This is a genomic window from Fredinandcohnia onubensis (assembly GCF_002734285.1).
Lineage (GTDB): Bacteria > Bacillota > Bacilli > Bacillales > Bacillaceae_L > Ferdinandcohnia > Ferdinandcohnia onubensis_A.
The window spans coordinates 1-56,766 of record NZ_NSEA01000007.1; the positions used below are offsets into that span (position 1 = coordinate 1).

The 56,766-nt window shown below is 37.9% G+C and carries 59 protein-coding genes, 1 pseudogene and 1 other annotated feature; of the genes and pseudogenes, 20 read left to right on the forward strand and 40 right to left on the reverse strand.

Annotated elements, in window-relative coordinates; genetic code table 11:
- Positions 1-295: 295 nt before the first annotated feature.
- The gene (locus CKJ95_RS07470; RefSeq protein ID WP_099352784.1) at positions 296-1,165 is read right to left on the reverse strand and encodes a nucleotidyltransferase-like protein; all 870 of its coding nucleotides are present in this window, start codon (positions 1,163-1,165) and stop codon (positions 296-298) included.
- A gap of 141 nt (positions 1,166-1,306) precedes the next feature.
- Here CKJ95_RS07470 and CKJ95_RS07475 point away from each other — a divergent pair, with 141 nt between their 5' ends.
- Positions 1,307-1,675 carry a YgzB family protein gene (locus tag CKJ95_RS07475; RefSeq protein ID WP_099352785.1) on the forward strand — a complete coding sequence of 123 codons (369 nt, stop codon included), beginning with the start codon at positions 1,307-1,309 and terminating at the stop codon, positions 1,673-1,675.
- A 22-nt stretch (positions 1,676-1,697) separates the two neighbouring features.
- On the opposite strand, the gene perR is transcribed toward CKJ95_RS07475, so the two are convergent.
- The 12 genes from perR to bcp form a co-directional block, all read right to left on the reverse strand.
- Complete coding sequence (gene perR, locus CKJ95_RS07480; protein ID WP_099352786.1) at positions 1,698-2,141, reverse strand: peroxide-responsive transcriptional repressor PerR; 444 nt, start codon at positions 2,139-2,141, stop codon at positions 1,698-1,700.
- Positions 2,142-2,275: 134 nt separating this feature from the next.
- Complete coding sequence (locus CKJ95_RS07485; protein WP_099352787.1) at positions 2,276-2,824, reverse strand: cob(I)yrinic acid a,c-diamide adenosyltransferase; 549 nt, start codon at positions 2,822-2,824, stop codon at positions 2,276-2,278.
- Position 2,825: 1 nt separating this feature from the next.
- Positions 2,826-3,782 carry a D-2-hydroxyacid dehydrogenase gene (locus tag CKJ95_RS07490; protein WP_099352788.1) on the reverse strand — a complete coding sequence of 319 codons (957 nt, stop codon included), beginning with the start codon at positions 3,780-3,782 and terminating at the stop codon, positions 2,826-2,828.
- A gap of 184 nt (positions 3,783-3,966) precedes the next feature.
- Complete coding sequence (locus tag CKJ95_RS07495; protein ID WP_099352789.1) at positions 3,967-4,707, reverse strand: ABC transporter permease; 741 nt, start codon at positions 4,705-4,707, stop codon at positions 3,967-3,969.
- A gap of 13 nt (positions 4,708-4,720) precedes the next feature.
- Positions 4,721-5,443 (reverse strand): ABC transporter ATP-binding protein, encoded by a 723-nt coding sequence (locus CKJ95_RS07500; RefSeq protein WP_099352790.1) that lies wholly within the window; start codon positions 5,441-5,443, stop codon positions 4,721-4,723.
- A gap of 120 nt (positions 5,444-5,563) precedes the next feature.
- Positions 5,564-6,784 (reverse strand): sensor histidine kinase, encoded by a 1,221-nt coding sequence (locus CKJ95_RS07505; protein WP_099352791.1) that lies wholly within the window; start codon positions 6,782-6,784, stop codon positions 5,564-5,566.
- A 28-nt stretch (positions 6,785-6,812) separates the two neighbouring features.
- On the reverse strand, positions 6,813-7,523 hold the full coding sequence (locus CKJ95_RS07510; RefSeq protein WP_099352792.1) for a response regulator transcription factor: 711 nt from the start codon (positions 7,521-7,523) through the stop codon (positions 6,813-6,815).
- 517 nt (positions 7,524-8,040) lie between these two features.
- Positions 8,041-9,063: a siderophore ABC transporter substrate-binding protein gene (locus tag CKJ95_RS07515; RefSeq protein ID WP_099352793.1), complete on the reverse strand. Its 1,023-nt coding sequence runs from the start codon at positions 9,061-9,063 to the stop codon at positions 8,041-8,043.
- 231 nt (positions 9,064-9,294) lie between these two features.
- The gene (locus tag CKJ95_RS07520; protein ID WP_099352794.1) at positions 9,295-10,062 is read right to left on the reverse strand and encodes an iron ABC transporter ATP-binding protein; all 768 of its coding nucleotides are present in this window, start codon (positions 10,060-10,062) and stop codon (positions 9,295-9,297) included.
- The gene (locus tag CKJ95_RS07525) at positions 10,062-11,012 is read right to left on the reverse strand and encodes an iron chelate uptake ABC transporter family permease subunit (protein WP_099352795.1); all 951 of its coding nucleotides are present in this window, start codon (positions 11,010-11,012) and stop codon (positions 10,062-10,064) included. Before CKJ95_RS07525 ends, CKJ95_RS07520 begins: the two co-directional genes overlap by 1 nt.
- The gene (locus CKJ95_RS07530; RefSeq protein WP_099352796.1) at positions 11,002-11,955 is read right to left on the reverse strand and encodes an ABC transporter permease; all 954 of its coding nucleotides are present in this window, start codon (positions 11,953-11,955) and stop codon (positions 11,002-11,004) included. Before CKJ95_RS07530 ends, CKJ95_RS07525 begins: the two co-directional genes overlap by 11 nt.
- Before the next feature lie 235 nt (positions 11,956-12,190).
- Entirely contained in the window at positions 12,191-12,661 is a 471-nt protein-coding gene (gene bcp / locus CKJ95_RS07535; RefSeq protein ID WP_099352797.1) for a thioredoxin-dependent thiol peroxidase, read from the reverse strand.
- Between the two features lie 330 nt (positions 12,662-12,991).
- On the opposite strand from bcp, the gene CKJ95_RS07540 reads away from it, so the two are divergent.
- Positions 12,992-14,278 (forward strand): glutamate-1-semialdehyde 2,1-aminomutase, encoded by a 1,287-nt coding sequence (locus CKJ95_RS07540; protein ID WP_099352798.1) that lies wholly within the window; start codon positions 12,992-12,994, stop codon positions 14,276-14,278.
- A 342-nt stretch (positions 14,279-14,620) separates the two neighbouring features.
- A complete protein-coding gene (locus CKJ95_RS07545; RefSeq protein ID WP_099352799.1) occupies positions 14,621-15,697 on the forward strand; it encodes an FUSC family protein in 1,077 nt (358 codons plus the stop codon).
- A 29-nt stretch (positions 15,698-15,726) separates the two neighbouring features.
- Here CKJ95_RS07545 and nikC read toward each other — a convergent pair whose 3' ends face one another.
- From nikC to CKJ95_RS07590, 9 genes are all read right to left on the reverse strand, one after another.
- Positions 15,727-16,617 (reverse strand): nickel transporter permease, encoded by an 891-nt coding sequence (nikC, locus tag CKJ95_RS07550; RefSeq protein WP_099352800.1) that lies wholly within the window; start codon positions 16,615-16,617, stop codon positions 15,727-15,729.
- A gap of 22 nt (positions 16,618-16,639) precedes the next feature.
- Positions 16,640-17,644, reverse strand: a complete 1,005-nt coding sequence (locus tag CKJ95_RS07555; RefSeq protein WP_099352801.1) for an ABC transporter permease — start codon at positions 17,642-17,644, stop codon at positions 16,640-16,642.
- A gap of 82 nt (positions 17,645-17,726) precedes the next feature.
- Positions 17,727-19,367, reverse strand: a complete 1,641-nt coding sequence (locus CKJ95_RS07560; protein ID WP_099352802.1) for an ABC transporter substrate-binding protein — start codon at positions 19,365-19,367, stop codon at positions 17,727-17,729.
- A gap of 43 nt (positions 19,368-19,410) precedes the next feature.
- Complete coding sequence (locus CKJ95_RS07565) at positions 19,411-20,379, reverse strand: ABC transporter ATP-binding protein (RefSeq protein ID WP_099352803.1); 969 nt, start codon at positions 20,377-20,379, stop codon at positions 19,411-19,413.
- Positions 20,351-21,367, reverse strand: coding sequence for an ABC transporter ATP-binding protein (locus CKJ95_RS07570; RefSeq protein ID WP_099352804.1), 1,017 nt, complete (start codon positions 21,365-21,367; stop codon positions 20,351-20,353). Before CKJ95_RS07570 ends, CKJ95_RS07565 begins: the two co-directional genes overlap by 29 nt.
- Positions 21,368-21,570: 203 nt before the next feature.
- Positions 21,571-23,322 carry an ABC transporter ATP-binding protein gene (locus CKJ95_RS07575; protein WP_099352805.1) on the reverse strand — a complete coding sequence of 584 codons (1,752 nt, stop codon included), beginning with the start codon at positions 23,320-23,322 and terminating at the stop codon, positions 21,571-21,573.
- A gap of 102 nt (positions 23,323-23,424) precedes the next feature.
- A complete protein-coding gene (ntdP, locus tag CKJ95_RS07580; RefSeq protein ID WP_099352806.1) occupies positions 23,425-23,955 on the reverse strand; it encodes a nucleoside tri-diphosphate phosphatase in 531 nt (176 codons plus the stop codon).
- A gap of 224 nt (positions 23,956-24,179) precedes the next feature.
- On the reverse strand, positions 24,180-24,434 hold the full coding sequence (locus tag CKJ95_RS07585) for a YgaB family protein (RefSeq protein ID WP_099352807.1): 255 nt from the start codon (positions 24,432-24,434) through the stop codon (positions 24,180-24,182).
- 378 nt (positions 24,435-24,812) lie between these two features.
- Entirely contained in the window at positions 24,813-24,989 is a 177-nt protein-coding gene (locus CKJ95_RS07590; RefSeq protein WP_099352808.1) for a gamma-type small acid-soluble spore protein, read from the reverse strand.
- 157 nt (positions 24,990-25,146) lie between these two features.
- Here CKJ95_RS07590 and CKJ95_RS07595 point away from each other — a divergent pair, with 157 nt between their 5' ends.
- A complete protein-coding gene (locus CKJ95_RS07595; RefSeq protein ID WP_099352809.1) occupies positions 25,147-25,368 on the forward strand; it encodes a cytosolic protein in 222 nt (73 codons plus the stop codon).
- 49 nt (positions 25,369-25,417) lie between these two features.
- Here the strand turns inward: CKJ95_RS07595 and mutY are convergent, their stop codons facing one another.
- On the reverse strand, positions 25,418-26,497 hold the full coding sequence (gene mutY / locus CKJ95_RS07600) for an A/G-specific adenine glycosylase (RefSeq protein WP_099352810.1): 1,080 nt from the start codon (positions 26,495-26,497) through the stop codon (positions 25,418-25,420).
- A gap of 200 nt (positions 26,498-26,697) precedes the next feature.
- On the opposite strand from mutY, the gene CKJ95_RS07605 reads away from it, so the two are divergent.
- The 3 genes from CKJ95_RS07605 to CKJ95_RS07615 all read left to right on the forward strand — a co-directional run bounded on the left by CKJ95_RS07605 (position 26,698) and on the right by CKJ95_RS07615 (position 28,299).
- Complete coding sequence (locus CKJ95_RS07605; protein ID WP_099352811.1) at positions 26,698-27,681, forward strand: metal-dependent hydrolase; 984 nt, start codon at positions 26,698-26,700, stop codon at positions 27,679-27,681.
- A gap of 190 nt (positions 27,682-27,871) precedes the next feature.
- On the forward strand, positions 27,872-28,030 hold the full coding sequence (locus tag CKJ95_RS07610; protein ID WP_010677476.1) for a small, acid-soluble spore protein K: 159 nt from the start codon (positions 27,872-27,874) through the stop codon (positions 28,028-28,030).
- Between the two features lie 116 nt (positions 28,031-28,146).
- The gene (locus CKJ95_RS07615) at positions 28,147-28,299 is read left to right on the forward strand and encodes a YpzG family protein (RefSeq protein WP_099352812.1); all 153 of its coding nucleotides are present in this window, start codon (positions 28,147-28,149) and stop codon (positions 28,297-28,299) included.
- Positions 28,300-28,336: 37 nt separating this feature from the next.
- On the opposite strand, the gene CKJ95_RS07620 is transcribed toward CKJ95_RS07615, so the two are convergent.
- Together CKJ95_RS07620 and recX are read right to left on the reverse strand one after the other, a co-directional pair.
- Positions 28,337-28,654 (reverse strand): YfhH family protein, encoded by a 318-nt coding sequence (locus CKJ95_RS07620; RefSeq protein ID WP_099352813.1) that lies wholly within the window; start codon positions 28,652-28,654, stop codon positions 28,337-28,339.
- Position 28,655: 1 nt separating this feature from the next.
- Positions 28,656-29,471, reverse strand: a complete 816-nt coding sequence (gene recX, locus CKJ95_RS07625) for a recombination regulator RecX (RefSeq protein WP_099352814.1) — start codon at positions 29,469-29,471, stop codon at positions 28,656-28,658.
- Between the two features lie 98 nt (positions 29,472-29,569).
- On the opposite strand from recX, the gene CKJ95_RS07630 reads away from it, so the two are divergent.
- The 6 genes and pseudogenes from CKJ95_RS07630 (at position 29,570) to CKJ95_RS24025 (ending at position 33,166) form a co-directional block, all read left to right on the forward strand.
- Positions 29,570-30,478: a TIGR01777 family oxidoreductase gene (locus CKJ95_RS07630; protein ID WP_099352815.1), complete on the forward strand. Its 909-nt coding sequence runs from the start codon at positions 29,570-29,572 to the stop codon at positions 30,476-30,478.
- Between the two features lie 328 nt (positions 30,479-30,806).
- Positions 30,807-31,364, forward strand: a complete 558-nt coding sequence (locus CKJ95_RS07635; RefSeq protein ID WP_099352816.1) for a GNAT family N-acetyltransferase — start codon at positions 30,807-30,809, stop codon at positions 31,362-31,364.
- An 87-nt stretch (positions 31,365-31,451) separates the two neighbouring features.
- Positions 31,452-31,583 (forward strand): YfhE family protein, encoded by a 132-nt coding sequence (locus CKJ95_RS07640; RefSeq protein WP_099352896.1) that lies wholly within the window; start codon positions 31,452-31,454, stop codon positions 31,581-31,583.
- 106 nt (positions 31,584-31,689) lie between these two features.
- The gene (locus CKJ95_RS07645; RefSeq protein WP_099352817.1) at positions 31,690-31,878 is read left to right on the forward strand and encodes a YfhD family protein; all 189 of its coding nucleotides are present in this window, start codon (positions 31,690-31,692) and stop codon (positions 31,876-31,878) included.
- A 238-nt stretch (positions 31,879-32,116) separates the two neighbouring features.
- Positions 32,117-32,629, forward strand: a pseudogene (locus tag CKJ95_RS24020) (peptidoglycan recognition protein family protein); the annotation flags it as partial.
- Positions 32,630-32,647: 18 nt separating this feature from the next.
- Positions 32,648-33,166, forward strand: coding sequence for a peptidoglycan-binding domain-containing protein (locus CKJ95_RS24025; protein ID WP_306475359.1), 519 nt, complete (start codon positions 32,648-32,650; stop codon positions 33,164-33,166).
- Between the two features lie 151 nt (positions 33,167-33,317).
- Here CKJ95_RS24025 and larC read toward each other — a convergent pair whose 3' ends face one another.
- The 5 genes from larC to CKJ95_RS07675 all read right to left on the reverse strand — a co-directional run bounded on the left by larC (position 33,318) and on the right by CKJ95_RS07675 (position 38,513).
- Entirely contained in the window at positions 33,318-33,791 is a 474-nt protein-coding gene (gene larC / locus CKJ95_RS07655; RefSeq protein ID WP_099352819.1) for a nickel insertion protein, read from the reverse strand.
- 96 nt (positions 33,792-33,887) lie between these two features.
- On the reverse strand, positions 33,888-35,288 hold the full coding sequence (gene uxaC / locus CKJ95_RS07660) for a glucuronate isomerase (RefSeq protein WP_099352820.1): 1,401 nt from the start codon (positions 35,286-35,288) through the stop codon (positions 33,888-33,890).
- A 142-nt stretch (positions 35,289-35,430) separates the two neighbouring features.
- Positions 35,431-36,711, reverse strand: a complete 1,281-nt coding sequence (locus tag CKJ95_RS07665; protein WP_099352821.1) for a TRAP transporter large permease — start codon at positions 36,709-36,711, stop codon at positions 35,431-35,433.
- Positions 36,712-36,718: 7 nt separating this feature from the next.
- Positions 36,719-37,216, reverse strand: a complete 498-nt coding sequence (locus CKJ95_RS07670) for a TRAP transporter small permease (protein ID WP_099352822.1) — start codon at positions 37,214-37,216, stop codon at positions 36,719-36,721.
- Positions 37,217-37,484: 268 nt separating this feature from the next.
- Positions 37,485-38,513 carry a TRAP transporter substrate-binding protein gene (locus tag CKJ95_RS07675; protein ID WP_099352823.1) on the reverse strand — a complete coding sequence of 343 codons (1,029 nt, stop codon included), beginning with the start codon at positions 38,511-38,513 and terminating at the stop codon, positions 37,485-37,487.
- A 376-nt stretch (positions 38,514-38,889) separates the two neighbouring features.
- Between CKJ95_RS07675 and CKJ95_RS07680 the strand changes: the two genes are divergently transcribed.
- On the forward strand, positions 38,890-39,879 hold the full coding sequence (locus CKJ95_RS07680) for a LacI family DNA-binding transcriptional regulator (RefSeq protein WP_099352824.1): 990 nt from the start codon (positions 38,890-38,892) through the stop codon (positions 39,877-39,879).
- Between the two features lie 54 nt (positions 39,880-39,933).
- Positions 39,934-41,280: a hypothetical protein gene (locus CKJ95_RS07685; RefSeq protein WP_099352825.1), complete on the forward strand. Its 1,347-nt coding sequence runs from the start codon at positions 39,934-39,936 to the stop codon at positions 41,278-41,280.
- Positions 41,281-41,328: 48 nt separating this feature from the next.
- Here the strand turns inward: CKJ95_RS07685 and CKJ95_RS07690 are convergent, their stop codons facing one another.
- The 8 genes from CKJ95_RS07690 to CKJ95_RS07725 form a co-directional block, all read right to left on the reverse strand.
- Positions 41,329-42,354 carry a Gfo/Idh/MocA family protein gene (locus CKJ95_RS07690; protein ID WP_099352826.1) on the reverse strand — a complete coding sequence of 342 codons (1,026 nt, stop codon included), beginning with the start codon at positions 42,352-42,354 and terminating at the stop codon, positions 41,329-41,331.
- 99 nt (positions 42,355-42,453) lie between these two features.
- Positions 42,454-43,644, reverse strand: coding sequence for a DEAD/DEAH box helicase (locus tag CKJ95_RS07695; RefSeq protein WP_099352827.1), 1,191 nt, complete (start codon positions 43,642-43,644; stop codon positions 42,454-42,456).
- 191 nt (positions 43,645-43,835) lie between these two features.
- Positions 43,836-44,561 carry a polymer-forming cytoskeletal protein gene (locus CKJ95_RS07700; RefSeq protein WP_099352828.1) on the reverse strand — a complete coding sequence of 242 codons (726 nt, stop codon included), beginning with the start codon at positions 44,559-44,561 and terminating at the stop codon, positions 43,836-43,838.
- 14 nt (positions 44,562-44,575) lie between these two features.
- On the reverse strand, positions 44,576-45,202 hold the full coding sequence (locus CKJ95_RS07705) for a YhbD family protein (protein ID WP_099352829.1): 627 nt from the start codon (positions 45,200-45,202) through the stop codon (positions 44,576-44,578).
- A 166-nt stretch (positions 45,203-45,368) separates the two neighbouring features.
- A complete protein-coding gene (gene kduD, locus CKJ95_RS07710) occupies positions 45,369-46,151 on the reverse strand; it encodes a 2-dehydro-3-deoxy-D-gluconate 5-dehydrogenase KduD (protein WP_099352830.1) in 783 nt (260 codons plus the stop codon).
- Positions 46,152-46,171: 20 nt separating this feature from the next.
- Positions 46,172-47,002, reverse strand: coding sequence for a 5-dehydro-4-deoxy-D-glucuronate isomerase (gene kduI / locus CKJ95_RS07715; RefSeq protein ID WP_099352897.1), 831 nt, complete (start codon positions 47,000-47,002; stop codon positions 46,172-46,174).
- A 54-nt stretch (positions 47,003-47,056) separates the two neighbouring features.
- The gene (locus CKJ95_RS07720) at positions 47,057-48,073 is read right to left on the reverse strand and encodes a sugar kinase (RefSeq protein WP_099352831.1); all 1,017 of its coding nucleotides are present in this window, start codon (positions 48,071-48,073) and stop codon (positions 47,057-47,059) included.
- 3 nt (positions 48,074-48,076) lie between these two features.
- A complete protein-coding gene (locus CKJ95_RS07725) occupies positions 48,077-48,721 on the reverse strand; it encodes a bifunctional 4-hydroxy-2-oxoglutarate aldolase/2-dehydro-3-deoxy-phosphogluconate aldolase (protein WP_099352832.1) in 645 nt (214 codons plus the stop codon).
- A 149-nt stretch (positions 48,722-48,870) separates the two neighbouring features.
- Here CKJ95_RS07725 and CKJ95_RS07730 point away from each other — a divergent pair, with 149 nt between their 5' ends.
- The 5 genes from CKJ95_RS07730 to CKJ95_RS07750 all read left to right on the forward strand — a co-directional run bounded on the left by CKJ95_RS07730 (position 48,871) and on the right by CKJ95_RS07750 (position 54,339).
- A complete protein-coding gene (locus tag CKJ95_RS07730) occupies positions 48,871-49,635 on the forward strand; it encodes an IclR family transcriptional regulator (RefSeq protein ID WP_099352833.1) in 765 nt (254 codons plus the stop codon).
- Between the two features lie 104 nt (positions 49,636-49,739).
- Positions 49,740-49,986, forward strand: a binding site (T-box leader).
- 88 nt (positions 49,987-50,074) lie between these two features.
- On the forward strand, positions 50,075-51,409 hold the full coding sequence (gene brnQ, locus CKJ95_RS07735) for a branched-chain amino acid transport system II carrier protein (RefSeq protein ID WP_099352834.1): 1,335 nt from the start codon (positions 50,075-50,077) through the stop codon (positions 51,407-51,409).
- Positions 51,410-51,573: 164 nt separating this feature from the next.
- Positions 51,574-52,569 (forward strand): TRAP transporter substrate-binding protein, encoded by a 996-nt coding sequence (locus tag CKJ95_RS07740; RefSeq protein ID WP_099352835.1) that lies wholly within the window; start codon positions 51,574-51,576, stop codon positions 52,567-52,569.
- Positions 52,562-53,044, forward strand: a complete 483-nt coding sequence (locus tag CKJ95_RS07745) for a TRAP transporter small permease (RefSeq protein WP_099352836.1) — start codon at positions 52,562-52,564, stop codon at positions 53,042-53,044. The genes CKJ95_RS07740 and CKJ95_RS07745 overlap by 8 nt, the downstream gene beginning before the upstream one ends.
- Positions 53,044-54,339 carry a TRAP transporter large permease gene (locus tag CKJ95_RS07750; protein WP_099352837.1) on the forward strand — a complete coding sequence of 432 codons (1,296 nt, stop codon included), beginning with the start codon at positions 53,044-53,046 and terminating at the stop codon, positions 54,337-54,339. Before CKJ95_RS07745 ends, CKJ95_RS07750 begins: the two co-directional genes overlap by 1 nt.
- A 109-nt stretch (positions 54,340-54,448) precedes the next feature.
- On the opposite strand, the gene CKJ95_RS07755 is transcribed toward CKJ95_RS07750, so the two are convergent.
- Both CKJ95_RS07755 and CKJ95_RS07760 read right to left on the reverse strand, forming a co-directional pair.
- On the reverse strand, positions 54,449-55,630 hold the full coding sequence (locus tag CKJ95_RS07755; RefSeq protein ID WP_180271443.1) for a toxic anion resistance protein: 1,182 nt from the start codon (positions 55,628-55,630) through the stop codon (positions 54,449-54,451).
- A 6-nt stretch (positions 55,631-55,636) separates the two neighbouring features.
- Positions 55,637-56,287 carry a 5-bromo-4-chloroindolyl phosphate hydrolysis family protein gene (locus tag CKJ95_RS07760; RefSeq protein ID WP_099352839.1) on the reverse strand — a complete coding sequence of 217 codons (651 nt, stop codon included), beginning with the start codon at positions 56,285-56,287 and terminating at the stop codon, positions 55,637-55,639.
- Positions 56,288-56,766: the final 479 nt, after the last annotated feature.

Genomic DNA, 56,766 nt, shown 5'->3' on the forward strand with positions numbered 1-56,766 from the left:
TCTAGAAGCAAAGATTATTGCTCAATAGTTTGTTACTTTAGAATTAAACGTTGACGCTTGTATTGTGTTCAGTTTTCAAAGAACTTTTTGACCCGCCGCTCAGAAGCGACTTTATTAATATATCATGGTGATTTATTAATGTCAATAATTTTTTTAAATCTTTTTGCCGGCTGCTGTTTGTTTTTCAGCGGCGAAATATAATATAACATGCGGTTCAATCATCCGTCAACTCCAAAATGAAATATTTTATTAAAATAATAAAAACCCCTTCAAATATATGAAGGAGTTAGAGGTTTTACTTATTAACATGGTAAGTTCTATGGAAAATTCCTTTCCCTTTTGTTTCGAGCTTTTCTACATTTATAAAGTGTTTTTCTACAAGGAATTCTAGATAAACCTCAAGATCCACTGAGTACACTTTAAGTTCGGGAAGCTCCATTATTTCACCATAAGTCCAAGCGTCATCTCTTTTAGATAGTACATTTATGATATGACACGCTCCACGTTTTGCCCTTGAATGTATAAGAAATTCGCTTGCTAAGAATAAAAGTTCTAGTCTCTTTTCAAGTGATTCCTCACTTTCCAAAAGTTCAATATATAGCTTATAGATTTGGGGATCAATTTGTTTCACTTGATTCCAGACTGTGACTTCAGGATGAAAGCCATTTTCGAAGATCGCTAGTCTAGCTAAATGATGGAGCGCATGAATGACATAGTTATATGCATCTAAATATTGCTTTGCATTAAAAAATGCTTTTCCATCCTGATATCGACGAATTAGTTTTGCAAATTCCATACCCATTTTTATCTGTCTTTCTTCTGTGGGAAATTCATGTAGCTTGTTTCTTAAATTAATGATGTATTCATTCCGATCAAATAGTACTTTTCCGTTTAAGAGCCAGTTTACAATTTTTCGATTAGATCCTAATAGAAACCATTCTTTTATTTGACTTTCTTTTACAGTATATAAAGATGCTTTTTTATTGTCGTAATTATAATGTTTGATGAACATATTCTTCTCATGCTCTTTAACAATGACGAGTAAAGCTATGTCAAAATAATCGGTATAAGTAAAAGCATCCTTCCCCTTTTCAATTAGAATGATCCCTAATGTACTAGGTTGGCTTGCTCTTTCCTGGTAAAGGGGGCGAAGTAAATCCTCCATTTTGATTTCCTCCAATCAAATCCGTTGGGTATATATTTCGACGTCTAAAAAATAAAACCTTCACATCTTATGCAGAATCTTTTTTTTATTTTTATCTTTCTTTTTTATATTGTATAGTATATGAAGGAGGTTGGATGAAACATGGGTGTAAAATATTCAAGTAAAATTAATAAAATTCGTTCTTTTGCTCTCGCTTTGATTTTCGTTGGATTTATTGTCATGTACGGGGGAATCTTCTTTAAAGAAAATGTTATCGTAATGACAATCTTTATGATTCTTGGTCTACTTTTTATTTTAGCAAGTACTGTTGTTTATTTCTGGATTGGATTGCTTTCAACTCGAACCATTCAGGTAACTTGTCCTTCTTGTCAGAAGCAAACTAAAATGCTAGGTCGCGTGGACGTGTGTATGTATTGTAAGGAACCACTAACACTTGATCCAAACCTTGAAGGAAAAGAGTTTGATGAAAAATACAATAGTAAAAAATACAACAAAATAGAAAAAAGCTGACAGGATTTCCTCGTCAGCTTTTTTAATGAGCGCACTTTTTTTGACATTCTTGACATGAGCCGTAAATTTCCATTCTATGATGACTAACTTTAAAGCCTGTTACATGTGCAGCCAGTGCTTCCACTTCATCCAATCCTGGGTAATGGAAGTCCACAATTTTACCACATTCTTCGCAAATCACATGATAATGCTGAGTAGTGATAAAATCGAAACGGCTTGATGAATCTCCGTAAGGTAATTCTTTCACTAAGCCTACTTCTTTAAAAACACGAAGATTGTTATACACGGTTGCGACGCTCATGTTTGGAAACTTTCCTTCAAGTGCTTTATAAATATCATCTGCAGTCGGGTGACTCATTGAATTAATTAAATACTCTAGTATCGCATGACGTTGCGGAGTGATTCGAACCCCGGTTTCTTTCAACGTATCAAGCGCTTCTTTCAAGTGATTGTCTGACACCGCCATGCACCTCTTTCTAGTAAACATTATTACTTTATAATCCTTATAATTAGTGTATCTCGCTCGGACCGCTTTTGTCAACATATCTACCATTACTATATGACTAATCCGATTGAATTACGATTCTTTTTTAGAATAATTCACTGATGAAGGGTTGGTTCACCCTGTCCAAGCCTATGGTTAACGTAGCGAGCCGCAACAAAAAGAAAATCAGAAAGGCGATTTAAGTAAGAGGTAACTAATGGATTTACCTGTTCTCCGATAGCAACTGCTTTTCTTTCAGCTCTTCTTACGATAGTTCTAGCAACATGGAAGGATGCCCCTGCTTGGCTGCCACCTGGTAATACAAAGTTTGTAAGTGGAGGAATTTGTGCATCCCATTTATCGATCGTTGTCTCTAAAATGGAAATATCTTCATCGGAAACTTCCCATTTAACTTCTTTCCCTGCAGGAGTTGCAAGTTCGGCACCGACGTGAAACAAGGTCGTTTGAACCTTTTTAAAGATCGCCTCAACCTCTTCTTTGCCTTCAAATTTAGTATTGTGCAGGTGACTTAATCCTAATCCGATCATAGAGTTCGCTTCATCACAAGTTCCATATGCGTCAACACGTGAGTCATTTTTTGAAACTCGCTGTCCATATACTAATGAGGTTGTGCCTTTATCCCCTGTTTTAGTATAGATTTTCATACTAATACCCCCGGTCTAAGTCAATTTTATTGATAAATTCACTGCCACCTTGCTTAAAAATATGTAGGTTTTGTTCAAAGATCTCAAATGATCGTGGTTGATAAAATTTTGATTTACTCGAGATATGTGGGGTAACCGTCACATTTTCAAGTGCCCAAAAAGGATGATGACTTGGTAGCGGTTCCTCTTCAAACACATCCAATACTGCGTGTGAAATCTTATTTGATTGAACCGCTCGTAATATGACTTCGTCTTTCACTAAATCTCCTCGCCCAATATTAATGAAAACTGCGTCTTTTTTCATTAAATCAAAATGACTATCCGTTAGAATGTATTTTGTTTCATCCGTACTCGGTAGGACTGAAACAAGATAATCAACATTTTCGCATACATAATTAAGTCCATCATATTGAACCATTTCATCAACAAATTCATGCTTGTTCCCACTGCGATTTAATCCGATGACCTTCATATGAAAAGCTTTTGCTAATCGAGCTATTTCACCGCCAATCGCACCCACTCCCAGGATGCCAAGTGTTTTTCCATGTAACTCTCCTACCGGAAAATTCGTCAGGCGATCCCAGCTTTTGTCTTTTTGCTGCTCAACGATTTTTTTATTTTTCTTTGTGACATGTAGCATCATCGAAAGTGTGTATTCAGACATTGGTATTTTGTGAATTCCCCGTACGTTTGTAACAAGAAGCCCTTTTTCCTTAATCGCTTTAAAAGGCATTAGTTCTAATCCTGCTGATATCACCATAATCCATTTTAGATTTTTGGCCATTTCAATATGTTCGGAGTTTAAGTCCTCCCCGTATGTAAGTAAAATATCTGCTTTATGTAGTTCCGGTATGGCCTCTTCTATATCCTCACAATAGATAAATTCTTCATCCGGAAACGCCTTTTTCATTTTTTCTGTTACTTCTTCAATTGGAATAAATGTTGATAAAATTCGCATAATTACGCCTCCTTACCTACTATAGTATCAACTTTCTAAAAGAAGTAAAACAAAAAAAGGTGCGAGATTTCTCTCGCACAAAATTCGCTAACATCTGAGGAGGTATGCCCTACACTAATAAGATACGTCGTTAAACTCAATGTGTATAGACGTTTGACACAATCTGTGAAAAATAGGCACTCTATTAGTCCGTCCATTTGAAGTATTTTAAACCAATGATTGTTGATACAATTAGAATTCCAACTAAGATTCCGATGTCAAGCAATGCACCTGAAGAAAATAGTGTTCCATTCCAGCCATCTCTTAAGACATTAACTACATAGGTAAGCGGTACGATGGCAGCAATCTTTTGAAGGATCTCTGGGTACGTTTCTAACGGAATTGTTGCTCCTGATAAAAACATCATTGGGTACATCGCAATCATAGCAATGCCTAATGCTGTTTGCATCCTCTTTGTAATGCTTGAGACAATAAAACCGATGGAGAAAAATGTGATCGCGCTAAATGTTAAAGCTACAAAAAATTCAAATGGATGCGCAGTTAGTTCTGAACCAAAACCAAATTTTGCGATCAAAAGGATTTCAATTGCCCCAACGTAGATCGCGATAAAGCCTTTTAAAATGGTTGCAGTAAAGATAGCATTTTGATTGATTGGTGTTCCTTTTAAACGTTTGTAAACACCCTTTTCACGGTCTATTACGATTTGCAGCCCCATTGAGAAAAAGGCTGTTGTAAAAATAATAATGGCGATCATACTTGGAATATACGCTTGGAAGTAATTAAGTCCCTCGTACGAGTTTGATTCAAACATCAACCCGAAAACGACAAAGCTGACGGCAGGGACAATAAAAGTAAATAATAAAGCTAGTGTTTCGCGAAAAAATAATCTTAATTCCATTTGTGTATGTGTAATAATGGTTTGCATTTGTTTTTCCTCCTTATTGTGATACCGCATATTTTAGGTAAACATCTTCCATCGTTCCTGCTCCTTGCAGGTAAGAATCAATTAAATTCTGTGGTTTGTCACAGGCAACAAGCTTTCCATTTTTAATAATGGCGATTCGGTCACAGTGCTTTTGCGCTTCATCCATGTAATGTGTTGATAACAGTATTGTTTTTCCTTCGTCACGGAATTGGTTGATGCAGGTCCAGAGATCACGTCTTGCTTGTGGGTCTAATCCTGTCGTAGGTTCGTCGAGAAAGATAATGTCTGGATCATTTACTAGCGCTAATGCAAGCGATGTACGCTGCTGCCAGCCCCCTGACAGATTTTTAACATATTTGTTTAGATAAGGTTTGAGTCCCAGTGCTTCGATGATTTCGTCTAAGTTTCGTGTTTTATCATAATAGGAACTAAATAGTTTAAGTGCTTCTTTCACTTTGATTCGATCGTATAGGGCTGTTTGTTGAAGCTGGATACCGATTTTTTGTTTGATTTCATTCGATGCTTCTTCGACATTCATCCCTAGAATTTTAACAGTTCCTGCATCAGGTTTTCGAATTCCCATCATAATTTCAAGAGTGGTTGATTTTCCCGCTCCATTCGCACCGATGATTCCGAGCACTTCTCCTTTTTTGACTTGTAGGCTGATACCGTCAACAGCTTTCACATCTCCATAACTTTTCGATATATTTGTAAGCTCAATAACAGATTGATTCATGTTAAGGTCCTCCTTTTTGCTTTCCCTTTGTTTTGTTACTTTTATCATAGTCAGCGAACCTTAACTCAACCTTAAGTGAGTCTTATATCTTGCTTAAACTTAAAAAAAGTATAGCCGTGGCTATACTTTTAGTGGTAGTTCGATTATAAAATTGGTTTTTCCTCGTTTTGGTGTTGGATCTACTCGGATGTTTCCGTTATGTAGTTCGATGATTTTCTTTGTGATGGCAAGGCCAAGTCCTGAGCCTTCGTCGTTCATTCTGCTTTTATCGCCTCTAACGAAAGGATCGAATAATGTTCGGGCGATGTCTTCACTGATGCCGATACCATCGTCACCTACTTCAATTACTATTTTTTCTTCATTCTTAGTTAATGTAAGAAAAACATTTGTATCCTCTGGGTTATATTTGTTTGTATTTTGAAGAAGATTCGACAACGCTCTGTTTAACAGGTTTTGATCAAATGCGCACATTATTTTTTCATCTGGTATATCGATATCTAGCTCCATTTCCTTTTCCTCAAAAATATCATAATGCTCTGCAATAACTCCCCGGAAAATTTCACAAATATCTTTTTTCTCTTTTTGAATAGGAACATCAGGACTATCTAATTTTGAGAACATAAAAAGCTCATCGATTAATGACGTTACACGAATTGATTTCTCATAGATGTACCTTAAGTACTTCTTTGTTTGTTCCTCGTCTTCTACCAGCCCTTCATATAACACCTTGGAATACCCTTGAATTGTGGTGATTGGAGTTTTTAAATCATGTGAAATGTCAGCAAGCATTTGCTTTTTACTCTCTTCCAATCTTGTTTTTTCTCGATTCTTTTGTTCAAGCTCTTCCGCAGTTCGTTTCAAGTTTTCGCTCATTTCCTTATATTTAATCGATCCTTTCATGATAAAGGGAAGGATGCTGCCACCAAATAAAGGCGGGCCTAAGTTAAGAATGGCGTAATATTCTCCTGAAAGGACAACTTGATAAACGAGGAACAGGCCAAAAATTGTGAACAGGCCACAAAGGACATAGATCATTTGCATAGGTAGACGAACCATCTGATACACAACAATGAATATCATATATATATACAATGGGTCATACGCAAAACCAAATAATAGAATAATGGACATCTGAATAAAAATAAGCGGAAGTGTGTGCTGGGGGCTCCAATACACAAGTCGATATGCGAAAACAAAGACTGCCACTAGCAATAGACCAAGTAAAAGTTTCCCTTGTGATTCCTGAAATAAAAAATAAATTGGGAAAACTAGGTTTGCAATGTATAAATACGGGATTACTCCTTCTTGTTCTGGAAAGATCCGATAGATCACTTTTTTCATTTATCTCTTCCTCATAGTTTCATATGTTCTATAATTGGCTCACAAATTTATAGCCAAGGCCTCTGATCGTTTTTATGTAGTTTGGTTTTTTCGGATTTTCCTCGAGTTTTTCTCTAAGCTTTGATATATGAACGTTAATCGTGTTGTCTTCTTCTCCACCCATATAGTAGTCATTCCAGGCTCGTTCAAAGATTTGTTGTTTTGTATACACCCTACCAGGTGAACTCATTAATAACTCCAATATTCGATATTCGATTTTAGTAAGTGGAATTGTAGCGTCGCCCTTCCTAGCAGAATAGGTGCTTTCATCCAAAACGATATCCCCCACCTTAATAAGCAGGCTTTCAGATTGGGGTGCCGACTCCTGCTTATAGCTATAGCTTCTTCTAAGCTGAGCCTGTACTCGAGCAATCACCTCTAATGGATTAAATGGCTTTGGAATGAAATCATCTGCTCCAAGCCCGAGACCAAGAATTTTATCGTTATCCTCGTTCTTTGCAGAAATGATGATAATAGGGATGTGCAAATCTTGTCTTACTTTTTTTACCAACTGATAGCCGTTAATATTGGGCATCATTAGGTCGACAAGCATTAAATCAATGCTTTCCCGCTCGATGATTTGAAGTGCTTCTCTCCCGTCAAAGGCTTCAAGAATTCTATAATTCTCTTTTTCTAAATAAAGACCTAGAAGCTCAACTATCTCTGGCTGGTCATCCACAATTAGTATGGTCCGATTCATCTGCATGCCCCTTTCTTCCATACAATTCCATTTTTAACTACAGTATAACAAAATCAATCGAATCTTGGTGTATTTTTTTAAGGAAGTTGTGTTTGTGGACATGTAGAACATTTGGTTTTTACCGCTGAACTAAACTTGCGGGGCATGCTCAGAATTTTTCGGTCTAGCTCGTACCACAAGACCATAGTTATCGTACATGCTCAACTTGTTTTCTCACTGGCATGTACCGCTAAGCCCTTCTTGCGATACATGCTCAGCCTTTTTTCGCTACAGCTTGTACCGCTAGACCACTCTTGCGTTACACGCTCAGCACCAATTTCGCCCTAGTATGTAACAACGCTAGACCCTTTTATACCTTGACATTTGGAACTTATTTGAAAATCCCATGTCATACACACTATATGACATCACTTTTGTTAAACACTGGAAAACGTCATATCTAATAACCATCTCAATAAAAAAAGCCGCCCAGATCATCAGTTTTTCCACTGACTTTCTGGACAGCCTTTTTAACAGGTTATTTTAACTCAGCTAGAATTTCTTCTATTTTGGCAAGTTCAGATTGTAAACCGCCACCGCTTAGGTACCAAAGTACACCGTCAAGATAAACGATTCGTTTGTTTTGATAAGCTTTCGTTTTCTGAATGATTTTGTTTTCCATATCTTTGTCGATATTAGATTGATCACCTACCGCTGCGGTACGGTCGATTACGAATAATACTTCTGGATCAAATTCAAGAATTGCTTCAAACCCAAAGTTAGATCCGTGAGAAGATGATGCAATATTATCTGTTACTGGTGTGAACCCATAAATGTCATAAATATAACCAAAGCGAGAGTCTTGCGCGAAACCAGATAATTTACCTTCATTGTACATTGTCACTAAAGAAGTTTCATATTTGCTAGATAACGCCTTAACTTCTTCGATTGCAGAGTCGATTTTTGCGATGTGCTCTTTTGCTTCATCTTCTTTATCAAACATTTTTGCTGCTACATCTACAGATTTTAAGAATGTGTTCCAGTAGTCATCTTGTGAAGTTCCAACAAACACTACAGGTGCGATTTCGCTCAATTCCTCATAGTATGGGGATTGGCGGCCAGAAATGAAAATGGCATCTGGACCGATTTCAGCGATATCTTCAAGTAACGGTTCTTTTAATGTCCCAACATTCACATAATCATCGCCCGCATACTCTTCGAGGTTTTCTGGTAAAGTAGAGTCTTGGGGAACACCAACGACACCTTCAACACCAAGCACATCTAACGTATCTAGAAAACCATAATCAAATACAACAATCTTTTCTGGCATTGATTCAAATGTTACATCTTCAAAACTTACTGTACCCGCTTCTTCAGTTTCAGTTGAAGTAATTGTTGGTGAAATAGTCATTGGGTATTGACCTGTAGCTTCATTTGTTGCTTGTTCTCCTGCTACGTCTGTCTCATTTGCTTTTTCTTTTGTTGCCTCATCGTTATTGCCACAAGCTGTAAGCGCTACAGTTAGAGCTAATATTGCACTCGCAAATTTCCATTTCTTCATGTTGATTCCTCTCCTTATTTAAACATTATGTACTTTTTATACTAAAAATGAGAATCATTATCACTGATAACAATTCTCATTATAGATGCATATAAAACTTCCGTCAATACAAAATAAAGAAATTTTTATACATTTTAGTGTAGATTTATTTAATATTCCGCATTTACTTGCATTCATTCCCTGCACACTCCCTTTTTATAAAAAAGACCCAGAGAATTGATTCTCTAGGTCTTATGCATGTGAATTGAAGTAAACACAGATCCGACAACCATTTTGCTCTTGGATTGGGATATCCATATCGTAAATTTCACGTAAGGCATCGGAATTAATGATTTCATGTGTAGGTCCATTTTTAACAAGCTTGCCATCTTTCAATGCTACGATTCGGTCTGAATATACAGATGCGAAATTGATATCATGCAAGACAATAACAACTGTTTTGCCAAGCTCATCAACAAGCTTACGTAAAATCTTCATAATTTGAACAGAGTGCTTCATATCGAGGTTATTCAATGGTTCATCAAGCAATACATAGTCTGTATCCTGAGCAATTACCATTGCTATAAAAGCACGTTGTCTTTGTCCACCTGATAATTCATCTAAGAAATTATCCTGGATATCGACTAAGTTCATATATTCGAGAGCTTGATTAATGAATTTTTCGTCCACATCTGTAAGGCGCCCCTTTGAATAAGGGTAGCGACCAAATGCGACAAGCTCACGGATTGTTAACCGTACATTTAAATAATTCGATTGTTTCAATATCGATACACGTTGTGCAAACTCAGAAGACTTCCACTTCTGCACATTATTTTTATCAAGTAAAACTTCCCCAGTATCGGCATCTAATAAGCGACTTACCATCGAAAGAAGCGTGGATTTACCAGCACCATTCGGCCCGATAAACGATGTAATCGTACCTGGTTCAATTGTTATGGTTACATCCTCGACAACTGTCTTTTTACCAAAATACTTGGATAATCCTTTGATTTCAATCATCATGCTGACCTACTTTCTTTTAATAGTAAGTAAATGAAGTAAATACCACCAACAAAATTAATGATGACACTTAATGTCGTACGTAGTTCAAAAATATGTTCAACCAGGAATTGGCCACCTACAAGAGCAATAACCCCCATTAAGCTTGCTCCTAATATTAAAATGGAGTGCTTATATGTGACTAAATATTGATATGCGAGGTTTGCCACGATTAAACCGAAAAACGTAATAGGCCCAACTAACGCAGTTGCCGTTGCAATTAACACAGATGATAGAATTAAAATATTCATGACCATCTTGTCATAATTCACACCCAGATTCATTGCATTTTCACGACCGAGAGACATGACATCTAACTTATCCATGATTAAATATCCGTAAAAAAAGGCAATTAATAAGATGCCGATCGCGATATATAACAGCTCTGCCTTCACATTTGTAAAAGTTGCAAATAAGCGATTTTGTAATGCTAAATATTCAACTGGGTCAATCATGACCTGTAAAAATGTCACGAGACTTCCCAAAAGCGTTCCAATTATCATTCCTATTAATAATAGTAGATAGATTGGATGTTTATCGGACTTGAATAGGAAACGATACAAAATGAGTGCAAACAGTACCATTGCAAAGATTGCAGCACCAAAGTTTAGATACTTATTTAAAACCCAAATAGACATGGAGCCCGCAAAGAAATAGATTAAGGTTTGAACGACTTCATACATTGAGTCGAGTCCCATAACTGAAGGTGTTAGAATCCGATTTTGCGTGATCGTTTGGAATACAACGGTTGAATACGCAATCGCAATGCCTGTAACAACCATTGCTGACACACGAATCATTCGTTTAGGGAATGCGTAGTCGAATCCACCTTTTAGATCATAGAATCCATAGAATAATATACAAACGATTGCGATGACGGCTAAGAGAATCAGTTTAGTACTATTTCGCATATGCTCTCCCCCTAAATAACATAATTAAGAAGATCGCACTGCCGATTACTGCAACTGTTACATTGACTGGAATCTCGTAAGGATGGACTATGATTCTACCTAAAATATCACAGATTAATAGAAACACAACTCCTAAAGCTGCTGTATGAGGAATTGTCTTTCGTAAATTATCCCCTAAATAAAGCGATACGATATTCGGTACAATTAATCCTAAAAACGGAATGACCCCAACCGTTAGAACAACAGTTGTTGAAATGATAGCTACTAAGACAAGACCGATATTTAAAACAACCTTGTAGCTCAATCCTAGATTCTTCGCAAAATCCTCACCCATACCGGCAACGGTAAACTTATTAGCAAATATATACGCTAAAATAATAGTAGGGACTGCGATATATAAAAGCTCGTAACGTCCTGCAATTATTAATGTGAAGCTTCCCATTAACCAAGACGAAATGTTCTGAATAAGGTCTGCTTCATATGCAAAAAACGTCGCGATTGATGATAAGATATTTCCATACATAATCCCGATTAACGGGACAAAAATCGCATCTTTGAATTTAATTTTATCTAGAATTTGCATGAAAATTAATGTACCTACTAAAGCAAATGCAAAACTAAATATAATCTGCTGTGTGTAAGTTACATTTGTAAAGAATAGCATTGAAATTAATATCCCAAGCTTCGCTGCATCTAATGTACCTGCAGTTGTTGGGGATACGAATTTATTTCTGCTTAAACTTTGCATAATTAAACCTGCAATACTCATTCCTGCTCCCGCTAAGATAATCGCCATTAATCGAGGAACACGACTTATTAAGAATATCTGCGTCTCATCAGATTCCCAATCAAGTAAGTCCATCGGTGTAATATCAATAGCCCCAATAAATAGCGAAATGAAAGACAGGACAATGCCAATAATGATTAACATCCATAGTCTCATTTGTAAATCCTCATAACATGTGTATTCTTAGCATGTGATAAATGAAAACGATTATCATTACTAATACTTTCATTATAAGTAAAGAATATTGTAAAATCAACCTAGAAATAAGAATACGGGCGGCCTCCCAATCGCCACCCGCAAACCTTCGAACTGTTATTCCCACTACAGTTTAAGTTGATACATCGATGAGAGTTTCTACTTTTATTCTTATTATTTCACAAAACCTTCACAATTATTGTAGGTGTTCTTTGATATATGTAAGAGCTTCTTCCACATGGCCTTTTACTGAAACTTTCCGCCATTCTTTTACAAGATTGCCTTCTTTATCAATAACGAAGGTGGAACGCTCGATTCCCATGTATTCCTTGCCGAAGTTTTTCTTAAGCTTCCAGACTCCATATTTCTCTGCTACTTCATGATCCTCATCTACCAATAATAGAAAGGGAAGATCATATTTATCGATGAATTTTTTATGACGCTCAAGAGAGTCAGTGCTTACACCAAGAATCACAGTATCAAGCCCACCAAAGCTTTCGTGTGCATCCCTAAAATCACAGGCCTCTGTTGTACAGCCTGGTGTCATATCTTTTGGATAAAAATATAACAATACATTCTTCCCTTTAAAATCTGCTAATGAAACTGTTTCTCCGTTACTCGCTGTTGCTGTAAATTCAGGCGCCTTTTGTCCAACTTCAATTGTCAATTTGATTACCTCCTGTTTTTTCCTATTAAGAATAGGTTACATAATTTATAGGAGATATACAAATAATCAGGACGTTATTTGTTTTAACTTTATTCAGCAGAAGTCCCCTATTTCTATAAGTGGGGATGAATGCAATAAAAGTATACAATTCAGTCGGGGTTCAAATTCCGACTGAATAAAGTTAAAGCCTCCGGCGGATGCCACGATTTTTCAGCGGAAATTTTTCGAGCAAGCTCGAAAAAAATCGGGCGCAAATACGCCAAGGCGCATTTGATTGGTATTCGTGCTAAAATAGAATTGTTGATTTAAAAGCTAGGAGGAACGACATAAATGAATTTTTCAAAATCAGAAGAGTTATATAGTGAAGCATTGGAGCATATCGTTGGTGGTGTAAATAGTCCGTCACGTTCATATAAGGCAGTTGGCGGAGGCGCACCTGTGGCGATGGAGCGTGCAAAGGGTGCTTACTTTTGGGATGTAGATGGGAATAAATACATAGATTATTTGGCTGCTTATGGACCAATTATTACAGGTCATGCTCATCCCCATATTACCGAAGCCATTACAAAAGCTGCTGAAACGGGTGTGCTATACGGAACACCTACTCCACATGAAGTAAAGTTTGCAAAAATGCTGAAGGAAGCTATTCCAGGGATGGATAAAGTTCGTTTTGTAAACTCAGGTACGGAAGCAGTTATGACAACAATCCGAGTGGCTCGCGCGTATACAAACAGAACAAAGATTATTAAATTCGCAGGCTGCTATCATGGACATTCTGACCTTGTACTTGTAGCTGCTGGTTCTGGCCCTTCAACATTAGGAACTCCAGATTCTGCTGGTGTCCCAAAGAGCATTGCACAGGAGGTAATCACGGTTCCCTTCAATGATATCGAACCTTTTAAAGAAGCTCTTGCTAAATGGGGTTCGGAAATTGCCGGAGTACTTGTTGAGCCAATTGTAGGGAACTTTGGAATTGTTGAGCCGAAGGAAGGCTTTTTAGAACAAGTCCTTGAGCTTTCTCATGAGGCCGGTGCTCTCGTTATTTTTGATGAGGTCATTACAGCTTTCCGTTTTATGTATGGAGGAGCTCAGAATCTATTAGGCATTACACCAGATTTAACAGCGTTAGGAAAAATCATTGGTGGCGGACTTCCAATAGGCGCATATGGCGGTAAAAAAGAAATTATGGAACAGGTAGCTCCACTTGGCCCAGCCTATCAAGCAGGAACGATGGCTGGTAATCCAGCATCCATGCTTTCAGGAATAGCTTGTTTAGAAGTGCTTCAGGAAGAAGGATTGTATGAAAAATTAGATCGACTAGGTGCCATTCTTGAAGAAGGAATTTTACAGCACGCTTCTACCTACAATGTTCCTATTACAATTAACCGATTAAAAGGCGCATTGACGATTTTCTTTACGAATGAAAAGGTTGAAAACTATGAGCAGGCAGAAAATACAGACGGCGAAATGTTTGGTCGTTTCTTTAAATTAATGCTTAGCCAAGGCATCAATCTTGCCCCTTCAAAATATGAAGCATGGTTCTTAACGATTGCACATACTGAAGAAGATATTATTGAGACACTAAAAGCAGTTGAATATGCGTTTAAGAATCTCTAAGTTATTTATTGGAAACCTGCCGTGGGGCAGGTTTTTTTGATTTCTAGCTCTATTTTAAGCTATTGTCCATAAATTTTTATTATTAGCCGTATTTTTGATTTATTAGCCAAAAACCTAAAGCTAATAGCCGTATTTTAAATTTATCGGCCATATTTTTAATTTCCGCAACAGAAGAGAAAAAACTTTGTACCTTCAATAAAAACCAAATTACAACGGGCCTCGACTAGGACATGTTTCTCTTGCTATAAGCATAAAATCATTGTATGATACTGTATTGGTTTAGATTATGGAGAAAAGGCTAATTATAAGTAAACAGCTTTTTTATAGAAAGGATTCGTATAAATGAAATTTGGTGCCCGCATGTTAAAAACGGGAATAGCCATTACCCTAGCGTTAATGTTAGCAAAGCTTCTTGAATTACCTTCGCCGGTATTTGCTGGGATTGCTGCTGTTTTTGCGATCCAACCTTCGATATACCGATCTTATTTAACGGTGATTGAACAGGTTCAGGCCAATGTGATCGGTGCGTTCTTTGCAGTTTTGTTTGGAATGTATTTTGGTAATAATGCATTTATCATTGGACTAACGGTTGTGCTTGTTATCGCGATTAACCTGAGGTTTAAGATGGAAAAGACGATTCCAGTCGCAATCGTAACCGTCATCGCAATCATGGAGAGTCCTAGTGAACAATTTATAGAGTTTGCAAGCCTACGCTTTCTTGCAATCTTATTGGGGATATTATCCGCATTTTTAGTCAATCTTGTTTTTCTCCCACCTAAATATGAGAAAAAACTATATGACGCCATTGTCGAGCAATGCGAGGAAATCTTTAAATGGGTGCGAGTTAGTACAAGACATGCGTCTGAATATAATACGTTAAAAGATGATATCGATAAAATTAAAGAAAACATCATCCAAATTGATCAGCTATTTCTTCTATATAAAGAGGAACGGAATTATTTTAAAAAGGTAGAATACGAAAAGTCTAGAAAGCTTGTTTTATTTCGACAAATGATCGTTTGTACAAACCGAGCATTAGACACACTAAAAAAACTACACAGGCATGAAAATGAACTACAAGATTTGCCGATACCGTTTCAGCAATTTTTTGTAAAAGAAATCGATGATCTCCTTCATTTTCACGAGCAGATTTTATTAAAATTTGTTGGTAAGGTAAAAGTTCAAGCCCCTGAAGAGCTAAAACAGGATTTTGCATTTGATCGAAAAAAGGTCATTGATACCTTGTTCGATCAACAAAAGCCACCGAATGAAGAAGATGAGGAAGCATGGTATCACCTGATGACACTTGCATCGGCCATCTTTGAATACTCTGAGCAACTTGAAAGATTGGATACATTGGTAGATAGCTTTCAAAGTTTTCACAATGAAGTGATTGTGGAGGAAGCGAATAAAGCGTAAAAAACAGCTAACACAAGTTAGCTGTTTTTTTATTGCTTCATCTTCGGGTCTAATGCATCCCTCAATCCATCACCCATTAAGTTAAATCCAAGCACGGTCAGCATGATTGCAATTCCTGGGAAAATCATTGTCCACGGGGCCTGCGTTAAGTAATTCTTTGAATCAGCAAGCATTTTTCCCCATTCTGGATTTGGTGGCTGAGCTCCCATCCCTAGAAATCCGAGTGCTGCTGCTTCAATAATGGCAGTCGCAATCGCCAATGATGCCTGGACGATAATCGGCGCCATACTGTTCGGTAGAATATGATGAAATAAAATTCTCCGGTCCTTCATCCCGACCGCCCGGGCAGCGGTTATATATTCCTCTTCCTTAACACTTAACACCCTCGAGCGAATCAACCTTCCAAAGTTCGGTACATTGATGATCGCAATCGCAATCAATGCATTTCGAAGTGACGGTCCAAGGATTGCAACAATGGCTAAAGCAAGTAGGATACTTGGGAAAGCTAGTAAAATATCAAACATTCGACTAATCAGGTTATCTACCCAACGACCATAATATCCCGCTAGGATTCCAAGTAAACTACCCACGATCGCAGAACCCATTACAGCAAAGAAGCCCACCCGTAATGAAATTCTTGCCCCATAAATGATTCTTGATAAGATATCCCTTCCAAAATCATCTGTTCCAAGCCAGTGGTCACTGGAAGGTGGTTGAAGTCGATTTGCTAGATTTTTCTCATCAATTCCTTGAGGCGCAATGAGTGGTGCAAAAATGGCAAGAATGATAAAAAAGAAAACAATACAAGTTCCCACAATTGCTAATTTATTTTTACGAAAGCTTCTCCACGCCTCTTTCCATGGAGAAATAACACCATCATTTTTTTTCATCGACATATCCGTTTGTGCTAACTCTGTCATCTAATCACCCCTTCCCTATTTTTTAGCGATATTTAATTCGCGGATCGATAACCGCATATAAAAGATCTACGATTAAATTGATAAAAACAAAGAAGGTCGCGACCACTAAAATACCTGACTGAATCACCGGGTAATCACGATAATTGATCGCTTCGTAAATATATCTTCCAATTCCAGGCCAACCAAATATCGTTTCTGTTAAAATGGCTCCCCCAAGCAATAAACCTGTTTGTAAACCGATCACCGTTAAAACTGGGATGACTGCATTTTTCAAGGAGTGCTTGTACACGACCCAAAACATCTTGACTCCCTTTGCACGTGCCGTTCTTACGAAGTCTGAACGCATTACCTCAAGCATGCTGGAGCGTGTAATACGTGCGATTATTGCCATTGGAATGGTTGCTAGCGCGACACTCGGTAAGATTAAATGCTTTAAGACCGTCACAAATTGATCAGTTCTCCCGTTAATCAGAGTATCTATTAAATAAAGACTGGTAATTGATTCAACGGGGTCACGTACATTTTCCCTACCGGTGGTTGGTAATAAATCTAATTGAAGTGCAAATGCCCACTGCTCCATTAACCCTAACCAAAAAATTGGCATCGATACACCAATTAAAGCAAGGACCATCGCCGTGTAATCAAACCAAGAATTCTGAAACCAAGCGCTTATAATACCAGCGTTAACTCCTATTACAATTGCAATAATCATCGCAACAAGGGTTAACTCAATTGTTGCTGCTAGATAGGGCCAAATCTCATCACTTATAGCCGTCTTCGTCCGAATAGATTCACCTAAATCACCGGTAAAGAGGCCCTTGATATACTCGAAATATTGAATGTACAAAGGTTGATCCAGACCCAGTTTTGTTGTTAGCGCGGCAATGGCCTCCTCGGTAGCACGCTGGCCAAGGATGATCTGTGCCGGATTTCCTGGAATTAGGTGAATTATTGAAAAGACAACAAGCGTCATGCCAATTAACACTGGAATGACCATTCCAATTCGACGTAACGTATATGCGAACAAGGTTATCACCTCTTTTGTAGGAAAAGTAGACGTCAAAGAGGAGAATAAATCTCCCCTTTGATCTGTCTCAATCATTCATCTTTTACTCAAATTCAACCTTTGTTAAAATGTCCGAACCTGTTGGATGTGGAAGTAGCCCTTTTAGGTTTTTCTTTCCTGCTAGTAGTGGTGTTGAGTGAACCAATGGTGCCCATGGAGAATCTTCATGGATAATTTCCTGGGCCTTTTTATACAATTCATTTCGTTGCTCTTGATCTGGAATGGTTTGGGCTTCAATTAAAATATCATGAAGCTCATCATTACTGTAATAAGAATAGTTGTTACTGCCGATGCTATCTTTATCTAACAACGTATAAATAAAGTTATCTGGGTCTCCATTGTCCCCTGTCCAACCTAACATGTAGGCATCAAATTCTCCTTTACTTGCTTGTTCCAAATACGTTCCCCAATCAACTGATTTAATTTCTGCCTTAACACCGATTTCAGCAAAGCTTGATTGGATAACCTCTGCAACCTTCATTCCATCAGGCATATATGGACGTGGAACAGGCATTGCCCAAAGCTCCATTTCAAACCCATCCGGATATCCTGCCTCAGCTAGTAATTCCTTCGCTTTTTCGAGATCATATGGATATGGTTCAATATCATCGTTATATCCTTCTAATGCTGGTGGAAGTGGATTTTTAGCAGGCTCGGCAAGTCCTCCATAAAATGCTGCAATAATTCCTTCTTTATCAATCGCATGATTTAATGCCTGACGAACGAGTTTATTATCAAAAGGTGGTCTATTCACTGTAAAACCTAAGTAACCAACATTCATCGAAGGTCGCTCAAATGTTTGTAAATCAGGATTTCCTTCAATTTGAGTTAAATCTGAAGGGTTTACGCCATCCATCAAATCAATTTCACCTGCAAGTAATGCATTAAGGCGAGCTGAATTTTCTGGGATTGATCTGAAAATAATTTTCTCTAATTTCGGATAGCCTTCCATCCAATAATCAGCGTTCTTTTCTAATGTAATTCTGTCATTTTCTTTCCATTCAACAAATTTAAATGGACCTGTACCTACTGGATTTTTCATAAAATCTCCACCGAATTTTTCAAGTGCAGTAGGGCTTGCAATACCGAATGGGGACATCGCAAGGTTCTTCAAGAAAGGAGCTTGTGGACGATTTAATATAAATTTAACCGTAAAATCGTCTTCAGCAATTACTTCCTTTATCACATGACCTTCATCCCCTTTAAATCCTCCAAACATCGTGTAATAAGGGAATTGGTCAGCATCTCCATTCATCCAACGCTCAAAGTTCTTAACCACGGCTTCTGCATTAAAATCCGTACCGTCATGGAATTTAACTCCTTCACGAAGCTTCAGTGTATATTCAATCCCGTCTTCAGAAGGTGTCCACTCAGTTGCCAGACCTGGTTGTAAAGTTGTGTCTTGCTCTCCATAGTTTATTAAGGTTTCAAAGATATTCACCGTTACCTTAAAGGTTTCCCCCTCCGTGGTTGAAATTGGGTCTAGAGAAACGGAATCCCCACCACGACCAAACACAAGCTCTTTTTGCACTTCACCTGTTGGTGTCTCTTCTTTTGGCTTATCTCCCTCATTTTGATTTTGATTTTGACTTCCTTCTTCACTTCCTCCACTACAGCCTACTAAAGCTGTCGATATAAGGAGCAGGAATAAAAGTGAGATTAGTATGCCTTTCCTCTTAAACAATTAAATTCCCCCTTGTAGCATTTTTTATCATGAATGGTGCGAGTCATTCGTAGAGATGACAAGCAACAAAATGACCTTTTTCCACTTCCTTAAACTCTGGGCGTGTCGTCTTACAAATATCCATGCAACTTTGGCATCTTGTGTGAAATGTACAACCTGCAGGTGGGTTTGATGGGCTTGGAATCTCCCCGGTGATCCCAACCGAATCATTTTTATAATCTGGGTCTGGAATTGGCACCGCTTCTAGCAAGCTTTTTGTATATGGATGTAGAGGTTTATTGTAAAGCTTCTCACTATCAGTCAATTCTATGATTCTTCCTAAATACATCACGCCCACTCTATCACTTATATGCCGCACTACCCCTAAATCATGTGCAATAAATATGTAGGTTAGGTCATATTTCTTTTGCAAATCCTCCATTAGATTTAATACCTGTGATTGAATCGACACATCGAGAGCGGAAACTGGCTCGTCTGCAATAATGAGGGAAGGATTAGTCATTAACGCCTTTGCAATACCAATACGCTGTCGCTGTCCTCCACTAAATTGGTGCGGATATCGTTTTGCATGATAACTACTTAATCCTACGACCTCTAGCATTTCTTGGACTCTACGTTTTCGTTCCTTTCTATCACCAATCCCGTGAACGATCAGAGGCTCCTCTAGTATTTTTTCGACAGTATGCCTCGGATTAAGGGAAGCATATGGATCCTGAAAAATAATTTGCATATAACGTCTGAGTTTCCTCATCTCTGATAATGATAGATTTGTAACATCCTGGTCATTAAATAGAACCTGACCTTCCGTTGGGTCTAAAAGCCGTAAGATAAGTCTTCCTGTTGTAGATTTTCCACACCCACTTTCTCCAACAATCCCTAGGGTTTCGCCCTTATTCACAAAAAAGGAAAGTCCATCAACGGCCTTTACATCTCCAATCTTTTTTCCAAACACGCCGCCCTTAATCGGAAAATACTTTTTTAAATTATGGACTTGTAGTAAAGGCTGTGTCATGATTGCTCTCCTCCTCTCGAGTTTGTAAAAAACAGCGAACACGATGCCCTCTGTCATCCACCTTATATAGCTCTGGATTTTCTGAAGAACATCGTTCAAATGCGAATTCACATCGCTCAGCAAAACGACACCCATGCTTGATTGAACCGGGCTTTGGTACATTTCCAGGAATTGAATAAAGGCGTTCATTCTTATTACGAATATCGGGAACTGATTTTAATAATCCTTTCGTATATGGATGTTTCGGATTTTTAAAAATAGAGGAGACTTCTCCTTCTTCCACAATCTTTCCGGCATACATGACAACCACTCGTTCACATATTTGCGCAACAACACCTAAATCATGTGTGATGAGCATAATGGCAGTATTCATCTCGACGTTCAGTTCCTTCATCAACTTCAAGATCTGTGATTGAATCGTAACGTCTAAGGCAGTTGTTGGTTCATCTGCGATTAATAGTTTTGGGTTGCAGGCCATCGCCATTGCAATCATCACTCTTTGTCGCATACCTCCAGATAATTGGTGTGGATATTCTTCCATTAATTCCTCTGCACGTGGCAGGCCGACACGTTTCAAAATTTCAATTGCCTTTGAACGGGATTTCTTCTTATCCCATTTCATATGGATCTTTATCCCCTCTATCATTTGATTACCGATTGTAAATAGAGGATTTAGAGATGTCATGGGCTCCTGAAAAATCATCGCGATTTCATTTCCCCTAATTTGACGCATCTTTTTCTCAGAGTAATGGATGATATTTTCACCGTTAAAAATAATTTCACCACCGACAACTTTACCGGGAGGATTTGGAACTAGTCCCATTATCGATAAGGATGTGACACTTTTTCCGCAGCCAGATTCTCCAACTACCCCGAGAATTTCACCTTCTTTTATATGAAAGTCAATGTGGTCAACCGCTGGTATTTCCCCTTCATCAGTAAAAAATGAGGTGCGTAAACCATTTACCTCAATTATTTTTTCCCCCATCTATCACACCTGCCTTTACAAGAAGTTTTATTAAAAAGGTGGACGAATTATTACAACATTGTAAAAAAAAGGCTTAGAGAAACGAAGGGATTTTCTGCTATGATTCGACACAATTTCCCTGGAAATAACAAAATAAGCAGGAATCCGTCGAATCTGAAGATAAAAAAAAGACACGGAAGATTCTCCGTGTCCATTTGCTTTCCTTAATCATCAAGTTGTTGTACCTGGAATAGGTTGAAATAATGTCCTTTTTGGCTCATTAATTCGGCATGCGTACCGACTTCTACAATTTCCCCATGCTCTATTAAGACAATTTTATCGGCATGTGTAATCGTTGATAATCGATGAGCAACGATAAAGGTAGTACGATTTTTTGCTAATTCCTCTAGTGATTCCTGAATGAGGTGTTCACTTTCAAGATCTAATGCTGAAGTTGCTTCATCCCAGATTAATAATGGCGGATTTTTTAAAAATACGCGCGCAATTGCAATTCGTTGTTTTTGTCCACCTGATAGCTTTACGCCTCGTTCCCCTACTTTTGTATCATAGCCTTGAGGGAGATTTTCGATAAATTCATGGGCATTTGCAGCTTTAGCTGCTTCAATAATTTCTTCGTCAGTTGCCCCCGGCTTACCAAGAAGAATATTATGCTTAACTGATTCACTAAATAAAAAGGTGTCCTGATGGACCATACCAATTTTATCACGAAGACTTCTTACCTTATAAGATCGAATATCCGTCCCATCTAGTAAGATTCTTCCTCCAGTTACATCGTAGAATCTTGGTATTAAGCTGACGAGTGTCGACTTTCCTCCACCACTCATTCCGACCAGAGCAACTGTTTCTCCACTTTGAATGTTAAGATTAATATCCTTTAAAACGACTTGATCGTCATCATCATCGCCATATGAAAATGTGACGTTTTCGAAACTCATACTTCCGGATACATTTTTACATTCAACCGCATTTGGCCCATCGACGATATCATATTTTTCATCGATAAATTCGAATACACGATCCATCGAAGCAAGGGCTTGTGTTAATGTTGTTGATGAGTTTACAAGTCGTCTTAACGGGTTGTAGAGTCGATCTATATAGGCGACAAACGCAACCAGAGTTCCGACTGTTAAATCACCTTGAATCACTTGATAGCCTGCATACCCAATTACAAGTAGTGGAGCGATATCTGTAATCGTATTAACGACTGCAAAGGTTTTTGCATTCCAGCTTGTATGGTCTAATGCCTTTTGCAGGAAATTGCTGTTTTGTTTATCAAAAAGCTTTTGTTCATGATCTTCTATTGCAAAACTTCGGATAACAGGTATCCCCTGTACACGTTCATGGAGATACCCTTGCACCTCTGCCAACGCCTGTGATCTTGATCTTGTAAGATGGCGCAGCCTGCCATAAAAATACTTAATCGAAAAACCATAGAATGGAAACAAAATAACAGAAACGATTGTTAATGGAATATCGAGCGTCAGCATAATTCCAATTGCAATAAAAATGGTAAACAGATCAAGCCATAAGTTCATTAACCCTGTAATGACAAATGTTTTCGTTTGCTCCACATCATGGATAACCCTAGATATTACTTCACCCGCTCGTGTATTGGCATAATACCTTAGACTTAGCTTTTGTATATGGTCAAAAAGCTGGTCACGGATATCATAGAGGATTTTACTACCGACCCATTGCGCATAATATTGTCGATAATATTCAACAGGTGGCCGTAGTACAAGAAAAATAAATAACATGATTCCCATCGCTATGAAAAGTTTTGATAGTTTATCATCTTGGGTAAGATCTGCAGCGATGACATCATCCAATACATATTTCAGTAATAGTGGGGTGAGCATTGGAATCGAAAATTTTATGATCCCAATGATAATCGTGATAAAGATTTGAAACCTGTACGGCTTCACAAATTTCATATAACGTCTAGTACTCCCCAATCCCCTGACCTTCCTTCTAGTTGTTGTACAATCTATTACCCGAAAAAATCGGGTTAAAATTTGAAAACCTGTTGTTAGTTTCAACAGGTTCGGGTAAAAATCTTAACTTCGATAGGTTAAATATCGCTCATACCAGATATCGATAAAATCCGGTGCAAATGGACCTTTACGTCCACGAATCCATTGGATAAGCTTGTCTACATTATTCTTTAATATCTTATCAATGACATCAGGATAATTCATTTCTCGACGATGCTTTTCATACTCATCCTCGTCTAATAAGATAAATGTCATATCTGGAAATACCTTTATATCCAAGTCATAATCGATATATTTCAATGCTTCATCATCGGAAATAAACGGTGAGCTGATATTACAGTAATAATAAACCCCATCCTCACGTATCATTCCGATAATATTAAACCAATGGCGAGCATGAAAATAACATATAGCCGGTTCACGTGTAATCCAAGTCCGGCCGTCGGACTCTGTCACAGTAGTGCGGTCATTCCCGCCAATAACTATGCTTTGTGTACCTTTAAGCACTCTTGTTTCTTCCCAAACACGGTGAATATGGCCATTATGTTTATAACTATGGATTTGTATTTTGTCTCCTTCCATGGGAATACCCATTCTCTCTCCCTACTTTCACTTTGGGCAGCTTTGTCTTATACATTTCTAGATCTTCTAAATTATGATATAGATATTGTGTTTTATTCGATAGGTTTAAGGCCGAACTCCCATATCGAATGTATAAAAACAAAGAAAAACCTTTTTTTACTATTATAACGGTTAGTCCGATTTTTTAAAACAAAAGAGCCATCGTTATTTTTCGATGACTCTTTTACGCAACATATTTAGACAGTTTGATGGATTTTGCCTTGATAGGATCGAATAACTTCTTCAGTTTGTTGCTGAAATAAGTCATGGATCTGCGTTAGCTCATCTTGCATACGTTTTATCTCTTCTTGTATCGGCTGGAGTTCAGTTTCTTTTTGAAGTTCTAAAATTTGCTTCTCTAGTTCTTGGCATCTTTCAATTTCAGATTGAATGAAAAGTAGCTTATCCATTGTTTTTAACTGTTCACCAACAAGGGCATTAAAATTGCTCATCATGTGATCCTCCTAATTGTCTATGAACTATTATTATTGTTATAACCTATTATTTCTGGAAATAGACTCAATTTCCTTTGTCTATGTATGTAGTTATATAGGAGGTTTTGTCAAACAAACAAAGAAGGACGTTTGCTAGCACGGTTCATTGATTGTTTTAGGATGTCATACAGTTTTATGAAGGACTTTACGTGGTGACCTTTGCTCCGGTCGGGACTTCATCCTGCTTATGAAGGACTTTACGCGGGGACCTTTGCTCTGTTCGGGACTTCATCCTGCTTATGACAGCTACTTCATCCAACTCAAATTAGAAAAAGGAAAACACTTCCCGACGAATACAGGAAGTGTTTTGGGTAAAGCAGTAAGTATGTTGTTATATTAGCCTTGGCCTTTGTTAGACTGAGACTGTTGGTTTTGACGTCTTACTTCTTGAGCGTTTGTTTCGCTAGCAAACTCAGTACCGAATTGACCACCAGCACCTTGAGATTGAGCGTTTTGTTGTCTAACTTGTTGTACGTTAGTTCCAGCTGAAGTTTTGTTTGGTTGTTTAGCCATTGTAATCACCTCCACGACAATTAATTTGTCCTAGAAGGGAATTTAATATCCATAAAAATTTTAATAAATAAATAGGATAATTTTACATGCTTTGGATAATCTTATTAATTGAACATAGTGAAACTAATATCATGTTCAAAAAGGAGGGTAATTGAAGATGTATGCTGGTCGAGACATGACTCATTTATCAATGATCCCAAAAAATGAATGGAAGGAAAGCGAGCTTGCTTTTTTCCACCATTCCTTTCAACAAATTGTCCCTTATTTAAATGCTGAGGGCCAATCCCTTCACCGTGAAATCGTCCAGGAAATTGAAGCTAGGGGCGGTTTCCATCGTAACAATGAATATACAAGTGATATTAAATTGTCGTATGATTGATTTTTAGGTAGAGATAAAGTGGGTCAAGGGACCTGTCCCCTTGACCCATTTATTTAGTGAGATAGCTTTTTAATATTTTTTGATGGGAAACCGGGAAGGTGTACTCTTCCATTTCCTTTAAGCTAACTAGCTTCAAATTGTCGGTTTCATTTATAGTTCCCTCTATTTTCCCTTCAAAAACGGTTATGTTCCAAATCAAATGAGAAAACACATGCTGAATCGTCGTAAATGCTTGTCCAATTTTTGCCTTTATTTGATACTCATCTGTCAAAAAATCTCCGAGTTGTTCTTTTGGTGCTTGGACGTCTAGAATGGTTTCATTGTTTGGAAATTCCCATAAATTTGCCAAAAGTCCTTTTTCAGGTCGTTTATGGATTAAAAATTTTCCATCTTCGTTTATTAAAACCACTGCCGCCATAGAAACAGCCGTTGGTGCTTTTTTCTTACTCTTTACTGGTAGTTCTTTTTGAACACCCTCTGCAAAAGCTCTACAGTGTTCACGTACAGGACATAATAGGCAGGCTGGGTTTCCTGGAACGCAAATGAGTGCACCTAATTCCATTAAAGCTTGATTAAAAGCAGATGGATTGTCTTTTGAAATAATTTCTCTGACAATGTCCTCAAACAGTTGGCGCGTTTTGGGCTTAGCGATGTCATCCCATACTGATAAAATCCTCGAAAGAACTCTCATCACATTTCCATCCACGGCAGGCTCAGGTATTCCATAAGCAATACTAAGGATTGCGCCTGTTGTATATGGGCCAACACCTTTTAGGCTCGAAATTTTCTCAACCGTATTTGGAACCTTGCCATCATATTCTTGCGCCACTTCCTTAACAGCTGCATGAAGGTTTCGAACGCGTGAATAATACCCTAAGCCTTCCCATGCTTTAAGAACCTTCTCTTCTTCTGCTTCAGCAAGGTCTTCGATTGTCGGAAACTTAGAAACGAAGTTCTCAAAATACGGAATGACTGTATCAACTCTTGTTTGCTGGAGCATAATTTCCGAAACCCATACTTTATATGGATCTTGATCCTGTCTCCATGGAAGGTCTCTTTGTTCCTTTTCAAACCACTCAATTAAATCCTTTTGAAATTCATTTATCGTAAAATTTTCTAAAAGTTTCATTTATCAATACCATTCCCTCTCCCAAGGTGATAAAATTAAAATAATTTACCTACATTAATAAAAAGCGTGTCGTTCTTCTTGAAATCCTATCTCAATTCCCAAAGAAATTAGTGTTCCATTCAATTTTTATCAAACATCTTTTTAAATTGAGATTGTTGGTTACATTAAACTTAGGAACATTTGAAAAAGGAGGTCCCATTTTGGATACAGGCACACATATCGTTATGGGTTTTGCTTTAGGTGGCATAGCCACACTTGACCCAAATGTTACGGTTAACCCCGCTACCACTCAAGCTGTGATCTTTGGTACGCTAATTGGTTCACAGGCACCAGACCTTGATACTATACTTAAATTACGAAACAATGCTCATTATATAAAAAATCACCGAGGAATTACTCATTCCATACCTGCCGTTTTACTTTGGCCGATTTTGATAACTGGAGCTCTTTTATTCTTTTTCCCTGAAGCGAATCTGTTACATCTTTGGATGTGGACCTTTATTGGTGTCATTCTCCATGTATTTGTCGATATTTTTAATGCATATGGAACACAAGCGTTGCGACCTTTTTCTCACAAATGGGTAGCATTAGGTGTTATCAACACTTTTGACCCTTTTATCTTCGTCATTCACCTAGTAGGAATTATTGTGTGGAAGCTTGGGCTGCATCCAGGAGTTACTTTCTTCTCAGTTTATGGAATCCTTCTGGTTTATTATATCATTCGTTTTCGAATGCGAAATAAGGTTGAAGCAGCGGTTCGTGCTAAAATCGATGACGAAATCACAGAGGTCATTATTTCTCCAACCTATCGATTTAATCAATGGCATATTGCCGTTATATCAGAGAAGTATTTTTATGTTGCTCGCTCCAAAAACAATGAACTTATTTTACACGATAAATTTGCAAAACGTCCGGTTCCTGATACACCTGTAATCAATGCTGCAAAAAAGGACAAGAACCTAGCTGCATTCCTTCACTTCTCACCTGTTTATCGATGGGAAGTTGATGAGTATGATGATTATTATGAAGTTCGTTTTATTGACTTAAGGTACAGAAGCAAAGGACATTATCCATTTGTTGCCGTTGTACAGTTGGATCTCGATTTAAATATCACAACATCCTATACTGGCTGGATTTTCAGCGAAGAAAAGCTCCGTAAGAAACTTGAGCTCATTCCAAGTTAAACCATTTCCCCCATAACAATGTTTGTTATGGGGCTTATTACTTCCAATTACTTGATTAGGATTACCATTAATTCACGTTCTCCATTTTACATCATAAGAGGCCAAGAACTCCATACTAGTAATACGTGTTTAAAGGAGAGAAATCCCTTTTGGCACGATGTCCAATTTTGCTTCTATAGGAGGTATTCGCATGCGGAACAAAAAACGAGGATTTCCAAACCAGAATCGTAATAAGTTTCAGGGTGAGCCTAGAGCAAAGGCAGAATACGCTTCAACAAGAGCAGATGGTTCCATTAACACACATCCACAGGAGCGAATGAAGGCTTCAAGTGAACGACACGATTTTTAATTTAGGTGTTATTAAGACCAAAGACTAAGAATGCCATATCTTTGTGACAAAGTCTTTGTGACCCACATCGTGTGGGCCTAAAAAATCGAATCGAGTATAACTTGGAGGTGCGTATAATGGGTAAAAAAGGCTATAAACGAAATGAGTACAATAATCCTTTTCAACAAGCTTGGGCCAATCCGAAACATGCTTGGGCACAGGTTAATGGTGAAACTAGACGCACACAAAACCTCATTATTTTGGAGCATCAAACAAGAAAACAATCATAAAATAAAAACCAGAGAGATCGTTTCTCTCTGGTTTTTATTATTCTTTAATAAGCAATGAAATCGGTAATGCTTCTTCTTTGTCCTCTTGACCCATTCGATGTCCCCAAGCAAACACACCATTGATGTAGTCGATTTTAAAATAACTGCCAGGGTCACCATCAATTTCATATGTTTCACCAGGTTTATAATCCTCTGGATTAAGGAGATATGCTTTAGCCATAGAAGCTTTTCGTTCGAGTACAGCAAGTTCATTTACAATGCCAAGCTGTTCTGCTTTTCGAGCTTGTTCCTTTAATCCAGCAATTTCTTGTCTTAATTCAAATTCTGTCATTTGGCTATATCGCTTTTCTTGCATGTTAATTCGCTCCATCCTTTATGTGGGTGATGAATTTCTCAATCATATCTAAGTCAAAGCCTTTGCGAAAAAGGGCTTGCTTCATTTTTTGTTCGTATTCCCATCCATCCAATTTTTCATATTTACGATGAGCCTTCATTCCATGATGCTCGAGGGCTCCCCACTCTTCATCCGTGTCCTTCTCAATCGACGTCTCTTCCATGGCGATTTGAATGACGTCCCATGAATAACCTTTTCTTTGAAGGGTTTGTTCGATTTTTTGTTTTGTTTGACGTTCTGAAGCTTTATTGTTTTTTGGGATCGTTTTTGAAATAAGCTTGATGGCCTTTTTTACTTGCTCGTCCATCGTAAATAGGGCAAGACTTTTCAATAAAATGTCCTGTTCAATTCCTTTTTCAAAAAGTTCTTGTTTAATAACCTCAGGACCCTTTGTGGTTGTATTGATTTGAGTTTGGACATACGCTTTCGCAAATTCCTCATCATTAATGTATTTATATTCGGCCAGTTTATGAATCACGTCTGGAATAATTGGTTCATCGACTTCTTTTTTCTTAAGGTAATCAATGACTTCCTTCGTCGAACGCATTCTATAGGATAAAAAATTTAACGCCAAATTAAAGGCTTTTTTCACTTCATCCTCAAACTGAATTTCCGAAATATCTAACTCATCAAGTTCCATCCCTTTTTTTAGCTGAAAAGAAATAAGGATATCCTGATCAACGCTGAAAGCATATTCCTCGCCCTTCCCGTGATCAAGAAAAATATTAAATCGCTCTGTGTTTTTCTTTTGAGTTGTGATTTTCGCTATGATTGCCATTAGAATTACACCTCACCTTTATAGTAGCATAGAAATTTAAAGGATAAATGGAAAACTTATTGAATTATGTAGGAAAAGGCATGGAAAGGGAGAAAAGGATGAAGATTGCGATCGCTGGAGGAACTGGCTTTGTCGGAAAAAAACTTACCGATTTTCTTTTGGATCAAAATCACGACGTATTTATTTTAACAAGAAATACCACTTATACAAGTCACCACTCAAACCTTCATTATGTTGAATGGCTAACATCAACAAGTTCCCCAGAAAAGCAGCTACAGGGACTGGATGCTATGATTAATCTTGCTGGTGAATCGTTGAATAGTGGCAGATGGACAGAGGCTCGTAAAAAAAGAATCACAGAAAGTCGGATATCGGCAACAAAGGAAATTCTTCGTATACTCTCTTCTTTGCCTAAAAAGCCGGAAGTCTTGCTGAATGCAAGTGCAATTGGGATTTATGGCACTTCAGAGACCGACACTTTTACAGAAGATTCTACGCAGTATGGCAGTGACTTTCTAGCAAAGACCGTTATTGCTTGGGAAAACGAAGCAAAGAAAGCAACTGATCTAGGTGTCCGAACTTGTTTCCTACGTTTTGGCGTTGTTCTTGGTGAGGATGGTGGTGCTCTTATGCGTATGGTGCTACCTTATCACTTTTTCATCGGAGGCACGATTGGCTCAGGAAAACAGTGGTTATCATGGATTTGTATCGATGATGTTGTAAAAGGAGTTGATTTTCTTTTACACAATACATCCGTTCATGGCTCAGTTAACTTCACAGCACCACAGCCCATGCAAATGAAAAACTTTGGTCAAACCATCGGTGCTGTTATGCACCGTCCACATTGGCTTCCAGTACCCGGGTTTGCCTTAAAGGTATTACTGGGTGAAATGAGCATCTTGGTTTTAAAGGGCCAAAAAGTATTACCCAAAAAACTAGAAGAGCACGGGTTCTTTTTTACCTATAAAACCTTAGAACAGGCGTTGAGACACACTTTAAAAGGTTGATTCGACATGATTCACCAAGGTCTTTACAAAACCGTCGAAATTACCAAAAATTTGATACAAAAATTTCACAAAAAACCTATTTATTTTTACAAATAATTCGAGTATGATACCTAGAGTGAAGTAAAAAAAAGATTAACACAACAATAAAATACAAACTTAAAATTGGCTAATTCATGTTGGCTAACTTTAGGGAAGGCAAATGGTGCGCCACCAGTTTCACTGGTTCTAGTGGGTTCGATTCCCACCCCGAAATTTTTTATCAATACAAAAAATTTCGAGGGTGGATCCTACCACAGGTCTGGTCTGTCCTCATATGGAGGGGAAACTGATGCTAAAAAAACGTGAACTTCAGGATTGTCAAGCGCTTTATGACTTACTGGTGCACCCAGATGTCTTCCCATTTGTGCGTCAAAAGGCTTATTCCTATGAAGAGTTTTTATTTGTAACAAAGCAAACGATTGAGGCGGAAGAGCGTGGTGAATTGATTTCACGTACCATTTTAGACGAGTGGGGCTCTCCAATCGGAACGATTAATTTATATGACATTGAAGACAATGCTGGTTTTCTTGGTACTTGGCTTGGCAAACCATTTCATGGAAAAGGCTATAATCAAGCAGCAAAGGATGCATTTTTTGCAGAACTCTTTTTTGAACTTGGTATTGAAACGATCTTTATGAGAGTTAAAAAAGTGAATCATCGCTCCACAAAAGCTGTTCAAAAGCTACCGTTTGTGTCATTCGCCAATGATACGCGAAAGTCATTACTTGACCAGATCAATGCTGATGGTGATATTTATAATCTTTTTGAGGTTTCTAAAGATTTATATACATTACACACTTTACGTGTTGGACACAATACTGATGAAGAACATTTGCGAGAAGCTTAAACCCGTTATTTTCAACGGGTTTTTTGTTTGGATTTTTTTGGAATGGATAAACTAATACTACATTACTTAGAAAGTGAGGAATCTTTGATGGCAAAAGAAAAAAAGCGTGACAATAAGTCAAAAAGCACTTTAAGCAGCATGCAAGAGGTTTCATATTCTAGGGATTTTAAAATGGCTGACCAAGCCGGTGGGTATACGAAGAAGCAGGCAAGACATTAATACATATCAGTATCTTCCACTTATTTAAGTGGTTTTTCAAGGTCATCCTATAAATGAGTAGGTTGCGTTTGTGACCTCTCCACTATTATGTAGGATGGTGTTGAGAATGGGCAGATCAAGAGGACAAAAATCACGTGATAAGAACAAAGGGAATTTACCACAGGTTCCACAAAACATGAAATCTGATGGTCGTGATGTCGAGTTCTCTCGTGAACTTGCTGACCAAGACGATTTAGAAGCGCAAGCACGCTCAAATGCAGCCGATGCAAGAGCGAAGAAACGAAAAAAGAAATAGATACTTAACAAACCAAAAGGACTCCATTCCTTTTGGTTTGTTTTTTGTTGAAAAACGCTAGGTCAGAATCATACCACAGCTAACTTATTCCACGAGATCCCAGCAAGGCCAACTTACAAACTCATATACGTCTAAATACCTAAACAACATGATACAAGCATATTAGTGACACGGTACAATCTTGTTGCGCATACAATAAATCGATTGCCTATACTCACAATTCATGGAGGTGAATGAAATGGAGTATTCAATTACAAGAGATTATATTCGTTTGGGAAATTCACGATCAGGGCAAAAGATTTCAAAGGTGCGCTTTATCGTAAGTCATGATACAGGGAATCCAGGGTCTACTGCCTATGGAAATCGAAATTATTTTGACCGTTCACAGCCAAGTGCTTCTGCCCACACTTTCATTGATGATAAATATATTTTAGAAATAATCCCCCTCAACGAAAAAGCCTGGCATGTTCGCTACAATATTACGGCTGACAATCAGCGTTTTGGTGATGATGCAAATGATGCAGCAATTGGTGTAGAGCTTTGTCATGGAGGGAAAATTAATTTCCAGGAGGCATATAACCGATATGTCTGGTACCATGCTTATTTGTGTGACAAATTTAATTTAGATCCGAAAAAACATATTGTGGCTCACAGCACTCTAGACCCTTCTAGAAGATCAGATCCACAAAATGCATTGCGCCCACATGGGATTTCTTGGGAAGAATTTATTAATGATGTACAAGAGTCATTTAATCGTGATTTTAAGGGAGTGCCTACTAGTAATCCAAAGCCTGTCGTTGCCGGTGTTTCAACGCGACTGCCAATTCGAAGAGGAAATAAAGGTCCATTTGTAAAGGAAATCCAAGAAGACTTAATTAAAGCTGGTTTTTCAATGTCTCCTTATGGTGCTGATGGAAGCTTTGGTCCTGCAACCGAAAATGCAGTCATGCGCTTCCAGAAAAGATATGGGTTGATTGTGGATGGGCTAGTTGGGCCAGCCACATTAAGAAAGCTTGAGGAAGTTATCAAACAGAACAATTCGACCGACGACGAGTTTCCACTTCCTAACGGAGTTTGGGGACGTGGCGACAAAGGTGAAGAAGTTCGTATGATCCAACGTGCTTTAAAACATATTAACTTTGATCCAAAAATGATTGATGGCAGCTATGGTCCATTAACGGAAGATGCTGTTCGAAGATTTCAATCGATGTACGCTGCTCTAGCAGATGATGGGATTTATGGTCCGAATACTAGGAAATATATTCAGATGGAATTAAATGATATGTAACCCACTGGCTGCAGTGGGTTTTTATATTTTAATTTTCTTAGTGACAGTATTTTCGATTTAGTGACAGTATTTCTCGGACAGTGACAATATTTTTGATTTTAGTGACAGTATTTCTTCGATAGTGACAGTATTTACCTCACTCACCTGGATTTCACCGTTGATTGATCTCTTTCCAAACCTCTTCATATACTTTTTTCAATGGAATGCCATTTTCTTCTGCGATCCGGCGGCAATCTTCGTATTCTGGAGATTTTTGAACGGATTCCCCTTCGAAAATTCCTTCTTTTACGGTAACTTTGCCCCATTTTGTGATAACTTCTGTAAAAGTTCGTTCAAGTCGATGAACGCTCAAAGGATAATACCGTAATCCCAACGTCGTTGTTTCCGAAAACAAAATATCTTTCATTTTGTCTAATTTGCTTTTGGAGCAAAGAAGCTGTAGAAGGACAGCCGGTCGGTTTTTCTTCATATAAATAGGAGTATAATAAACGTCATTTGCTCCTGCATCAAATAGTAAATCCATGACATAGCCTAACCATTCACCTGACATATTATCGAGGTTTACTTCGAGCTTGATCATCCCGCTGTCGATATGCTCATGATTCGGAGGAAGCTTTTTTTCCATAATTCCCTACCCTTTCCTACAAAAATTGACTATCGCTAGTATAACATTCGGGTATAAAAATAGCCCGCCAATTGGCGAGCTATCCATTCGTGTATTTTAAAACTCAAAGTAATCTTTTGCGTTTTGGTAGCAGATTCCTTTTACAACATCTCCTAGTAAATCCATGTCGTTTGGAACTTCTCCATCTTCTACCCATTCTCCAATTAAGTTACAAACTAAACGTCGGAAATACTCGTGTCTAGTGTAAGATAGGAAGCTTCTAGAGTCAGTAAGCATTCCAATGAAACGGCTGAATAAGCCAAGGTTCGCTAATGCTTTCATTTGCTCAAGCATTCCTTCTTTTTGATCATTGAACCACCAAGCAGTTCCGAATTGCATTTTGCCTGGTTTTCCTCCACCTTGGAAGTTTCCAATTGTTGTACCAAGGATGTAGTTATCGTTTGGATTTAATGAGTAAAGAATCGTTTTTGGTAGTGCATCTTCTGTATCAAGTGCGTCTAATAATTGGTTTAATGGACGAGCTAATTCACCATCATTGATGCTGTCATAACCAGTGTCTGCTCCTAATTTTCCAAACATTCTTGTGTTGTTATTACGTAACGCATGGATATGTAATTGCATCGCCCAGTCGCGTTTTGCATATTCTTTCCCTAAGAAAACAAGTGTGTAGGATTTATACTTAATTTCATCTTCAATCGAAACTTTTTCACCTTTGATTGCTTTTTCAAATGACGCTGCAGCTTCTTCTTTTGTTGTATGCTCATACATCATTGTGTTAAGAGCATGGTCAGATACTCGACCACCAAGTGAATGGAAGAATTCAATTCTGTTCTCTAACGCAGTTAAGAAATCATCATAGTTTGATATCTCAACACCAGATACTTCACTTAGTTTTTTCACCCAACTAACAAAAGTGTCTTGATTGATTTCTAAACCTTTGTCTGGACGGAAGCTTGGTAATACTTTTACATCAAAGCTTGAATCTTCAGCAATAAGCTTGTGATATTCTAATGAGTCAGTTGGATCGTCAGTCGTACAAACGACTTCTACATTTGATTTTTTGATGAGGTCTCTTGCTCCGAATCCTTCACCCGTTAACTTGCTATTTAATTGTTCCCAAATAGCAGGAGCAGATTTTTCGTTTAAGATTTCATGTACATCAAAGAAACGTTGAAGCTCTAAATGAGTCCAGTTGAATAATGGGTTTCCAATCGTCATTGGAACTGTTTTTGCCCAAGCAACAAATTTATCATAATCAGAAGCATTTCCTGTTACGTATTCTTCTTCAATACCATTTGCTCTCATAGCTCTCCACTTATAGTGGTCGCCATACAGCCATGCTTCAGTAATATTTTTAAAAGATTTGTTTTCATAAATTTCCTGTGGGCTTAAGTGGCAGTGATAATCAATAATTGGCATGTCCTTTGCAAAATTATTGTACAAAGCTACCGCAGTGTCGTTTGACAATAAGAATGTTTCATCCATAAATTTTTTCATTTTTGTCCACCTGCTTTATTAAAATTTTACTATTTTATAGTAACCCAATAGTGGGGAGATAATCAATTAATGCCTATGCGTTTTTCCCTTGTTATTAAAAATTGCAATGGCAAAGGGGTATCTAAAAAGACACCCCATTTTTTTATTCTATTAGTAGATCTGGTAAGAATAGTGAAAACTGTGGAACGAATGTAACTAAAAGTAAGGTTACAATCATCGCTAAATAGAATGGTGCCATTCCCTTTAGTGTTTTCTCTATTGGTATTTGTCCAATCGCACACCCTACAAAGAGACAGGTTCCTACCGGTGGTGTAATTAAACCAATTGCTAGGTTTAAAATGAGCACAACACCAAACTGTACTGGATCCATACCAGCTGCAGTAGCAACAGGTAAAAGAATAGGAGTCGCAATTAAGATAAGTGGAGCCATGTCCATAAACATACCAAGAACTAGTAAAATTAAGTTGATAAGCAATAATGTTACAATGTCATTAGGAGAGAATGCAAGAAGTCCCTCTGTAACCATTGCTGGAACTTTTAATAATGCTAAAAGCCATCCAAACGCTGATGATGACGCGATTAAGAATAGTACCATTGCTAATGTTTTAGATGTTCTAACTAAGATTATACGCATTCTTGAAAGCGGAATATCACGATATACAAAGAATGTAATAATAAATGCATATACTACACCGATCGCAGCTGATTCAGTAGCTGTGAAGATACCACTTACAATACCACCGATGATGATAACAGCTGTTAAAAGTCCTAATAAACCTTCGCGAACAATTTTTGGAATCTCTTCTCTTTTAACAGGCTCACCTTTTGGATAATTACGTTTTACCGCAATAATATATGTTACAACCATTAGGATTAATCCTAATAAAATACCAGGGATTATTCCCCCCATAAATAAAGCGCCAACTGAAACCCCACCAGCAGCAGTAGAGTAAATAATCATGTTATGACTCGGTGGAATCATAACCCCTTGTGCTGCACTGGAAATTGTTACGTTTACAGCATAATCAGAATCATATTTTGCTTTTTTCATCATTGGAATTAAAACAGATCCGATTGAAGATACGTCTGCAACTGCGGATCCTGAAATTCCGCCGAAGAATGTACTTGCCAATACGTTAACCATGGCAAGTCCACCACGAACCTTACCAATCATAACGTTAGCTAAGTTAATTAAGCGTCTAGAAATACCGCCTTCATTCATAATTTCTCCTGCTAAAATAAAGAATGGAATTGCAAGGAGTGAGAATGAATTGAGTCCGCCTACCATACGTTGTACTAATGCTGCTAAATCTATATCCATATAAATTCCTGTTAAAAACGATGACACTATTAAACTTAGTGCAACAGGAACGCGTATAAGTAAGAGAAGAACAAAGCTTCCTAATAATACTAATACTTCCATTTATAACTCACTCCTCTATCTGTTCATCCCATTCTTGGTGCATACCCTTTTTAAACAATAGCTCGATGCCGTAGATTAGCATTAAAACTCCTGAAACAGGGATCGCAGCGTATAAAACACTTTGTGGTAGCCCAGTTCCTGCCATTGTGGATCCGCCCATCAATGATGTAAATCTAAATCCGTAAACAATAAATATAATTGCAACAATAATTACTAAAATTTTTGCGATAATATCACATAATGTTTGGACCTTTTTTGGAAATAATGCAACTAATGCACCCACACCAATATGGAGCTTATCCCTGAAACCAACAGCGATTCCGATGAAACTTACCCATACTAGTAGTAGCATTGACACCTCCGAGGACCAACGGGGAGTATAGCTGAAAAAATATCTTGTAAAAACTGTTCCAGCAACAATAACGGTCATTAATGCTATGAAAATAACATTAAGATTGTCAATCCCGTTATCAAACATACTTTTGATTTTTTTAAACCGTTCCATTTAACTAGCCTCCTTAAAGCGAACTCGATGATTGTCGAGCCTCAGATGAAAGCAAAGCATTAGTTGCATAATACTTTCTGTATTCGTTAAAAAACTAACGAAGCTTTTCATTACCTTTTTAACTAACCCAAACACATCATTTCTCGTGTTAGAAATTTTATATTCTTTGCTTTCAATACATGAAGTCTTACTAAACTATATGAGGGGCACTCCTCCCTCAAGACCATCATCTTGAGGGTGAGTTTGCCACCAAAAGCTTGTTAGATAATTATTCTACCGCTTCGATTTTTTCAATGAATTCTTTGTATGCGCCACCATGTTTGTCATAAACAGGTTGTACAGCTTCACGCCATGGAGCAGTATCAGTGATTTCAACTACTTCATTACCAGCTGCTTCTACTTTTTCTTTTGCTTCATTTTCTAAATCTGCCCAAGCAGTTTTTTGAGCTTCTTGTGATTCCATTGCAGCTTCTTTGATTGCTTTTTGATGTTCTTCACTTAAATCGTTCCATACTTTAGAAGAGATCATTAAAATTTCAGGAACGCGTGAGTGAGCATCTAAAGTGAAGTATTTTGCTACTTCATAGTGATTTACTGAATAGTAACTTGGATAGTTGTTTTCAGCACCATCGATAACACCTGTTTGAAGTCCAGAATATACCTCTTCGTACGCCATTGGAGTTGCAGATGCACCAAGTGATTCTACCATGTCTACTACTAGAGCAGATTGTTGAACACGAATCTTAAGACCTTTTAAATCTTCTGGCTTTTCAACTGGATGTTTAGAGTTATAGAAGTTACGGCTACCAGAATCATAGAATACTAGTCCTCTCATATTCGATTCTTCCATACCAGCTAATAAATCCTCACCAATATCACCGTTTAATACACTCCACATATGGTCTGCATCTCTAAATAGGTAAGGCATTGAAAGAACGCCTAAGTCTTTAGAGAATTCAGCAAGTGGACTAGCATTAACACGTGCAAAGTCGATTGTACCTAATTGAACTTGCTCGATAACGCTCTTCTCGTCACCAAGTTGACCACCCGCGTACACTTCAACCTTAACTTGTCCATCCGTTTTTTCTTCTACTAATTTCGCAAACTCTTTATCCCCTACAACTGTTGGATAATCCTCAGGTTGGTTGTCTGCTAATTTTAAAACGATAGGATCTTTTGCATCGCCATCTCCACCGCCACTAGTTTTAGTAGCTGAATCGTCTCCTCCGCCACAAGCTGCTAATAAGCCCGCAAGCATAAAGGACATAGATAGAACTGCTAAGCCTTTTTTCTTCATAAAAAGCTTCCCCCTCTGGTGTGTTTTAATTTTGGTTTCAAAGTCTATAAAACATAACCTTCCATATGAAACGCTTTCATATGTTATGAAAAAAAACCGAAAGCAACTAGCAATCGCTTTCATTTGTGTTATAGACTTCAATAAAATAACAACGTTGTTATTTCTCTTACATCATAAATTAAAAAAAAGTAGTTTTCAAGTCTTTTTTTGTCGTTTTCTAAATATACAGTTTTGTAAACGTTGACAATATAGTAGAAACCTGTGAAAATGTTAGATAAATAAGCTATAAACTTACTAAAAAAATAATAACGTTGTTAAATGAATTTTACATGAAACAGCATATTAAAAATAAAAAATCAATCTATAGGTGACTTCTATGAATATTACGATTAAGGATGTTGCACGGGTAGCAGGTGTTAGTTACTCTACTGTTTCAAAAGCGTTGAACGATAGCCCATTAGTAAAACCTGACACAAAGACAAAGATTATGAAAATTGCCAAGGAGTTAGGATATAAACCTAATTTTGCTGCCCAAAGCCTTGTTTCTAAACAAACAAAAGTAATAGGTTTGATTTGGCCGACTTTAGAACGGATTGCACCTTCTACATTGGTTACTAGAATCAATGAGGAAATTAAATCAAAATCCTATTCTATGATATTATCAATTGATTGTATTGAGGATTCGCTTGAATTGTTCAAACGGTATCAAGTAGATGGGGTTCTTGTATTTGATGAACATAATCATAGTATTTTAGATACAGTTTCTATTCCGATCGTGACGTACGGTGTTGGAAGAAACAAAAAACATACTGTGATCGATGTTAGTTATCAAATGGCTATGAAAATGTCTGTTGAGTATTTATATAATCTGGGGCATCGAAATATCGCCTATCTTGGTGATTTCTCACCTATTGATGATCGACAATTAGAAAAATACTACGGCATAAAAAAAGCGATGAATAGCCTGAACCTACCGATTACAAATGAAAATTTAGTTAACACGGCAGGACTTAATTGGTATGATGGATATTTAGCAACGAAGCGATTGTTGAACTCTCCGAACAGACCCACTGCAATTATTGGTTCAAGTTATGATATTAGCGCAGGGATTGTTCGCGCACTTCGTGAGGCAAACTTAATTATCCCGAAGGATATTTCCGTTATGAGCTACGATAATATCTCACAAATGGGAAATCTGGAAATTCCATTAACGAGTATCGGGGTCCCGGTGGATGAAATTGCTTGTAATATGGTTGAAACTCTAATAACTCAAATAAAAACGAAGGATACAACACCTATTCTTAAACAATTAAAACCGAAAATAAATGAACGGGTCTCGTGTGCCCAGGCTGGTATACTACTGTAAGATGGCTAGGTTTATTGTCTAGCCATTGTTTATTTATACAACAAGGAGATAATCATGATTGTTCTGTATAGTCTATTATTTTTGTTTTACTTTGTAAGTTTAATAGTTGATTCTCTATGGCTTACGACAGGGATGGGAATTCTAGCCATTCTTTCGTGGCTTTTTTCAATTAAAGGATCTTCTCTATTATTCAGGGTTATTAGTATTCTTTTTGTAGTAATTGGTGTTCTAGTATTTTTCCTTGAAGGTAGGGAGATTGCAGAGTTACCGTTGTATGCTACTTCCATGGTTCCCTTATTAGCTATCTTTTATGTCCTTCCTTTTATCAACTCGATTATTATCGTGGGACGATACGATCAGCAGGTTAGTAAACTTTTAAAAGTCCGGATTCATAATATGGGGCAGTTATTTGGTCGAACATCGATGGTTACATTTTTATTGGGAGGTTTTCTTAACCTTGCAACCTTACCACTCGTTAAGGCAGTTATACAGAGAAATATTTCTCATATCGCAGAAAATCTTCAAAATAAATTTATTTCACGTGCAATGCTAAGGGGATATGTTTTTAGTATTATCATTTCGCCTATGGAGTTGCTAGTTATTTTAACCGTGGAATCGACCCATCTTCCATACTTAACGGTCTTACCATGGTTATTACTTTTTACTTTTATTTTAATATTATTAAATTGGCTGATAGGTTATATGTCCTTTAAAAAATTTGAACTTACAGAAGAAGGTCAAGAGATCGAGGATGAGGCCGCAAAAAAACAAATGAAATTAAAGGTCATATCTCTTGTTTTCTACCTTGCCTTGTTTATGGTTGCAATTTTAAGTGTGAATCGCATTTTGAGTATGGGGTTTCTACAAACGATTGCAATAGTAATAGTTCCTTTCTCATTTTTATGGGCCATTTCGATTAAACGTTTAAAGTCCTATCTAACATTTGCAATTCCGTTATGGAAAAAGCGTACGATTGGTTTAAAAGATAATTTGGTACTTTTTTTAGGTGTTGGTTTTTTCACAGGAAATTTAGGTGATTCGGGCTTTATTGATTACTTACAGGAGCCTTTTACACATTTAAGCCAGTATCCAGTATTCTTGTTTCTGTTCATTCAAGTGTTATTTCTTGGGCTTGCTTTAACTGGGTTTCATCCGCTAGTGACATTGACTATTCTTATCGCAATTGTTGAACCTGTTTTACAGATGGTTAACCCGTTAAGTTTGAGTTTAGTCATGATTACTTCTGCATTATCGACCACGATTGCTGGTCCTTTTAATGTGTCTGTTTCGATTACCGGAGATTTATTGCATGTTAATTCTTATAAGGTCTCTCTTTGGAATTTAGGATTTGCCTTTCTGTTTAGTGGTGTCGGGACAATCATGGCGCTTTGCTTGTTGTAATATTTACGAAATCAAAAAAGTGTCTCAGTGAGACACTTTTTTGAGGCTCTATAGTTTTACAGGTCTTCCTTCTTTTGCTGATTGGTAAATAGCCATTATTAATTCAAGTGGTTTTCTAGCCTCTTCACCAGTCACTAATGGTTTACGATTTTCCACTATCGCTTGTACGATGTCTGTGTATTGTTTAACAAAAGATTTGTTTGTTTTTACAATATTAGATGACACGTCATTTTCTATATTGTTTTGTTTATTCCCGTATTCCAAACCACTCTTGAATTTCCACTCTTTAATATGGTCATTCTCGATGATGACACTTCCGTTTGTACCGAAAATATCAAGTGTTGTTGAAAAACCAGGATAGGCAGTTGTATTCCCTTCAATTAGCCCAAGTGCACCTGATTTGAATTTAACCGTTGCAACACCGATATCTTCCACCTCAATTCGCTCATGAGCACGTGTAGCTGTATAGGCATAAACCTCATCAACTGGACCCATTAGATAAAGAAGCAGATCAATATAATGGATTGACTGATTGATTAATGCGCCGCCACCGTCCAACTCCCACGTTCCACGCCATGCACCGCTATCATAATATTCCTGAGATCGATAGATGGTTGTACGAGCCGCTCCAAAATTTAATTGCCCAAACTCGCCTTCGTTTAATACTTTTTTAACATCTTGAACAGCTTCATCAAAACGATGTTGGAAAATACAACTTAATGTAACATTTGCATCTTTACATGCTTCAATGAGTTGATTTGTCTTTTCTATTGTAGTATCAATTGGTTTCTCTACAACGACATGCTTACCCGCTTTTGCAGCATCAATTCCCAGTTGAGCGTGAGTACCACTTGGTGTAACGATGACAACCATATCGATTCCTGCATTTGTTAAGAATTCCTGGTAGTCAGTGTAGGCATTTAAATTGTATGTATCTGCTAATTTTTGAACCGTTTCTTTATTGCGCGAGTATACGGCAACAAGTTCAGCGTTGTTTACTTCTTGAATGCTTTTAATATGTGTATTCGCAATGCTACCGGATCCGACTACTCCAACTTTTATGGTTTTTGACATGATAATTCCCCCATCTCTGTAAACGCTATCATCTTTATTATAAAAGTACTTTTTCTTTTTTACCAATTAAAAAAGGACGAACTGGTGCTGTTCGTCCGATTATCGTTTCGTTTTCTTACTTGATGTTGGTTTTCTTTTTTGAGGAGCTGGGGTTTTCTTTTCCTGCGCGTCTACAATTTCTCCCTTGTAAAAATCCTTTTTGGTGAACGAAATTCCTAGCTCATGCCCCATCTTTTTTAAGAAGCTTTCTTCACGAGCATTTACGATTGAAATGACAATACCCTTTTTCCCCATTCGTCCTGTACGTCCCGAGCGGTGGACATATTGACTGGTTGTTTTCGGGAAGTCAAAGTGAATGACATAGGTGACATCTTGAATATCTAGCCCCCTCGCCGCCACGTCTGTTGTTAATAATAGAGGGATTTTGCCCGCTCGGAAGTTTTTCAACGATTGTTGTCGTTCCTGTTTTTTTGCTTCACCAGCAAGAACCGCGACATCAATATGGTTATAGGTTAATTTCGCTTCAATTTCTTCTACTTTTTCGAGACTTTTTATAAAAGCAATGGCCTTGTCCGGCTCTGTGTACATTATTTTACGTAACACATCAATTTTGTCCCGCTGCTCACAAAGAAAATAAATGTGAGTGGTGTTCTCTTGATTGATCGTTTGTTGAATTCGAATGATTTCCGCATTGTTCATCAAGGATTTCGCAACTTTCTCCGTTTGCTCAGAAATGGTTGCTGAGAAAAAGAGAATTTGCCGATCCCGTAATGTCGATTTAATAATGCTTTGAATATTCGAAAGGTGTTCATTTGAAACGAGCTGGTCCGCCTCATCGACGATTACCGTCGTAACCTCATGCATTTTCATTTTTTTCATTTTGATGAGTTCCATAATACGTCCTGTCGTTCCTATCACAATTTGCGGGCGTTCCTTCAATTTCTCAACCTGCTTTTTAATGTTTGCTCCGCCAATGAAAGACGCGCTTACGATATTTGTGCCTTGCGTCCATTTTTTTACTTCATCCGATATCTGCATGACGAGCTCCCGTGATGGAGCAAGGACGACAATTTGGATTCCGTTCTTTGTTTCGTCGAGCTTTTGTATCGCTGGAAGTAAGTAAGAAAGTGTTTTTCCCGTTCCAGTCGGGGATTCGCAAATCACATCTTTCCCCTCTACTATTGCAGGGATGGCTTTTTCTTGTATGGCTGTTGGTGCTTCAAAACCTGACTCTTGCCAGTTTTTCTGTATAAAAGGTTTCATTTCTTCTAATTGAGACCATTTTGACATTGTTATGTACCTTCCTTATCAAGTTCACTTTGTTTGACTATTGTTTATTCTAACTATCTTTTGGGTAAAGTGCAAAAACAACTTGGTTCGGGGGATGGGATTGTGTTTGAGTGGATGAATTGGGGACAATTCGAACGGTTATGTTTTGGGACGATGAGCCTGGCTTTCGCCCCCAACATAACATTGTTCTATCAAATCTTTCTTGCCTCTTTTACTTTAGCAGACGGGTCTTGTGAGAATGTTCCTGTGTATTCAACAACGTCAATCTCACAGTTTGGACCGATGTTGATATTTTTCCCTCTGACCATTTTTGCAGTTGTATATTCAATTTCAATTTCATCGGCTTCTATAATTTCTGTTTTCAAGGATACTGGGTAGACCGATTTAAAAAGATTATTAAGGAAGCCAAATATGCCTTTCTTAACCTTGATGCTTTGACCACCGATTTCTTTTGCGCGGCATTCGCCAGCAATCGAGATATCGATTACATCTGCATTTAATAATCCTCCGATTGCGAAACCACCTTCTCCCTTGAATACTTCAGCCTCACAATCCTCTTCTATTGTTGCATTTCCTCTAATTTTTATTTCTTCTCCTTTTAAGCTGCCCCCGATTTTTCCTTTACCAGAGATTGTCATTTTATTCACTTTTACATTGCCACGAATGCTACCAGTACCATCTATTGTAAAACGATCAAATTCAATCGAACCTTCAATGACCCCACTTCCATTGATTTTTCCGTGTTCTCCTTTAATATTCCCAGTCACACTGCCAGTACCATTTATCGAAAAATCATTACAATCCACGTCACCTTGTACATTACCTTTTCCGTTAATTAATACTTTATTAAACGTGCCACCGCCGGATGAGCCCATTCCGTTAATCACTAAATTCCCCTTATTTTCTACGTTCACCATACTGTAACCTCCGTTTATAGTAATTTTGTTCGTAGTTCTTCAATTTCATTGGCAAATGCTAGATTCACGATAAGCTTCGTTCCTTGTTCAATAATCAAATCTGTAGTACTTGGAACAATTAAACATGTTGAAACTCCGAGTTTGCGAGCGATAATTAATTCACCATAGCTTTGCTTTTCTTTTGCAAAATAATCGTTTGAAACTTGGATCACCATTTTTGCTTCATCAAGACTGATGTCACCTGATTGGAGAAGCTTTTCTACGATGTAAACGACCAATATTCCTTCAAAATGAAACTGTTCAGGACTTTCCTTACTGTGTTCTAGGTAGAGATTAATTGTCGTTTCAGAAGCGAGACCTCTATTGACTAGTTCCTTTTTACTGAGGTTCAATTCTCCAACACTTGGTGAGAACATTTCTGCCAATTCATCGAGAGATAGGTTTTCCTTCATTTTTTGAATCTTATCAATCCGCTCGAGGATCCTTTCTTTTGGAAAAAAGGTCTCCTGTCCTGTAAAGGTGGATTTTCGGATAAACCACTCCTCAGGTATCAAGTCTTTCCGCTTCCATCTATAGAGCTGCCCATAAGAAATGCCCGTTACTTCAAGTAATTCCTTTTTCGATAATAATTCTTCACTCATTTCTAAACGGCTCCTTTCTACAAAACAGTGTAACATAACACTGTTACGTTAATCAAGAAAAAATATACAAAAAATCCCTTTTATGACGATGGACTTGTCCCTCTGACCTATTCTGGCTCATAAAAAAAGCTGAATCGCGTGATTGCGATTCAGCTTTGGTTTGTTTTTATCGTGCTAGCCAGCCACCGTCAACTGCTAGTGTGTGGCCGTTTACGTAATTAGATGCATTGCTTGCTAGGAAGACGACTGTTCCCATTAGGTCAGCAGGAGTTGCCCAGCGAGCTGCAGGAATACGTGATAAGATTTCTGCATTACGTTTTTCATCTGCACGGATTTGTGTCGTGTTGTTAGTTGCTACATATCCAGGTGCAATGGCATTTGTTTGAATTCCGTATTCAGCAAGTTCGTTTGCAAACGACTTTGTAAGTCCGTGAACAGCGTGTTTACTTGCTGTATAAGGAGGAACAAATTTTCCGCCTTGGTATGAAAGCATAGATGCAACGTTAATGATTTTTCCGCTCTTTTGCTCTACCATAACTTTTGCAGCCTCTTGGCTTAAGAAGTAAAGAGAATTTAAGTTCAGGTCGATAACAGCATCCCAGTCCTCTTCTTTATATTCTAGAATTGGAGAACGACGAATAGTACCAGCATTGTTTACTAAAATATCAACTTTTCCAAATGCTTCTACACATTCTGAAACTACTGCTTTCGCATTTTCACGTTTGGATAGATCCGTTTGGAAAAATTCGACACGGCGACCTTCTTTTTCGATTAATTCTCTAGTTTCGTCCCAGCTAGTGCCATGTGTCGTAATGAACAGGTCTGCTCCAGCTTTTGCTAAAGCAACTGCAAAGCCTTGACCTAGTCCAGTAGCACCACCCGTCACGATTGCAACCTTCCCTGTCAATGAGAAAAAGTCTAGTGAGAAATCAGACAATTGTGTTGTCATTTTAAAAGTCCTCCAATTCCTTATCGTAAGTCTTCCATTGCTACAACATCCATGTCAGTGTACGTGATGTTTTCTCCACACATGCCCCAGATGAATGTATAGTTGCTTGTTGCAGTTCCAGTATGAATAGACCAGCTTGGTGAAATTGCACACTGTTCGTTTTTCATAACAAGATGTCTTGTTTCACTTGGTTGACCCATGAAGTGGAATACACGAGTTTCCGGCTCCATATCAAAGTATAGGTAAACTTCCATTCTACGCTCATGTGTATGACATGGCATTGTGTTCCATACGCTTCCTGGAGCAAGCATAGTTAGACCCATTTGAAGTTGGTTACTTTCACATACATTTGGATGTACATATTGATAGATTTTACGTTCGTTCAGTGTTCCAGGCTCGCCTGTTTCGAATGGCTTAATTTCATTAATATCGATTTTTACAGTTGGATACTTGTGGTGTGCTGGTGCTGAATTGATATAAAACTTCGCTGGATTGTTAGGGTCCTTAGAAGTGAATAAAACTTCCTTGGTTCCTTTACCTACATATAATCCATCTTGACGGACCATGTTGTATTCTTCACCATCAAGAATGACCATTCCCTCGCCACCGATGTTAATAATTCCCAATTCACGGCGTTCTAAGAAATACTCTACTCCTAATTCTTTATTAAGCGTTATGGTTAATTCTTTGTCAGTAGGAGTTACTCCACCAAAGATCATACGGTCATTATGTGTATATGTTAACTTTACTTGTCCAGGCTCGAAAATGGTTTCCACCAAAAATTGTTTTCTTAACTCATCAGTATTAAATCTTTTGATTTCCTCTGGATGATTTGCGTAACGTGTTTCCATTTTTGTTTCCATTTCATATTCCTCCTAAAAGTAATATTTATATATTTGAATATCTTATCGGACGATTTTCCCTGAGGCATTTTCAGCAAAGGCTTTAATATCCTCTTCCGAAAAGACATTGCAATCTCCATGAACAGTGTGCTTTAGTGCAGAAGCTGCAGTTCCAAAATTGACAATTTGCTGAGGATCATTTCCTTCTAAAATTCCAAAAATAATACCTGAAGCAAATGCATCCCCGCCTCCAACTCGATCTACAATTTGGTCGATGTTATGCACCCTTGATTGGTATAACTCCCCATTAACATAGAAATTCCCTTGCAATGTATTATGTGAAGCTGAAATGACTTCTCTAAAAGTAGAAAATAAGTATTTCATATTCGGATACTTTTCCGTTATCTTTTTATAATAAAAAGATAATTTCCCAGAGTGATCCAAATGTTGGTCTGCTTCTTCAATGCCTAATAAGTTAAGCGCATCCAATTCTCCACAAGAACATATATCTACATATGGTAAAAATGGTTGGATTCCACGTGAAGCTTCTTCAAGAGTCCATAATTTTGCACGATAATTGAAATCAAAGCTAGTTTTGACTCCTAATTCTTTTGCAACTTTTAAGCCTAGTAAGGTTAGCTCCTGTAAATCTGGTGATAGGGCCGGTGTGATACCTGATACATGGAAAAGCTCGGCACCTTGTAAAATTTCTTCAAAATTTATTTCATCTGATGAAAGCTGTGCAAAGCTAGAAGCTTTTCTGTCATACGTGACTTGTGCACTTCTTTCGCCTACACCGGTTTCCAAGAAATATGTACCTAGGCGCTCCCCACCTTTTAAAAGGTAATCAGTATGAATACCAAATGAATGTAAATGTCTTTCATATGCTTGACCAAGTGGATTGTTTGGTACTTTACCAACAAAATAGACATCATAGCCAAAACGTGAAAGAGACGCACTTACATTTGCTTCTGCTCCACCATAATGCATTGTCAGCTGGTCGGTTTGATAAAGACGTTCACCTAAGTTAGTTGATAAGCGAAGTAAGGGTTCACCAAATGCAACAATCTTCTTTTTCATCGCTTATTCCCCTCTTGCTTCTCTAACTTTCGCAACATACTGCGCTGCGTATTCAGTAATTTTTGCGTAATCACCAGTTTTTGCAGGGGCAACCAAATTCCCACCTACACCAACAGCTACACATCCATTATTAATCCATTGATCAATATTATCTAGACTTACGCCACCTGTCGGCATAATGTTCACCTGTGGCAATGGTGCCTTAACCGCTTTCACAAAATCCGGACCAAAAGCATTCCCTGGGAAGAGCTTAATAATGTCAGCACCGGATTCAAGTGCACGCTTCATTTCAGTAATCGTCATACAGCCTGGCATATACGGAATTTGATACAAGTTACATAGTTTAGCAGTTTCTTCATCAAAGCTTGGGCTTACAACGAATTGTGCTCCTGCTAAGATTGCAATCCGTGCAGTTGTTGCATCGAGTACTGTTCCAGCACCAATCACAACTTCACTATTTTTGTAGATGGATGCTAGTTCCTTAATAACCTCGTCAGCACCGTCAACTGTAAAGGTCACCTCGATTCCGATGATTCCACCCTCTACACAGCTTTCTGAGATTTTAACTGCTTCTTCTTTTGTGTCTGCTCGAACAACTGCGACAACGCCGCAATCTGCGATTTTTGAGAGTACATTTATTTTTTTCATAGTTGCCTCCAAAATCCCTTAGACTATTTCCTATTTGGAAATTTATTTTATTATATGGAAACTTACAAGGTAATTATATATAATAGTGAAAGGGATTTCAACCAATAGATTGAATCTTTTTAGAAATTAAACAAAAGTGAGTGATTACCTTGACAGCCGAAAAGAAGCAACCATATGGTACCGTGTTGTTAAAAGCGGATAATATACTAAAATACCTGTCTTCTGTCGATAAACCACAAAGTCTCCAACAAATAGCAAAAGAAACTGAATTAACAAGTTCTACCGCTTTAAAAGTCTTAGATACACTCCAATTAATTGGATATGTACAAAAGGACGAAGAAACGAAAAAGTTTCGTCTTGGGATGGCCATCATCAAATACGCTAACAGGGCACTAAATCAAAACGAAATCAAAGACATCGCACAGCCTTATTTAGAAGAACTTAGAAATCAAACAACAGAGACCGTGCACCTCGGTATTCTCGAACGCTCTAGCATCGTCTATATAACAAAACTCGAGAGTTTCAACCCGGTCTCTTTATACTCACGTGTCGGTAAAGCAATCCCACTCTATTGTTCGGCAATGGGAAAATCAATCTTAGCTGACCAACCCGACCATCTAATAGAAGAGTATTTAAACAACCATACTTTAGAAAAGAAAACCCAAAATACGATTACAACGAAAGAAGACTTTATGAAGGAAATCAATGAAATACGCAAAAGAGGATACTCCTTTGATAATGAAGAACATGAGGCAGATATCTTTTGTGTCGGGGCTAGTATTACAGTTGATGGAAAAAACCATGGCGCCTTTAGCGTCAGTGTTCCAAAATACCGAATCACCGATGAATTTATCGGTCAAATCATCCAAAATGTCCTTGCCTGTAAACAAGGAATCGAAAGCGAACTACTCTAGGGGACATGGAACCTGTCACTCCGTCCCCGAAAACATTTAAAAATAAAAACTATCAAAAAACTTGTTGACCTTCTATCCACTCTTCTGATAATATACCAGTATATTAAAAATCGATGAAGAGAAAGAGTACGATTGGAATCCTGTTCCCCAGAGAGTCGACAGTTGCTGAAAGTCGATGTTCAGAGCCATCCGAAAATCATCTCTGAGATGCAAAGCTGAAACAAGTAAGCTTTGACGGGTAGTCCGCCGTTACGAAGGAACACGTATGATTGTACGTTAGTGAGTGTCGTAGTCTATTTTCTTTGAGACTACGGAATCAGGGTGGTATCGCGAGTTAACCTCGTCCCTATTTTTAGGGGCGAGGTTTTTTGTTTTTTCTGGGACAGTGGACCTGTCCCTCTGTCCCTATTTTAGAATAATTTTTAAGGAGATGATTTTGGTGAAGAGGTTAGATACTTTGTTTATTGGGTTTATGTTATTTTCGATGTTTTTTGGGGCTGGTAATCTGATTTTCCCACCTTTTTTAGGTGCAGGTGCTGGCACTAATTTTTGGACGGGTATGCTTGGCTTTATTGTAACGGGCGTAGGCTTGCCGGTGGTTGTTATCTTTGCGGTTTCACTTGTAAAAGGTGGCGCACAGGCAATGGGCGATCGTGTTCATCCTGTTTTTAGCACAACCTTTATGGTTGCCGTTTACCTCTGTATTGGACCTTTTCTTGCTATTCCAAGAAATGCGAACGTTGCGTTTGAAATGGGCATCACTCCATTTTTACCTGATTCTACAAATGCAGCCCTTGTTCTCTTACTTTTTTCAGTTCTTTTCTTTGGACTTGTCTATTTTATCAGCTTAAATCCTAGTAAAATGGAAAAATATATGGGGCGCCTAATTGCTCCAACCTTATTAATTGCTATTATTACGTTAATCATTGTTGGATTATTTAAAATCGAAACACCGTTCCTAAGTCCTACAGAAGGCTATCTAACTGGTGCATTCTTTACTGGTTTCCTAGAAGGCTATAATACGATGGATGCTCTTGCTTCATTGGCGTTCGGAATTGTTATCTTAAACTCGATTCAAAAAAAGGGAATCGAAAATCGGTCACAGTTAACAAAATATACCTTTAAAGCTGGGGTCATTGCAGGTATCCTCCTTTCGGCTATTTATGTTGGAATTGGATTAATTGGTGCAAAAATGGCTGGCCAAGGAACATTTGATGATGGTACAGATATCTTATCTTCTGCAGCGACTCTATTATTTGGACCAGGTGGAACTGTACTGCTTGGCTTAATTTTCACATTAGCGTGTTTCACAACTGTTGTTGGATTAACGACTGCTTGTGGACAGTATTTTTCAAACTTACTTCCAAAGGCAACCTATAAATCAGTTGTACTACTTGTAACATTAGTTGGGTTTACCCTATCAAACCTAGGATTAGCACAGATTTTAAAAGTCTCTGTACCTTTCCTAGTAATGACTTATCCACTATTAATTGTGTTAGTTGTATTAACCTTCTTTAGTCGCTATTTTAAAAATACGAAAGCCGTATATGGCTCTGCGATGTTATTTACAGGCGTGTTTGCACTCATCAGTGGATTAAATGCATTTGGCCTTGATCTTGGACCAATTCAAGATATGAAAAATATGCTGCCCTTAGCCTCTGCTGGCTTAGAGTGGATTGTTCCAGCCCTAGTGGGAACAGCATTAGGGCTTGTGATGAGCCAATTCAGTAAAAACGCAGAATTTGTCGAAGATGCAAAAATAAAAACATTTTAATGATTGATTTTAAGAGGGTACTTATGGTACCCTTTTAAAAGTTATAATTTGTTTGTTTTCTAAACAAATAAAATATTTATTATTCCATTTTTAGGATAAGTTCTATCAACAAACACAAAATAACAAAAATGGAACCGCTTATTTTTATCTTAGGAGGTAGCAGCATGAGAATGATAGCCCAATTTCTATTTATTTTAGTAACCGCTTTATTACTTGTGGGGTGTAACGATGAAGCTGGTGTTAAAGAAATAAAGCTTGCCCACAACCAAACTTTAGACCACCCGGTTCATCTATCACTAGTCGAATTCGGCAGATTAGTTGAAGAAAAATCAAATAATAAAATCCAGGTGGAAATCTATCCAAATGGTCAACTAGGAAGTGAACGTGAAGTACTTGAATTAACACAATCCGGTGCTGTTGATGTAGCAAAGGTGAGCGCAAGCGCCTTAGAAGGATTTGAATCCGATTACTCCATCTTCAGTTTGCCATATGTCTTTGAGGATTACGAAGAGTTCGAGAAAAAAATGAATGATAAAACGATTACCGATCAGCTTTATTACAAAACTGAGGATATTGGTATTATTGCATTAACCTACTACAACGCAGGTTCTCGTAACTTATATACGAAGGATCGTGAAGTACGTACTGTAGAGGATGTAGCAGGATTAAAAACAAGGGTTCAACCAAGTCAAACGAGTGTAAATATGATTGAAGCGTTTGGAGGCCTCCCTACTCCGATGGCGTATGGAGAAGTTTATACGGCCTTACAATCTGGAGTTATTGATGCTGCTGAGAATAATGAAACCGCTCTAGTGGGTAATAACCATGGTGAGGTCGCTAAATATTACATGTATACAGGCCACCAAATCGTACCGGATATGCTCATTATAAATGCAAAACGATTCAACGATTTAACAGACGATGAAAAAGACATTATTCAGGAGGCGGCAAAGGAATCTACCCTTTATCACGAGACCGTTTGGGGAAAAACGATTAAAGAACAAACTGAAACCGCTAAAAATAAAATGGGCGTACAGTTCATTGAGGTTGACAAAACCTCCTTTATAAATGCTGTTCAGCCACTCCATGAGGCTTATGCAAAAGATGAAAAAACAAAAGATATTTACCAATTAATGAAGGGGAATTCGTCTAATGAATAAGGTTAAACAAGTTCTCGACAAAATATTGATTGTCTTCTCAAGTTTATTACTTGTTTCTATGGTTGTGATGTCAACCTGGCAAGTGTTATCACGGTATGTGTTTAACATCTCTTCTCCTGGAACGGAGGAGTTAACTAGATATATGTTAATTTGGTTTGGACTTATGTCAGCTGCCTATGTATTCGGCGCAAAAAAGCATATTGGGATCCTTTTTATTAGAGAAAAATTCAGCCCAAAGGTTCAGCTTCAAATTGAATTTATTACTGATATTATTATTCTCCTAACTGCTGCGATTTTAATGGTTTACGGTGGTATACGAATTGTAATGCTAACTTCCGCTCAAACAGCGGCAGCTACTGGTCTTTCTATGGGAGTTGTTTATTCGGCTATTCTTGTTAGTGGAATATGCATCATCATCTATCAAATTCATAGTTTGACGTCTTATAAAGAACGAAAAAGAGAGGTGATTCTATAATGGAAACTATTGCTGGAATCATCCTATTTGTCACCTTCTTCTTTCTATTATTGTTTGGGGCACCGATTGCGATCGCGATCATCTTAAGTTCTGTTTTTACCTTTCTGTTCGTGTTGCCGTTTGATGTAGCTATTTTAACATCCGCTCAAAGAATGGTAACGGGTATTGATAATTTTACAATGTTGGCGATTCCTTTATTTGTTCTTTCAGGGATTATCATGAATAATGGTGGAATTGCTTTCCGGCTTGTGAATTTTGCGAAGGTCTTGGTTGGAAAACTCCCAGGTTCATTGGCGCATACGAATGCTGTTGGAAATATGCTGTTTGGTTCAATATCTGGCTCAAGTGTTGCCTCTGCTGCGGCGATGGGACGAATCATGACGCCTATGCAAACGAATCAAGGCTACAAACTAACCTATTCAGCAGCGGTTAACATTGCTTCTGCGCCTACAGGACTAATCATCCCGCCAAGTTCAGTACTGATTGTGTACTCCTTGGTGAGTGGAGGTACTTCTGTTGCTGCACTCTTTATGGCCGGATATATACCGGGGATTTTATGGGGCTTAGCGGTAATGGTTGTTGCCTATTTTATGGCGAAAAAAGAAAACTACCCTGTTTCGCCTTTACCGAGTGCAAAAGATATTTTCTATATTATCGTTAGTGCAATCCCGAGTTTATTATTAATTGTTATTGTTATTGGCGGTATTGTTGCTGGTATTTTTACAGCTACAGAAGGTGCTGCTGTTGCAGTTATATATTCGGTTATTCTTTCGATTATTTATAAAAACTTTAAGCTGAAGGATTTGCCAGCCATTTTTATCGAAACGATCGAAATTACTGGAATGATTCTCTTCTTGATCACGGCTTCTGCTCTGTTTTCACTTGTGATGTCGTATATGAAATTACCGGAGGCAATCAGTAGTGCCCTATTATCGATCACCGATAATCAATACGGGATTATTCTCATTATCATTTTCATCTTATTACTAGTCGGTACCTTTATGGATATCACACCGGCTGTACTAATTTTCACGCCAATCTTCTTACCTGTCGCGCAAAGCTTCGGTATGGATCCAATTCATTTCGGAATGCTTATCTGCTTCGGATTATGTATTGGAAATATGACACCGCCTGTGGGTAGTGCTCTATTTGTTGGATGTAGTGTTGCGAAGGTTAAAATTGAAGAAGTGGTACCAACGTTATTACCATATTTCGGGGTCGTTATTCTCGTGCTATTGCTCGTAGCATTTGTCCCTCAAATCTCGTTGTTCTTACCACAATTATTTGGATTGTAAATTGAAAAGCGTAAAGCGCGACTGGCTTGTACCTTGATCCGTTTACGCCTAAAGCCAAGCATAGTTAAAAGGATAGATACCGGATTTCGGTACCTATCCTTTTCTTATTTTAGTCAGTCTTGATATCTAAAAGCTTTTGGCGTAATTCAGTTTCCATTGAAGCAAGCTCAAGTTCGGCTTGGCGACGCTTGTTACGACCTTCCTCCTGAATACGTAATGTTTCTTCTAATGTAGAAATGAGGTTTTCTTTCGTTTTCTTCAATGTTTCTACATCGACTAAACCACGCTCATTTTCTCTTGCCGTTTCAAGCGTATTGCTTTTTAGCATTTCAGCATTTTTCAATAAAAGTTCATTAGTAGTTTTGGAAACTTGTTTTTGTGCTTCTACTGCATGACGCTGTCTAATTAAGGTTAGCGCAATGGCGACTTGGTTTTTCCATAATGGAATTGCCGTCATGATGGATGATTGAATTTTTTCCACAAGCGCTTGGTTTGTGTTTTGGATCAAACGGATCTGTGGTGCGCTTTGAATTGTAATTTCCCTACTTAACTTCAGGTCATGTACACGTTTTTCAAGGCGGTCCGCAAATTGAACCATGTCATTTACTTCTTGCACCTTCATTTGGTCATTAGAAGCTTCTGCTTGTTTCTTTAATTCTGGGATAACCTTTCGATGCATTTCCTCAAGCTTTAATTCGCCCGCTGCAATGTAGACGTTTAATGCATCAAAATAGTCCTTATTGTTATCATAAAGCTTTTCAAGGATCGCAATGTCTGATAAAAGGACATTCTTACTTCTATCAAGCTTCACACTAATTCGGTCAATTTGTGCTCCTGTTTTTTGGTATTTTGAAAGTACCTCTTGAACGGAATTCGAAATCTTACCAAACATCCGTGCAATAACTGAGCGTTTTTCTGGATTTAACTCCTCAGGCTTCATCTCATCAAGACGTTTCATGAGGTCTGAAATGATTTGACCAACTTCACCTACATCATTTTTTTGAACATGCTCAAGCATTGTATTTGAAAATGAAAGGAGCTTGTTTTGAGCAGGTGTTCCGTATGAAATCATCGCTTGATGATTGGTTGGGTCAATTTGTTTCGCTAGCTGAAGTGCTTTTTCCTTATTTTCTTCGGGTAACACATCCACTAAACGTACAGGCTTCTTTTCTTCTTGTGTTAAGATAATGGGATTTTCCTGTTCTTCTTTTTTCTCATCAAATGGATTTGCAAGTAATTCATCCATTAAATTCCCAGGTTCTTTATACTTTGGAGAAAACTGTTCACTCATACTCATTTACCTCCTATTTTGATCAATGAAATGAGAATCATTTGCTTGTTTATTCGAATTTTTTGCCACATCAATTTCGAAGTGCAAATCATCTATATCATTTGAGAGCATTTTGTGTAAATCCTTTTCAATCGTTTCCGTCAATTCTTCGAGCACTCTTCGTGTTTCGTGCAGTGACCGCTCAAGCTCACTATTTTTCTTCGGTTGGGATGAAAGAAAAGCATACTTCTCTGTTAATTCCACAACTGAATCCAAATGTGAAAAATAAAAGCGTTCTGCTAGATAGAAGCGTCTCGGTTCGCTCTTCGATAACCGGTAGATTTTCTTTGTAACCCGATGCAAATCTACTCTTTGCTTCAATGACGGGATGTGACGAACGGTAAAAAGCGATTTATTTAGTCTAGCAAGTTTTTTCTTTGCTTCTTTTAAATTTCTCTCAATATATTGATATTCCTTCCTCGTTAACCGATGTTTTCGTAAAAAGGCTTGTTTCATTATGACAGACGTTCCAAAATAGGCAATTCCGCCACCTAATAAGGCATACCCAGACGAAAGTAGGAAGGTTTGGTCAAACGCAAACATACTTACTAACCAGACAGTAACCGTTGTCGGCACTGAAATGAACGATTTAACAATAAAAGCAAGCAATTGATTCATACAATCGACTCCTAACATTCTGTCTTACTATTATATACGAACCAACTCAAACGTTGGTTTCAAAAACTTTTGAGGGAAAATCTGGTGTGATCATATAGTTTTAGTTTTGCGAAATTTGTGGATGAAGGACTTTACTGCGGTTTGCACGCCCTGTTCGCGTCTTCATAACCTCGATGAAGGACTTTACTACGGTGCTTGCGCTGCGTTCGGGACTTCATCAGCTCAATGAAGGACTTTACTACGGTACTAGCACTACGTTCGGGTCTTCATAACCGCGATGAAGAACTTTGCTACGGTACTAGCACTACGTTCGGGACTTCATCTTCTCTATGAAGGACTTTACTACGATACTAGCACTCCGTTCGGGTCTTCATCAGCTCGATGAAGGGCTTTAATCCGGTGCTAGCGCTGTGTTCGGGTCTTCATCTTCTCTATGAAGAGGATTCACACGCCAACAATCCAGTGTTTTCCCCTTCATC

What these genes read in the sequence shown, in the direction of transcription:
- CKJ95_RS07470 (WP_099352784.1), bottom strand. Translation starts at nt 1,165, where the DNA reads ATGGAGGATTTACTTCGCCCCCTTTACCAGGAAAGAGCAAGCCAACCT.
- CKJ95_RS07475 (WP_099352785.1), top strand. Translation starts at nt 1,307, where the DNA reads ATGGGTGTAAAATATTCAAGTAAAATTAATAAAATTCGTTCTTTTGCT.
- perR (WP_099352786.1), bottom strand. Translation starts at nt 2,141, where the DNA reads ATGGCGGTGTCAGACAATCACTTGAAAGAAGCGCTTGATACGTTGAAA.
- CKJ95_RS07485 (WP_099352787.1), bottom strand. Translation starts at nt 2,824, where the DNA reads ATGAAAATCTATACTAAAACAGGGGATAAAGGCACAACCTCATTAGTA.
- CKJ95_RS07490 (WP_099352788.1), bottom strand. Translation starts at nt 3,782, where the DNA reads ATGCGAATTTTATCAACATTTATTCCAATTGAAGAAGTAACAGAAAAA.
- CKJ95_RS07495 (WP_099352789.1), bottom strand. Translation starts at nt 4,707, where the DNA reads ATGCAAACCATTATTACACATACACAAATGGAATTAAGATTATTTTTT.
- CKJ95_RS07500 (WP_099352790.1), bottom strand. Translation starts at nt 5,443, where the DNA reads ATGAATCAATCTGTTATTGAGCTTACAAATATATCGAAAAGTTATGGA.
- CKJ95_RS07505 (WP_099352791.1), bottom strand. Translation starts at nt 6,784, where the DNA reads ATGAAAAAAGTGATCTATCGGATCTTTCCAGAACAAGAAGGAGTAATC.
- CKJ95_RS07510 (WP_099352792.1), bottom strand. Translation starts at nt 7,523, where the DNA reads ATGAATCGGACCATACTAATTGTGGATGACCAGCCAGAGATAGTTGAG.
- CKJ95_RS07515 (WP_099352793.1), bottom strand. Translation starts at nt 9,063, where the DNA reads ATGAAGAAATGGAAATTTGCGAGTGCAATATTAGCTCTAACTGTAGCG.
- CKJ95_RS07520 (WP_099352794.1), bottom strand. Translation starts at nt 10,062, where the DNA reads ATGATTGAAATCAAAGGATTATCCAAGTATTTTGGTAAAAAGACAGTT.
- CKJ95_RS07525 (WP_099352795.1), bottom strand. Translation starts at nt 11,012, where the DNA reads ATGCGAAATAGTACTAAACTGATTCTCTTAGCCGTCATCGCAATCGTT.
- CKJ95_RS07530 (WP_099352796.1), bottom strand. Translation starts at nt 11,955, where the DNA reads ATGAGACTATGGATGTTAATCATTATTGGCATTGTCCTGTCTTTCATT.
- CKJ95_RS07540 (WP_099352798.1), top strand. Translation starts at nt 12,992, where the DNA reads ATGAATTTTTCAAAATCAGAAGAGTTATATAGTGAAGCATTGGAGCAT.
- CKJ95_RS07545 (WP_099352799.1), top strand. Translation starts at nt 14,621, where the DNA reads ATGAAATTTGGTGCCCGCATGTTAAAAACGGGAATAGCCATTACCCTA.
- nikC (WP_099352800.1), bottom strand. Translation starts at nt 16,617, where the DNA reads ATGACAGAGTTAGCACAAACGGATATGTCGATGAAAAAAAATGATGGT.
- CKJ95_RS07565 (WP_099352803.1), bottom strand. Translation starts at nt 20,379, where the DNA reads ATGACACAGCCTTTACTACAAGTCCATAATTTAAAAAAGTATTTTCCG.
- CKJ95_RS07570 (WP_099352804.1), bottom strand. Translation starts at nt 21,367, where the DNA reads ATGGGGGAAAAAATAATTGAGGTAAATGGTTTACGCACCTCATTTTTT.
- ntdP (WP_099352806.1), bottom strand. Translation starts at nt 23,955, where the DNA reads ATGGGTATTCCCATGGAAGGAGACAAAATACAAATCCATAGTTATAAA.
- CKJ95_RS07585 (WP_099352807.1), bottom strand. Translation starts at nt 24,434, where the DNA reads ATGAGCAATTTTAATGCCCTTGTTGGTGAACAGTTAAAAACAATGGAT.
- CKJ95_RS07590 (WP_099352808.1), bottom strand. Translation starts at nt 24,989, where the DNA reads ATGGCTAAACAACCAAACAAAACTTCAGCTGGAACTAACGTACAACAA.
- CKJ95_RS07595 (WP_099352809.1), top strand. Translation starts at nt 25,147, where the DNA reads ATGTATGCTGGTCGAGACATGACTCATTTATCAATGATCCCAAAAAAT.
- mutY (WP_099352810.1), bottom strand. Translation starts at nt 26,497, where the DNA reads ATGAAACTTTTAGAAAATTTTACGATAAATGAATTTCAAAAGGATTTA.
- CKJ95_RS07610 (WP_010677476.1), top strand. Translation starts at nt 27,872, where the DNA reads ATGCGGAACAAAAAACGAGGATTTCCAAACCAGAATCGTAATAAGTTT.
- CKJ95_RS07615 (WP_099352812.1), top strand. Translation starts at nt 28,147, where the DNA reads ATGGGTAAAAAAGGCTATAAACGAAATGAGTACAATAATCCTTTTCAA.
- CKJ95_RS07620 (WP_099352813.1), bottom strand. Translation starts at nt 28,654, where the DNA reads ATGCAAGAAAAGCGATATAGCCAAATGACAGAATTTGAATTAAGACAA.
- recX (WP_099352814.1), bottom strand. Translation starts at nt 29,471, where the DNA reads ATGGCAATCATAGCGAAAATCACAACTCAAAAGAAAAACACAGAGCGA.
- CKJ95_RS07630 (WP_099352815.1), top strand. Translation starts at nt 29,570, where the DNA reads ATGAAGATTGCGATCGCTGGAGGAACTGGCTTTGTCGGAAAAAAACTT.
- CKJ95_RS07635 (WP_099352816.1), top strand. Translation starts at nt 30,807, where the DNA reads ATGCTAAAAAAACGTGAACTTCAGGATTGTCAAGCGCTTTATGACTTA.
- CKJ95_RS07640 (WP_099352896.1), top strand. Translation starts at nt 31,452, where the DNA reads ATGGCAAAAGAAAAAAAGCGTGACAATAAGTCAAAAAGCACTTTAAGC.
- CKJ95_RS07645 (WP_099352817.1), top strand. Translation starts at nt 31,690, where the DNA reads ATGGGCAGATCAAGAGGACAAAAATCACGTGATAAGAACAAAGGGAAT.
- larC (WP_099352819.1), bottom strand. Translation starts at nt 33,791, where the DNA reads ATGGAAAAAAAGCTTCCTCCGAATCATGAGCATATCGACAGCGGGATG.
- uxaC (WP_099352820.1), bottom strand. Translation starts at nt 35,288, where the DNA reads ATGAAAAAATTTATGGATGAAACATTCTTATTGTCAAACGACACTGCG.
- CKJ95_RS07665 (WP_099352821.1), bottom strand. Translation starts at nt 36,711, where the DNA reads ATGGAAGTATTAGTATTATTAGGAAGCTTTGTTCTTCTCTTACTTATA.
- CKJ95_RS07670 (WP_099352822.1), bottom strand. Translation starts at nt 37,216, where the DNA reads ATGGAACGGTTTAAAAAAATCAAAAGTATGTTTGATAACGGGATTGAC.
- CKJ95_RS07675 (WP_099352823.1), bottom strand. Translation starts at nt 38,513, where the DNA reads ATGAAGAAAAAAGGCTTAGCAGTTCTATCTATGTCCTTTATGCTTGCG.
- CKJ95_RS07680 (WP_099352824.1), top strand. Translation starts at nt 38,890, where the DNA reads ATGAATATTACGATTAAGGATGTTGCACGGGTAGCAGGTGTTAGTTAC.
- CKJ95_RS07685 (WP_099352825.1), top strand. Translation starts at nt 39,934, where the DNA reads ATGATTGTTCTGTATAGTCTATTATTTTTGTTTTACTTTGTAAGTTTA.
- CKJ95_RS07690 (WP_099352826.1), bottom strand. Translation starts at nt 42,354, where the DNA reads ATGTCAAAAACCATAAAAGTTGGAGTAGTCGGATCCGGTAGCATTGCG.
- CKJ95_RS07695 (WP_099352827.1), bottom strand. Translation starts at nt 43,644, where the DNA reads ATGTCAAAATGGTCTCAATTAGAAGAAATGAAACCTTTTATACAGAAA.
- CKJ95_RS07700 (WP_099352828.1), bottom strand. Translation starts at nt 44,561, where the DNA reads ATGGTGAACGTAGAAAATAAGGGGAATTTAGTGATTAACGGAATGGGC.
- CKJ95_RS07705 (WP_099352829.1), bottom strand. Translation starts at nt 45,202, where the DNA reads ATGAGTGAAGAATTATTATCGAAAAAGGAATTACTTGAAGTAACGGGC.
- kduD (WP_099352830.1), bottom strand. Translation starts at nt 46,151, where the DNA reads ATGACAACACAATTGTCTGATTTCTCACTAGACTTTTTCTCATTGACA.
- kduI (WP_099352897.1), bottom strand. Translation starts at nt 47,002, where the DNA reads ATGGAAACACGTTACGCAAATCATCCAGAGGAAATCAAAAGATTTAAT.
- CKJ95_RS07720 (WP_099352831.1), bottom strand. Translation starts at nt 48,073, where the DNA reads ATGAAAAAGAAGATTGTTGCATTTGGTGAACCCTTACTTCGCTTATCA.
- CKJ95_RS07725 (WP_099352832.1), bottom strand. Translation starts at nt 48,721, where the DNA reads ATGAAAAAAATAAATGTACTCTCAAAAATCGCAGATTGCGGCGTTGTC.
- CKJ95_RS07740 (WP_099352835.1), top strand. Translation starts at nt 51,574, where the DNA reads ATGAGAATGATAGCCCAATTTCTATTTATTTTAGTAACCGCTTTATTA.
- CKJ95_RS07745 (WP_099352836.1), top strand. Translation starts at nt 52,562, where the DNA reads ATGAATAAGGTTAAACAAGTTCTCGACAAAATATTGATTGTCTTCTCA.
- CKJ95_RS07750 (WP_099352837.1), top strand. Translation starts at nt 53,044, where the DNA reads ATGGAAACTATTGCTGGAATCATCCTATTTGTCACCTTCTTCTTTCTA.
- CKJ95_RS07755 (WP_180271443.1), bottom strand. Translation starts at nt 55,630, where the DNA reads ATGAGTGAACAGTTTTCTCCAAAGTATAAAGAACCTGGGAATTTAATG.
- CKJ95_RS07760 (WP_099352839.1), bottom strand. Translation starts at nt 56,287, where the DNA reads ATGAATCAATTGCTTGCTTTTATTGTTAAATCGTTCATTTCAGTGCCG.